The 49,410-nt window shown below is 46.7% G+C and carries 45 protein-coding genes and 1 pseudogene; 33 read left to right on the top strand and 13 right to left on the bottom strand.

Annotated elements, in window-relative coordinates; all coding sequences use genetic code 11:
- Window positions 1–71: 71 nt before the first annotated feature.
- The gene (locus C7R91_RS28545) at window positions 72–512 is read right to left on the bottom strand and encodes a MarR family winged helix-turn-helix transcriptional regulator (RefSeq protein ID WP_047071069.1); all 441 of its coding nucleotides are present in this window, start codon (window positions 510–512) and stop codon (window positions 72–74) included.
- A 189-nt stretch (window positions 513–701) separates the two neighbouring features.
- Between C7R91_RS28545 and C7R91_RS29930 the strand changes: the two genes are divergently transcribed.
- The 10 genes from C7R91_RS29930 to C7R91_RS28495 all read left to right on the top strand — a co-directional run bounded on the left by C7R91_RS29930 (window position 702) and on the right by C7R91_RS28495 (window position 12,592).
- Window positions 702–4,433, top strand: coding sequence for a S8 family serine peptidase (locus C7R91_RS29930; protein ID WP_047071071.1), 3,732 nt, complete (start codon window positions 702–704; stop codon window positions 4,431–4,433).
- A gap of 70 nt (window positions 4,434–4,503) precedes the next feature.
- On the top strand, window positions 4,504–4,902 hold the full coding sequence (locus tag C7R91_RS28535) for a hypothetical protein (RefSeq protein WP_047071072.1): 399 nt from the start codon (window positions 4,504–4,506) through the stop codon (window positions 4,900–4,902).
- Between the two features lie 178 nt (window positions 4,903–5,080).
- Window positions 5,081–5,539, top strand: coding sequence for a chemotaxis protein CheX (locus tag C7R91_RS28530; RefSeq protein ID WP_047071074.1), 459 nt, complete (start codon window positions 5,081–5,083; stop codon window positions 5,537–5,539).
- 74 nt (window positions 5,540–5,613) lie between these two features.
- A complete protein-coding gene (locus tag C7R91_RS28525) occupies window positions 5,614–6,138 on the top strand; it encodes a hypothetical protein (RefSeq protein ID WP_047071076.1) in 525 nt (174 codons plus the stop codon).
- 20 nt (window positions 6,139–6,158) lie between these two features.
- A complete protein-coding gene (locus C7R91_RS28520) occupies window positions 6,159–8,252 on the top strand; it encodes an ABC transporter transmembrane domain-containing protein (protein ID WP_047071078.1) in 2,094 nt (697 codons plus the stop codon).
- Between the two features lie 33 nt (window positions 8,253–8,285).
- Window positions 8,286–8,810: a GNAT family N-acetyltransferase gene (locus tag C7R91_RS28515; RefSeq protein WP_106786246.1), complete on the top strand. Its 525-nt coding sequence runs from the start codon at window positions 8,286–8,288 to the stop codon at window positions 8,808–8,810.
- A 349-nt stretch (window positions 8,811–9,159) separates the two neighbouring features.
- Entirely contained in the window at window positions 9,160–10,023 is an 864-nt protein-coding gene (locus tag C7R91_RS28510; RefSeq protein ID WP_047071080.1) for an ABC transporter permease subunit, read from the top strand.
- A 34-nt stretch (window positions 10,024–10,057) separates the two neighbouring features.
- A complete protein-coding gene (locus C7R91_RS28505; RefSeq protein WP_047071082.1) occupies window positions 10,058–10,981 on the top strand; it encodes an ABC transporter permease in 924 nt (307 codons plus the stop codon).
- Window positions 10,982–11,025: 44 nt separating this feature from the next.
- The gene (locus C7R91_RS28500; RefSeq protein WP_047071084.1) at window positions 11,026–11,949 is read left to right on the top strand and encodes an ABC transporter permease; all 924 of its coding nucleotides are present in this window, start codon (window positions 11,026–11,028) and stop codon (window positions 11,947–11,949) included.
- A gap of 421 nt (window positions 11,950–12,370) precedes the next feature.
- Window positions 12,371–12,592 carry a helix-turn-helix domain-containing protein gene (locus C7R91_RS28495; protein ID WP_003387736.1) on the top strand — a complete coding sequence of 74 codons (222 nt, stop codon included), beginning with the start codon at window positions 12,371–12,373 and terminating at the stop codon, window positions 12,590–12,592.
- 296 nt (window positions 12,593–12,888) lie between these two features.
- On the opposite strand, the gene C7R91_RS28490 is transcribed toward C7R91_RS28495, so the two are convergent.
- Together C7R91_RS28490 and C7R91_RS28485 are read right to left on the bottom strand one after the other, a co-directional pair.
- Complete coding sequence (locus C7R91_RS28490) at window positions 12,889–13,638, bottom strand: stalk domain-containing protein (RefSeq protein ID WP_047071087.1); 750 nt, start codon at window positions 13,636–13,638, stop codon at window positions 12,889–12,891.
- Between the two features lie 201 nt (window positions 13,639–13,839).
- Window positions 13,840–14,349: a hypothetical protein gene (locus tag C7R91_RS28485; protein ID WP_047071088.1), complete on the bottom strand. Its 510-nt coding sequence runs from the start codon at window positions 14,347–14,349 to the stop codon at window positions 13,840–13,842.
- 145 nt (window positions 14,350–14,494) lie between these two features.
- Between C7R91_RS28485 and C7R91_RS28480 the strand changes: the two are divergent.
- Window positions 14,495–14,608 (top strand): annotated as a pseudogene (locus tag C7R91_RS28480) (LuxR C-terminal-related transcriptional regulator); the annotation flags it as partial.
- 381 nt (window positions 14,609–14,989) lie between these two features.
- On the opposite strand, the gene C7R91_RS28475 reads toward C7R91_RS28480, so the two are convergent.
- Together C7R91_RS28475 and C7R91_RS28470 are read right to left on the bottom strand one after the other, a co-directional pair.
- On the bottom strand, window positions 14,990–15,334 hold the full coding sequence (locus C7R91_RS28475; protein ID WP_047071090.1) for a hypothetical protein: 345 nt from the start codon (window positions 15,332–15,334) through the stop codon (window positions 14,990–14,992).
- A gap of 287 nt (window positions 15,335–15,621) precedes the next feature.
- Window positions 15,622–15,981: a hypothetical protein gene (locus tag C7R91_RS28470; protein WP_047071092.1), complete on the bottom strand. Its 360-nt coding sequence runs from the start codon at window positions 15,979–15,981 to the stop codon at window positions 15,622–15,624.
- A 271-nt stretch (window positions 15,982–16,252) separates the two neighbouring features.
- Between C7R91_RS28470 and C7R91_RS28465 the strand changes: the two genes are divergently transcribed.
- Window positions 16,253–16,423 carry a helix-turn-helix domain-containing protein gene (locus C7R91_RS28465; protein WP_083995114.1) on the top strand — a complete coding sequence of 57 codons (171 nt, stop codon included), beginning with the start codon at window positions 16,253–16,255 and terminating at the stop codon, window positions 16,421–16,423.
- Window positions 16,424–17,354: 931 nt separating this feature from the next.
- On the opposite strand, the gene C7R91_RS28460 is transcribed toward C7R91_RS28465, so the two are convergent.
- Entirely contained in the window at window positions 17,355–17,876 is a 522-nt protein-coding gene (locus C7R91_RS28460) for a M23 family metallopeptidase (protein WP_047071094.1), read from the bottom strand.
- 431 nt (window positions 17,877–18,307) lie between these two features.
- Here C7R91_RS28460 and C7R91_RS28455 point away from each other — a divergent pair, with 431 nt between their 5' ends.
- Entirely contained in the window at window positions 18,308–20,497 is a 2,190-nt protein-coding gene (locus C7R91_RS28455; RefSeq protein ID WP_047071096.1) for a glycosyl hydrolase family 18 protein, read from the top strand.
- Window positions 20,498–20,819: 322 nt separating this feature from the next.
- Here the strand turns inward: C7R91_RS28455 and C7R91_RS28450 are convergent, their stop codons facing one another.
- Entirely contained in the window at window positions 20,820–21,257 is a 438-nt protein-coding gene (locus tag C7R91_RS28450; protein WP_047071097.1) for a hypothetical protein, read from the bottom strand.
- A gap of 177 nt (window positions 21,258–21,434) precedes the next feature.
- Here C7R91_RS28450 and C7R91_RS28445 point away from each other — a divergent pair, with 177 nt between their 5' ends.
- From C7R91_RS28445 to C7R91_RS28385, 13 genes are all read left to right on the top strand, one after another.
- Complete coding sequence (locus C7R91_RS28445; RefSeq protein ID WP_047071099.1) at window positions 21,435–22,640, top strand: ROK family transcriptional regulator; 1,206 nt, start codon at window positions 21,435–21,437, stop codon at window positions 22,638–22,640.
- Between the two features lie 151 nt (window positions 22,641–22,791).
- A complete protein-coding gene (locus C7R91_RS28440; protein ID WP_047071102.1) occupies window positions 22,792–24,072 on the top strand; it encodes an ABC transporter substrate-binding protein in 1,281 nt (426 codons plus the stop codon).
- A gap of 71 nt (window positions 24,073–24,143) precedes the next feature.
- Complete coding sequence (locus C7R91_RS28435; RefSeq protein WP_083995115.1) at window positions 24,144–25,103, top strand: carbohydrate ABC transporter permease; 960 nt, start codon at window positions 24,144–24,146, stop codon at window positions 25,101–25,103.
- Between the two features lie 30 nt (window positions 25,104–25,133).
- Window positions 25,134–25,976 (top strand): carbohydrate ABC transporter permease, encoded by an 843-nt coding sequence (locus tag C7R91_RS28430; RefSeq protein WP_047071103.1) that lies wholly within the window; start codon window positions 25,134–25,136, stop codon window positions 25,974–25,976.
- A gap of 29 nt (window positions 25,977–26,005) precedes the next feature.
- The gene (locus C7R91_RS28425) at window positions 26,006–26,995 is read left to right on the top strand and encodes a Gfo/Idh/MocA family protein (RefSeq protein ID WP_047071105.1); all 990 of its coding nucleotides are present in this window, start codon (window positions 26,006–26,008) and stop codon (window positions 26,993–26,995) included.
- Window positions 26,996–27,008: 13 nt separating this feature from the next.
- The gene (locus tag C7R91_RS28420; protein WP_047071108.1) at window positions 27,009–27,983 is read left to right on the top strand and encodes a Gfo/Idh/MocA family protein; all 975 of its coding nucleotides are present in this window, start codon (window positions 27,009–27,011) and stop codon (window positions 27,981–27,983) included.
- A 15-nt stretch (window positions 27,984–27,998) separates the two neighbouring features.
- Window positions 27,999–28,973, top strand: coding sequence for a Gfo/Idh/MocA family protein (locus tag C7R91_RS28415; RefSeq protein WP_047071110.1), 975 nt, complete (start codon window positions 27,999–28,001; stop codon window positions 28,971–28,973).
- Between the two features lie 5 nt (window positions 28,974–28,978).
- A complete protein-coding gene (locus C7R91_RS28410) occupies window positions 28,979–29,803 on the top strand; it encodes a sugar phosphate isomerase/epimerase family protein (RefSeq protein WP_047071112.1) in 825 nt (274 codons plus the stop codon).
- 25 nt (window positions 29,804–29,828) lie between these two features.
- Complete coding sequence (locus C7R91_RS28405) at window positions 29,829–30,815, top strand: ROK family protein (protein ID WP_047071114.1); 987 nt, start codon at window positions 29,829–29,831, stop codon at window positions 30,813–30,815.
- A gap of 154 nt (window positions 30,816–30,969) precedes the next feature.
- A complete protein-coding gene (locus tag C7R91_RS28400; RefSeq protein ID WP_047071115.1) occupies window positions 30,970–31,773 on the top strand; it encodes a hypothetical protein in 804 nt (267 codons plus the stop codon).
- Between the two features lie 125 nt (window positions 31,774–31,898).
- The gene (locus C7R91_RS28395) at window positions 31,899–32,951 is read left to right on the top strand and encodes a hypothetical protein (RefSeq protein ID WP_047071117.1); all 1,053 of its coding nucleotides are present in this window, start codon (window positions 31,899–31,901) and stop codon (window positions 32,949–32,951) included.
- 136 nt (window positions 32,952–33,087) lie between these two features.
- Window positions 33,088–34,002 carry a cysteine synthase A gene (gene cysK, locus C7R91_RS28390; RefSeq protein WP_047071119.1) on the top strand — a complete coding sequence of 305 codons (915 nt, stop codon included), beginning with the start codon at window positions 33,088–33,090 and terminating at the stop codon, window positions 34,000–34,002.
- Between the two features lie 15 nt (window positions 34,003–34,017).
- On the top strand, window positions 34,018–35,181 hold the full coding sequence (locus C7R91_RS28385; protein WP_047071120.1) for an FAD-dependent monooxygenase: 1,164 nt from the start codon (window positions 34,018–34,020) through the stop codon (window positions 35,179–35,181).
- A 50-nt stretch (window positions 35,182–35,231) separates the two neighbouring features.
- Here the strand turns inward: C7R91_RS28385 and C7R91_RS28380 are convergent, their stop codons facing one another.
- A complete protein-coding gene (locus C7R91_RS28380) occupies window positions 35,232–36,416 on the bottom strand; it encodes an amidohydrolase (protein ID WP_047071122.1) in 1,185 nt (394 codons plus the stop codon).
- A gap of 241 nt (window positions 36,417–36,657) precedes the next feature.
- Here C7R91_RS28380 and C7R91_RS28375 point away from each other — a divergent pair, with 241 nt between their 5' ends.
- Complete coding sequence (locus C7R91_RS28375; RefSeq protein WP_047071124.1) at window positions 36,658–37,986, top strand: ATP-binding protein; 1,329 nt, start codon at window positions 36,658–36,660, stop codon at window positions 37,984–37,986.
- Between the two features lie 76 nt (window positions 37,987–38,062).
- Here C7R91_RS28375 and C7R91_RS28370 read toward each other — a convergent pair whose 3' ends face one another.
- Window positions 38,063–39,250, bottom strand: a complete 1,188-nt coding sequence (locus C7R91_RS28370) for an MFS transporter (RefSeq protein ID WP_047071125.1) — start codon at window positions 39,248–39,250, stop codon at window positions 38,063–38,065.
- Window positions 39,251–39,375: 125 nt separating this feature from the next.
- A complete protein-coding gene (locus C7R91_RS28365; protein WP_047071126.1) occupies window positions 39,376–40,134 on the bottom strand; it encodes a TrmB family transcriptional regulator in 759 nt (252 codons plus the stop codon).
- A 397-nt stretch (window positions 40,135–40,531) separates the two neighbouring features.
- Here C7R91_RS28365 and C7R91_RS28360 point away from each other — a divergent pair, with 397 nt between their 5' ends.
- The 6 genes from C7R91_RS28360 (at window position 40,532) to C7R91_RS28335 (ending at window position 46,631) form a co-directional block, all read left to right on the top strand.
- Window positions 40,532–42,793, top strand: a complete 2,262-nt coding sequence (locus tag C7R91_RS28360; RefSeq protein WP_047071128.1) for an immune inhibitor A domain-containing protein — start codon at window positions 40,532–40,534, stop codon at window positions 42,791–42,793.
- Between the two features lie 199 nt (window positions 42,794–42,992).
- Window positions 42,993–43,823 (top strand): electron transfer flavoprotein subunit beta/FixA family protein, encoded by an 831-nt coding sequence (locus C7R91_RS28355; RefSeq protein ID WP_047071129.1) that lies wholly within the window; start codon window positions 42,993–42,995, stop codon window positions 43,821–43,823.
- Window positions 43,820–44,842 carry an electron transfer flavoprotein subunit alpha/FixB family protein gene (locus tag C7R91_RS28350; RefSeq protein WP_047071130.1) on the top strand — a complete coding sequence of 341 codons (1,023 nt, stop codon included), beginning with the start codon at window positions 43,820–43,822 and terminating at the stop codon, window positions 44,840–44,842. The genes C7R91_RS28355 and C7R91_RS28350 overlap by 4 nt, the downstream gene beginning before the upstream one ends.
- The gene (locus C7R91_RS28345; protein ID WP_047071132.1) at window positions 44,835–46,130 is read left to right on the top strand and encodes an FAD-dependent oxidoreductase; all 1,296 of its coding nucleotides are present in this window, start codon (window positions 44,835–44,837) and stop codon (window positions 46,128–46,130) included. The genes C7R91_RS28350 and C7R91_RS28345 overlap by 8 nt, the downstream gene beginning before the upstream one ends.
- Complete coding sequence (locus tag C7R91_RS28340; RefSeq protein ID WP_007726971.1) at window positions 46,130–46,426, top strand: ferredoxin family protein; 297 nt, start codon at window positions 46,130–46,132, stop codon at window positions 46,424–46,426. The genes C7R91_RS28345 and C7R91_RS28340 overlap by 1 nt, the downstream gene beginning before the upstream one ends.
- Window positions 46,427–46,442: 16 nt before the next feature.
- Window positions 46,443–46,631, top strand: a complete 189-nt coding sequence (locus C7R91_RS28335) for a hypothetical protein (protein WP_047071135.1) — start codon at window positions 46,443–46,445, stop codon at window positions 46,629–46,631.
- Between the two features lie 37 nt (window positions 46,632–46,668).
- Here the strand turns inward: C7R91_RS28335 and C7R91_RS28330 are convergent, their stop codons facing one another.
- The 3 genes from C7R91_RS28330 to C7R91_RS28325 form a co-directional block, all read right to left on the bottom strand.
- Window positions 46,669–47,058, bottom strand: a complete 390-nt coding sequence (locus C7R91_RS28330) for a M67 family metallopeptidase (RefSeq protein ID WP_047071137.1) — start codon at window positions 47,056–47,058, stop codon at window positions 46,669–46,671.
- Between the two features lie 22 nt (window positions 47,059–47,080).
- On the bottom strand, window positions 47,081–47,257 hold the full coding sequence (locus tag C7R91_RS29860; RefSeq protein ID WP_206767967.1) for a hypothetical protein: 177 nt from the start codon (window positions 47,255–47,257) through the stop codon (window positions 47,081–47,083).
- An 83-nt stretch (window positions 47,258–47,340) separates the two neighbouring features.
- The coding region (locus tag C7R91_RS28325) for a coiled-coil domain-containing protein (protein WP_502527967.1) at window positions 47,341–49,410 on the bottom strand (2,070 nt) is incomplete at its 5' end.

The following is a 49,410-nucleotide window of genomic DNA, read 5'->3' as shown; positions in this document are numbered from 1 at the left end:
GGGTGGCCCTAGAATCTGAGCGTTTTCTCCTGTTTCCTCCCCACCACAACAGCAACGTACAAGAAGTTTATTCAATTCGCCTCGATGACCGCCGCCACCGCCAGCTTTTCAAAGATGCTGACGAACTGCTGGAGTTCATCCTCGCTGAGGTGAGAAAACATTTTATTTAGTTGTTCTCTCCGATTCTGCTTGGCTACTTGCAGAATTTTTTTGCCGGAATCACGCAAGCTGATGTAAACCACTCGGCGATCTTCCTCATCACGATCACGGGCGACGAAGCCGTGTTTATCCAAACGGTCGACCATTGCTGTGATTGCGCTTGGTTTGACCCCCATTGATTCAGCCAATTCTCCAACAGTGCATTTTTCCTTCAGTTCCAACTGATGAAGAATGTAGAATTGCGGTCCAGTTAAGCCAGAGACAGGTTCGGCTAATTGCGTTCCCATCGTGCGCATAATGGTACGAAACGCCTCCTGCAAGCGTTCAAGTGTATCTGTAGAGGGGGAGGGCATGCTCGTATCATCTCCTTATTTGATCTATTTCTTCGTGAGCGAGAATATTTGATATGTAATATTTAATGCACTTAAATATAGGCAGAAAATGCTTCGTTTGTCAACCTTCGCGAAAAGAAGGGAATACCCGAGCGATTCCTAGTGAAAACTGAAAACATAATGGAATGACTTCCAGCAAGGGGGCAAACGATGAAGAAAAAGGTATGCAGCATTGGATTGATATTGGCTTTGCTTCCCGCAACGACTGTAAGCACAACAGCGTTTGAAGGAACGGCGACCATTCGTACGCAGATTTTGCAGGATCTCGCGGAAATGCACCAGCCATTACATACAGGCAAGGCGGACAAGGAGTATAAAACGAAGGCAGATGAATGGCATAAACAAGAACTGCTACTGCGAGGTGAGCAATTAAAATCCGCGCCTGTCGATTCGCTGGAAATGATTGAGGCGACTAAGGCTTGGGAGGATGCGGGGGTAAAAGGGGAAGGGATGCTTGTTTCCGTGGTCGATACGGGAGTCAATCCGCGCCACCCCGATTTGCCTACCCCGCATGATAAGCGGTCAGCCATGCAAAAGTCAGGCTCTTCCCAGAAGGTGATCCCTGGTTTTAACTGGGCTGACCGTACGCAAACAACGGAAGACGTATCCGAATCTCAGCATGGTATCCATGTGGCGGGAATTATTGCTGCGAACGGAAAAGTAAAAGGGGTGGCACCTGAAGCACAGCTCATCAGCCAAAAAGTATTTTCCAATTATCAAAGCGAGGTTCCAGGGCTAGGTGAATCGATCCTATTTGCGATCAATGATTCTATTACGAAAAAAGCAGATGTCATCAACTTGAGTCTCGGTTCCTCAGCGGGTTATGTGGATGAAACAAATGTGGAGCAAATGGCTGTGAAGCGAGCGGTCGATAATGGAATCATAGTAGTGGCAGCTGCCGGCAATGATGCGTATTTCGGCAGTGATAAGGTACGTGCACAGAATCCGGATATCGCCATGATCGGTTCTCCAGGCTTGAGTCCTGATGCATTTTCAGTTGCTTCTGTCAACGCTACAGCACTGGCCGGCTATAGCTTCACGGTGCAAGGGGTACCCGGTATGGAGAAAGTCGTGTATTTATCGGGCTATGTGGAAGGCGGGGGTGCCATAAACCCCGTCATGACACTGATGAAGCCGTATCCGCTCGTCTATATGGGGAAAGGGAAGAAGGAAGACTACAATGTTTCCGTAAAAGATAAAGTGGTATTGCTCGAGCGAGGCGACATTTCATTCGACGAAAAGCTGCGTCTCGCGAAAGAAGCAGGAGCAGTTGGTGCCGTCATCTACAACAATGAAATGGGACCACTGATTATCAGTGCGGAGCATGCCAAACAAATCCCGGCTGTTTCTATATTGAAGCACATGGGCGAGCAAATGGCACAAGCGATTAAAAAAGGCAAGAAAGTAACAGTCTCCTTTAACGGTGATTATGGACAAAATCCGATGCCTTATCCAGACGGAGGAACGATCTCGGCTTTTTCATCATGGGGACCAACGCCCGATTTGCAGTTCAAGCCGGAGATTGCCGCTCCAGGTGGGGGCATCTTGTCACTCACGCGAGAGTCTGAATATGCCGTGAAAAGTGGTACGTCAATGGCAACGCCACATGTGGCAGGCGGGATGGCTTTGCTGAAGCAAGGCTATCTCAAGCAAGGGCGGAACCTGCAAGGCAGATCGCTTGTCGATACGTTAAAGGCTGCGGCAATGAACACAGCAGAACCGATTATCGATCCGCAAATCAGCATACCAGCAGCGGATAAAGAGAAAATAAAAAAAGTGCCTTACAGCCCACGGGTCCAAGGGGCAGGATTGATGCAAATCGCAAAAGCGATCAAGACCCCAGCCATCGTTGTGACTGCAAAAGGAAAAGCAGGCGTCTCGTTGGGAGAGATCGGGAATTCAACGACCTTTTCTCTGTTTATTAATAACAAGTTTGGCAAAAAGCCCATTACGTATCAGTTGCAGAATGAGTTTGGCGTCTTGACTGACTTGCGCAAGGATGGGCTCAACATGCTGACCGATACCCTTTTCGAGGGGGCAGAACTGCAATTTTCCGCCCCTAAAATTACCGTTGCGCCAGGGAAGTTAGAGGAAGTGAAGGTAACGCTCACAATTCCAGCAGGCTCTCCACGCAATCAATTTGCAGAAGGATTTATTTCCTTTCAACCAGATGATAAAGAGCTGCCTACGTTGCGCACGCCGTTTTATGGCTTCTACGGCGATTGGGATGAACCAAGGATCATGGATCAACCTGTATGGGAGGCAGAAAGTCAGGAAAAACGAACAGGTGTCAAGACGACCTGGTATCATGATAAACGCAATGACAAATGGCGCTATCGGGATTATCTAGGCGTTACAGGTGTCAAAGCCGATGGCGGTGCGAAAATCGAGCCGAATCATATTGCCTTTTCGCCAAACGGGGATGGGCATTACGATGTCGCTGCGCCTTCGATTACATTTTTGCGCAATGCCCGTTATATTATCGTCGAAGTAACAGACCAGTCAGGCAAGCCGATTCGCACTCTTGTGCGTGATGAAAAGGTAAGCAAGTACGATCAATCCAAGCTGGGGACGCCATACTATTATACGGAAAAGGAAGCGTGGAGCTGGGACGGAAAGATCTTTTCACCGCAAAAAGGCGCCTATATACAGGCACCTGATGGGCAATATCAATTCTCCATTAAGGCCAAAATAGACGATCGCAATGCAAATTGGCAATCGATGACACTTCCCATCCGCGTGGATACAAAAGCTCCTGTGATTACAGCTTCTGTGTCAGGAAACCGGGTTCAGTGGAGTAGCCGTGATAAAGATATCCAGGCCTATTTCCTTTATGTAAACGGCAAAAGAGTTGGAGGCCCCTATTCTCCAAAAGTGTCTAGCACACTCATTAATCAGCCGGATAAAAAAATGAGTGTGGTAGCGTATGATTACGCGGGGAATATCAGTGTGGCGCATATTAACGGGAAAAGCGACAGCACTCCGCCATTTGTGGAGTTCCCGGATGATTTGTTTCCTTATTTGAAAATATCCAAGCAGCCCGATGTAGCCTTCAGGGGGAAAGTAACGGGCGAGGATATGATGGACAGAGTACGCTTGGCGATTAACAAAACGCCTGTAAAGCTGGCGGCGGATGGATCATTTGAAACCATCCTGCGATTAACGGAGGGTCTCAACTATGTGATGTACAGTGCAATGGATATGTATGGAAACAAGCGCCAATTCACGCAGCGTGTCATCGTCGATACGAGCCCTCCGATACTGCAATTGCTAAACGATGGCAGCGAAGACGTACAGTTCGATCCAGCAACCAAGAACATGCTGGTTCCGGTCCGCTTCATGTACAGAGATCAAACATACAAAGGTCAGGTAAGTGTCAATGGGCAAATCGTGTCCTATTTTGAAGAAGAGCAATTGGAAATCCCTGCGCAAAAATACGTAACGCAAATGTTGAGTATGAAGCAGGGAGAAAATCGCATTTTGCTCGAAGGGAAAGACGGTGCAGGCAATGAAAGCATGCTGCTGGTGTATGCGTATGTGGACGCTAATGCAGGGGCGGTCGTCATAAGCAATGGGGAGCAGCGTATCTCCTACAAGGCGCGAACAGTGCCAGCTCCGACGATTCAGCTACCGAACAAACAGCTAGAAGGGCAGGAAGGTGAAGCGCTGCCCATCGAAGGGAAGGTGACAGGTGCTGGTGCTGTTAACCTCCAAATCAACTACGGATCAAAGAGCTTTCAGACCAACGCGAACGATCATGGGCTATTTCGCTTGGTGCTTCATGAGATAGAGGAAGGCAAGCAAAAACTGACGGTTGTTGCCACCGATGCACTGGGGAGGGAAGCCCGAGCGGAGATGAGCGTCGTCGGAAAGAAAAAATAGGATAGCGGGCCCGTCAGTAGCAGATAAACGGCTATTGCCGGGCCAAATTTTTGTAGGAGGAGTCTATTCGATGTTTTACCACGGGATCATGTGGGAATATGTTATGAGAGAGTACCCTGTGCTATCCCCGAGAAGGACAGCCAGAAGGAAGCGTGGGGCAGAGCAATTGCGGGATCGCCTTCATCTGATCGAGCAATTCGGTTTGGAGCCCGTTCATTTGCTTGAGGCCGATGAACATTACGATGCTGTCCGTTGTATACAGGAATGCTTGGGATTTGGAGATACGGTTTTTGCCTTTGATCGAGTGCACCTTCCGATGTGGCAATTGAGTAAGCATGAGATTGGTGTAGAAATATTAGACTTGCGAACGTGCACGGCTATCTATACCATTCGTCATGAGACAAAAGTAGAGGAATACTTCCCCGCTATACCTTGTTTTCGTGACCTTATGCCTATGAAGTTTTCGTAATCCTATTGCATCTGCCAAAAATCGACATTATGATAGTCCTATATGAGTGCGTGTTCAAAAAGTCGTCTTTTCAGCACCTCTTTCGATGTCGAATAGGCTTCCAGTATTACTATGTGATCAAAAGACGACTTTTTGAACAACCTCTAAGAGAATTGCCCGGGAAAGGAAGAGAATGCAGATGATAGTCCAGTACCTTGATCCATTTCTTGAATCAGCTTCGTCCGTGATTCAACAAGTATGCAATGTCGACATTTCGCGTGGAGAGTTAGCTGAAAGAGAATGGAGCCATGTAGAAGGCCATACATGGATTCGAATCGGAATGACAGGTCAATTACAAGGTGAGGTCTTTTTTGGTCTGCAAGAGGAATTGGCTTTGCGCATTGTCTCGGCTATGATGGGCGGCTATCCCGTGCAAGAGATGGATGAGCTCGGAAAAAGTGCCATTTCCGAGTTGGGGAACATGATTTCTGGGAATGCGAGTACGCTTTTGTCCAATCAAGGAGTTATTGTAGACATAACCCCGCCCTTATTTTTACATCAGCATGACTTGAAAGACATGGCAGGGACAGCATTGACTGCACCGCTCGATCTTCATGACATGGGCAGACTGGATATTCAAATAATTGTGATAAGATAGAGGCGGCTAATGGCCGTCTTTTTTGTGAAGGATACGTACCGACGCTTTATCATTCAAAGGAGGGATGGAAAGAGATGGATCATTACTTCTCGATCTGCTCAGCTGAGATGTATTATGAGAAATACATGGCCTTTTTATTGGAAAATTACGACCAGCTTCGCATGCCATATTCCTTTACTGTGGCGCTTAGTTTTCTGGCGAGTCCCGTTTTAATGGAGGGGAAAGCATTTCTTTGCTTCAACGATGACGATGAAGTGATCGGTGCTTTTTCATACATTTACGGGACAGGTGAAAATCAGTACGAAGACAAGCATATCGTTCAAATTCAGGTAGTCTATTTTTTAGAACAGTATCGCAGCAGTCGCCTTTTTTTGCATGCCCTTCAGTATGTAACCGAGTATATTGCCTATATGGAGGAGGACGTGAAGGAGTTTCGATTCTGGACTTCCTCGGACGACTCTTTACGCAAATTATTTACCAAGATTGCAGAACGAGTAGCTTCTGTGGAAACGGCAAACGGTCCATTGGATGAATACCGCGCATCATTTTTGGCTTGGCAATCCTATGCAGCCAGGTTTCAACATGAACCATTTTTCTAATCCAAGAAGGAGACGTCACGATGCTGTTCGTCATCAAAAGCCTGTTTGGCTACATACGCCCCTATAAGCTCCTGAGTTTTCTTTTTTTCCTCACACTTGCACTCGATCTGCTTTTTTTATCCTTGGCACCTCTCAGTTTCCAGATGATCATTGACAAAGCGATTGTTCCCAAAGATATGCACGTTTTCACGGTTATTATGATGGTATTGACGATTAGCGGGATTATCTGTGTCAGTGCTGGAATGATCAGTGATTATGTGCTGGCAAAACTAAGCGCACGTGTGCAAAATGATTTACGGCAAAAACTGTTTGCGCATATGCAGCATTTGCCGGTCAGCTATTTCCACAAAACGCGTTCGGGCGAACTGGTTTCTCACTTTTCGGTGGATTTGCCTGTCATTGACAGATCGTTAGCGATTCTCTTCACGACGGGTATTCAGTCATTGGCGGTCGTGACGATTACTACGATGGTGTTGTTTTACTTGGAATGGGGGATGGCGCTGTGTATTTTGGCGGGAGCAATCTTGATCTTCTCAGGCCCTTATTTGCTTGGCCGACGTGCCTACGCAGTCAATGCCGCATACAAAGAACAGCTCGCAGCTATGATGAATGATGTCCAGGAAAATGCGAAAGCGCAAATGGTTATCAAGGGCTTCAATCTGCAAGCTGTCATGATCGATAAATTCAATGAAAGACTCAAATTGCTGCTGGTCAGTAACTATCGAAAAAATTTGATGGCAGCGAATCTGGAACGAATTCCTGCGCTGTGCTTACTACTCATCAACTTTACGATCATTGGCTTCGGTTCCTATCTGGCACTCACCGGGCGAATCTCTGTCGGTTCGCTTGTTGCTTTTTTCACCATGTATACGTCGATGGGGAATGCAGTATTTAATCTGACCTTTACTCTCCCGCTTATTACAGATACACAAGTCAGTATGGAGCGAATCCAAAAGGTGCTGAATGAACCCAGTGATAAAGTCGACCATTTTGGAGCGGAACAGTTCGATTTGCGTACGACCGAAGTGTCCGTAAAAAATGTTACGTTTGGCTATCAAAAAAATCAGTTATCCATCAAGCAGGTTAACATGCAGATTCCGGCTCGGACGAAAGTTGCGATTGTTGGCTCCAGCGGGTCTGGAAAAAGCACCATCGTTCAGCTGTTATTAGGCTTATATGAACCTAGTTCTGGTCAAATCGAGATAAATGGAACAAAACTCGATGAATGTAATCGAGGAGCCTTTCGCAACCATGTAGGGGTCGTCTTTCAGGATAACTTTCTTTTTCACGGAACAATAGCGGATAACATCCGGCTAGGAAAACTCGATGCAACCAAGGAGGAGCTGAGGATGGCTGCCCAGCAAGCGGAGATCCATGACTTTATCATGAGTCTGCCAGACGAGTACGAAACACTTGTTTTGGATGGGGGCAGCAACCTCTCTGGGGGGCAAAGGCAGCGACTTGCCATTGCTCGTGCGATTCTGCGCAATCCTTCTCTACTCATTCTGGATGAAGCCACTTCTGCGCTCGATCCCATTTCAGAGGCTTCTATTAACAGGACTTTTGCGAAGCTTTCCAGCGATCGGACTGTCATTACGGTCACACATCGTTTGGCGACGATAACGGATATGGATCAAATATTTGTGTTGGAGCAGGGGGAACTAGTCGAGCAAGGGACCCATGTTCAACTGTTGCAAAAGCGGGGTTATTACAGAAGGCTATGGGACAAGCAAAGTGTTTTGACTGCGACAGAAGGGGTTACGGATGTTTTGGGTGTCAGTATGCCTGATATTTTGCATCTCTTCCATACCGAGACATTTACGGCTGGGCAGACGATCATTCGGGAAGGAGAAGCAGCAGAGAAGGTTCACTTCCTCGCACGCGGAAAGGTAGAAGTATCCCAAAAATCTGCTGAATCTGAGGAGCAGATTCGACTTGCGATCTTGGAGGACGGCGATCACTTTGGAGAAACAGTCTTGGCGGGTGCTTTACAGACAACAACCGTGACGGCTCTCACCTCTTGTGTTGTTTTGACCTTACCGTTGAAGGTATACCAGTACATCACGTCCCAACATTCGACGATTGGCAAGAACGTCCAACAGCCGATACGTTAACCAATAGAAAAAGAGAGAGGCAGTGTGCAAAGGATGCATGTCCAATTTAGAAAATGTACCAGTGACAATGATTTTGCCCAATTCACGCTATTCTTTATGCGCAATCGATTGGAATTTAGTCGTATGTTTTCCCTTAGTGACACGCTTGCTCATATTTTGACGTTTCTCCCGGATTCTCATTTGATCCTGATAGAAGACGAGCGAGGTAAATTGGTCGGATGGGGGCATTATCAATATTTGACGGCAGAAAGGCAACCAGACCCAGAAGGCGAAATTTGCTATATTCATTCTGTTATCGTCGAAGAAAAATATCGAAGGAGCAGGGTATTTTTGAAAGGCTTTCGCCATTTAATCAGACAGGTTCAAGCAGAAAACGCACAAGTGAAACAGGTGACCTTTTGCGCTGATGCTGACCAAGCCTATTTAAACCGGCTCTATTCGAAATTTGCCCAGGTTGCAGGGGAGCAGGAGGGCTATTACGGACAAGAAAACATCTACATGGCCGAAATCAATCAGCTCGCTTCCTATCTGGGAATAGCCATAATTGACGTTAAATAATGAAAAATGCTATTCTTAAGAAGATATTGCCAGAAAGGAGGTCTATCAGATGATTCCAATGGTACCACGTTTGAAAGATGGAGTAAGAAAACCTTTTACTGCTTCGATTCAAAATCTTCTCATGAAAAATGAGCAGCTGCGTGTAGCTACTTCTTCCACGAAGTAATCGATCAGCAATCATCTTTTTCGAATCAACTGTTCCCATGAATAGAGAAGTGGTTGACAGGCTATCCTGCTCAGCCACTTTTTATTTCTGTTTGAATAGAATAAAAAAATAAAATATTTTCTATTGTCTAGATGATTTTTAATAGATAGTGTATTGTTGGAAATAGTAAGGGGGTATGAGACCTTGACCTATGTAAAACAATTAATTGGGATGTTTTTCCTAGTGATCGTCGTTTGCGGTGGGCCGTTCATGCTATATACGCAAAAGGAAGAAATCGTGTTCGAACCGGGAAATATCGTAGTCCATACGGTATATCTGATTCAACAGATTGCAGAAGGCTCCCTCGGAACCTATTATTCGGGGCAAACGGAAAGGAGTATCGCTGAGGATATCCTTCCGTTTGCAATTAGCTCTTTTGAACTGCTGTTCGCAAGTGTTAGTGTGGCAGTCCTAGCTAGTATTATTTTTGGATTGCTATTGCAGCGCTTTCGGATTGTACGTCAATTTCAAAAGGTTTTGAATCTGCTTGCAACGATTCCTGATTTTATCCTAATTGTTGTTTCGATTGTGGGTGCGGTCGGATTTTACAAGATGACGAACATTCGTATTATCACCCTGTCACCCGTAAGTGACTCTGAGAGTACCTGGTTTCCAATCACACTGCTGTCAATTGGACCAACGATTTTCCTCATGAAGGTAGTTAGTTTGAAGTATGCACAAATCGGTGGCGAAGACTACATTAAAACCGCACTTGCCAAGGGGATGGGGATTTGGCATGTTCTCATCCACCACGTCTATAAAAATATCAAGCCGTTTCTCATTGCTGATTTGAAGAAGACAATAGCGATTTCGGTAGCCAACTTGTTTATTGTTGAGTACTTATTAAACGTTGTAGGCTTGACCCGGTTTATTTTTAGCAAAGATGGCGGATACGAATTCAATGCTGCTGTCATGGGACTGTTAGGTATTATTTTGCTATCCATTTTGGTCTATTTACTGATTCGTCTCATTCTGTATGTGATTGAACGCGCGGTTGTGTATAAATAACCCAGACTTTTTTTGGAATGAGTGAGGGTATGGTATGAGGAAACGGTTCAATTGGGCCTTATGGCTAGGCTGTATCTTGGTAGTATTTCTAGTGATTATCGGTGTAGCCGGGCCCTATTTAGCACCCTATGACGTCGATTACCAGGTGAAAGTGCGCAGTGAGATGGTAAACGGGAAGCAAGTGATCATTTCGCCTCCTTTGGCACCGTCAAGCGAGCATCTGTTGGGGACGGATAAATGGGGCTATGATTTACTAACAAAACTGCTCCATGGGGCACCGTACACTATTTTTATTACGCTCATGATTGCGCTATTGCGATTATTGATGGGAGCATGGATCGGACTGTATATTGGAATATTGGACAAGCAGCAGCGTTGGTGGATTGCGATTGAGAACGCCTGGGGATATATGCCCATATTTATTCCTGTCTACTTTTTATTGAAAGGAATCAATATTAATCCCGAATTGCCAACGTTTACGCTCGTATTGTTTTTCATAGTGGTTGTGGCAGTGCTAGGGACGCCTTCGGTAGCTGCGTCCATCCGTCAAAAAACGGAGCAAATCAAGGAATCCCAGTACGTTTTAGCTGCGACTTCGCTGGGGGCCGGCCGGGATCAGATCATCTTTCGCCACATCCTGCCGCATTTGAAGGAGCATCTGGTCATTGTTCTGGTGACAGAGATGATCGCCACCATGACGTTGATGGGGCTTCTTGGGATATTTGGTCTTTTTGTAGGCGGCACGACTATGTACTATGACCCTGTTGAGTATCACTCGACCACACATGAATGGGCAGGACTGCTCGGGACTTACAGAAGCTTTGTCTACACGAATTACACGTGGATTTTCCTGATCCCACTTGCTGCTTATATGCTTGCAATCGGTTCCTTTAGTCTGCTGGCCAAAGGATTGCGTGATAAATTCGAACAGACATATAGTCGTACCCCATTTATTTGAGCAGCTGGACACTTTTCAGCATGAGGGATAAGTGAGGTTTTTAGATGAAAAGACGATTCCATTTCTCTTTATGGCTAGGCAGTATCTTCGTGTTCGCTCTGATGGCGATTGCTGTGGTGGGGCCTTACTTGGCTCCCTATGATCTGGAATATCAAGCGAAGATACGTCAGGAGGTAGTGAACGGTAAACAAGTCATGGTCTCTCCACCCCTACCGCCGTCAAAGGAACATTTTCTCGGCACGGACAAATGGGGGTATGATTTACTGACCCTCTTGCTCCATGGAGCGCCATACACTGTTTTTATTACTCTTTCGATCGCATTCATTCGCGTGTTACTTGGGACATGGATTGGACTCTATATCGGTATTCAAGATAAAGAGCAACGTTGGTGGATGGCGATTGAAAATGCATGGAGCTATATGCCTGTATTTATCCCCGTGTATTTTCTTTTGCGAGGAATCAATGTGAATTCCGAGCTGCCAACGTTCACGCTCGTTCTGCTTTTTATTGGGCTTGTCTCTGTCCTTGGAACACCTTCTGTAGCCTCTTCTGTGCGTCAAAAGGCCGAACAAATTAAAGAATCCCAATACGTCTTGGCTGCCATTTCACTGGGAGCTGGCCGGAATCAAATCGTCTTTCGCCACATCTTGCCCCATTTGAAGGAACAGCTCATTATTATCTTGGTGACAGAAATGATCGCTGTCATGACGTTGATGGGGCTTCTCGGCATATTTGACATGTTTGTAGGTGGTACGAAAATGACCTTTGATCCCGTTCTGTATCATTCCATTACACATGAATGGGCAGGGCTGCTCGGGTCTTATCGAGGCTTTATTTACAGTAACTATACGTGGATTTTTCTCGTACCACTGGGAGCATTCATGATCGCCATTGGATCGTTTAGCTTGTTGGCAAAAGGATTGCGTGATAAGTTCGAACAAACGTATAAACGTACGCCTTTTATTTAAGTTGTGGTGCCCTTGATTTTTACGAATCAAGGGCACTTTTGGTTGATCCGGTTAAAAATAGTGGTATGGAAGTCGAATTGGAGGGAGCAGTATATGTGTTGGGTGAATAGACTGGAGTGTCGGGGGCGGTGTTGGCCTTGGGTTCCGATGGCAATCTCATCAGGCGAGGCGAACTCGTCGCGATCTGAACGGGGGACAACTGGCGGCCATCGTCGTCTCGAACGGAAAAATTCACGGCGGATGTCGAAGAGGTTTCTCAGCGGTGTTCGGAACCCATTGCCCATTTTCTGAATAGGATGTAAGGCAAAAGCCTAAAATCCTTGAAATTCCGGCACCATCACCCACCCCCCATCATAGGATAAGGTGACTCTGTAATCCCTCAACCTTGTTCCTGTAGAGCCCACAAGGAGGGGTGGCACGATTGAAGGGTAGCGACCAAACCAAGCCGTTGTTAACGAATCGCGAAAGAGAAGTGTTTGAACTCTTGGTCCAAGATAAGACAACCAAAGAGATTGCCGGACAACTCTTCATCAGCGAAAAGACTGTGCGCAATCACATTAGCAATGTCATGCAAAAATTAGGTGTCAAAGGTCGATCTCAGGCAGTAGTCGAACTCGTTCGACTTGGTGAACTAGAGATTTGAACCCAGTCCACCCAGCCTCCCTTTTCTTCCCTTGGTCGGAAGGGAGGGTTTTTTTATGTCATTTGCGTCTTTGCACTAAGACAAAACGGAACCTGGGCGGGCAAACGATCGAACAATTCCTTGAAAAAACAAGATAGGCAAGTCGATATTGGGTTGCTACCTATTTTGCGGTAATGACTGGCATGAGACCGTGCGGCGTGGTGTGTTAGAAAGATGAAACCCTCTACCGGCATTTGATCCGAAAGAGGGCAGCATCAGTGTCCTTGTAGAAGGTTCTCTTGTTAACAATTTCTCGGTTACATTTCTTCCTGTTTGACAAATTGATTCCCGGAAATTTGGTAAAACTTCACCCCAACAAGTTTTTGATTCGTGTAAATCTTTTCAGTCAAGCTCTTTTCGGCCTCGTTGTAGGAGAAGCGGTAGGTGGTACCTTTAGCCCCTTCGTCCAGTTGTTGGGAGAAGATCATTTTCACTGTGTTTTTCCCTTTGTCTAGCTGGTACAGGTTAACATAAACCTGAGTTTTGCCTTCTTTTTCTCCATACTCGACTGCGAGGAACTGATTGGTATGAACCATTCTTGTCACTGGATATGGAGTACCTCCTACACTTTGAGGAAGCGGGATTTCTTTTTTGTTGACTGAATTGACGACCTTATTGGAACCGACCACGGCATAGTACACATAGTCCAGCGCGTAGTTGGCGTGACCCGCCATTCCCTCAAACTGAACATTTTGTTCAACTCTGTCCAAACTTTCAAATCGAACAGCTGGGGTTTTTGTAAGGGGATCGCTGTTCATCCAGGATTGACCGACGCCAAGCATATTCGCGATTGTGGCGACCGGGGCATACACGTTCCCTTTATAAACGAAAGGCTCCGCCTTGGTATCGATGGGACTGCCATTTACGATCAGTTTGATATTAGAAAAGTTCACGGTGATCGCTTCAGTTGCTTTTTTAGCGAAAGCGGAGCCGCTTGACATCATTCCCGCAGTGAACAGGAGTACCCCTGATACCACTCCGATAAACAGTTTCTGTGGTTTGTTCATGTTGATTGTCTCCTTATGAAAATAGACTTTTGATTGCACATTTATTTAACGCAAGGAGGATTGGAAAAGTTTCACTTCAGATCGTATGCTTGCCCTTCTTTTTCGGGCACGAAGACCACCAAACTAATCAAAATAGAAGGGAGATTTCCTAATCAAACAGAAAAAAATCGCCTGTGATGGCGATTTTCTCTAACTGCTTGTTTACAATCGTTTGATTAGGTAGTAATTGCCCGAAGTATCGTAATTATCGTAGGAGTCTACATGAAAATAATAAGTTGTCCCAGCCTCAGCAATAAAAGTAACAGTTCTACTTGCGCCAGTGGTTGATGAGATATCTAAAAAGCCACTACGACTCGGATCCTTAGTCACAGCAACTCTATAGGGGATACTATTTGGAACGCCAGATAATTCGACAGTTACCGATCCTGATGAGTTTGGTGTGAACTTATACCAATCGACTACATCACTAGTAGATAATTTACCTAATCTACCACTATTTAATTCGTCCGCCGAGGAGCTCTTATTGTTTGACTCAACTTCCAGTTGATACCCATTGATCGTAATAGATTGACCAATTTCTTTTTTAGGCGTGGCTTCTTGAGCGAAACTAGCAGTTGGAATACCCGCAAGGAGAGGAAGAGAGAGTGCAGCGGCTAAAAGAAAATTACGTTTGCTCATACGAAGAGTTGATGATGGGTTTTTTGTAAACATTTTAAACCTCCTATTATTTTGAAATATTGGTTGTTTCGACCTTATTTTACTGAATTGAAAATCTGTTTACTATACCAAAATAACTATGATTACCATTGTAAAAACCTATCAATTGCGAAAAGGAGCAACGCGCGTTATGAATGAGATAGGGAAAAAGACTGTGCGTAATCATATTAGCAATGTCATTCAAAAATTAGGTGTCAAAGGTCGATCTCAGGCAGTGGTCGAACTCGTTCGAATTGGTGAACTAGAGATTTGAACCCAGTCCACCCAGCCTCCCTTTTCTGCCCTTGGTCGGAAGGGAGGGTTTTTTATGTTCATTTTCGTCCGAATACTCGATGTAAATATCAAACAATATGGGATTTCGGGCAAAGACAGAAGCAGAGAAGGGGATGGTAGAAGGTTATAGGATCGAACGAAGCGTTAGCTGTTGAGTGTATTTGGTAATGAGGGCTGGCGGTTACGGCTACCACATTACTTGAACCGTTAGATTGATGGGAACACAGGCTCAATTGTGTTCAACTCTTAGTTTTTAGTCCTAACTTGTTTTGAACAAGAAAGGGGTACAAAACAATCGATGTGATAAGTGCCATAGATTGTTGTTCGCGAAAGGAAAAAGATGAGATTGGTTTACTTGATATTATTCGGCATTAATCGTAGATCTAATTTCATCTGCTAGAGCTAACAATGTAGTCCATCTTGTAGAGGTTCTTAAAGCCTTTAAACTCCATTCATCTTCTTTCTGTAATTCCAAAGCCAACCGTCGTAATTCAGAACTTCTTTGCATCGTTTCAGTATTGATTAACCCAGCATTCAATAGTCGTAGTAGGCTGCTTTCATGGAAAAAAGAAACTACACCAATGTCGAACTGCTCAAAAACCTCATACCCAACAACATCATCAGATGCATTGCGTAAATAGGAACCACAACTGTTAAGGGTATCAAGATAGAGATGAAAAAGTGCTTCAGTAGTTATTTCTCTCATCGTAATGTTACCTCCAAGATCTCTAACAGATAGTTTAGGTTTCTGTAAAAAATAGAGGATACCTCTGTTAAACGATCATGATTCTTTTGAAAGAAAAATGCACAAAAGGATGATTAAACAAAACATTACTTGTGAGAGGGGGAGGATGGAATGCAGCCTACATAATTTTATTAGAGAAAAGATTTAACTCCTGCGAGGAGGCAGGAGTCGAGAATGTTTTCTCGCTATATCGAGACTTCTGACGAAACCGAAGCAATTGAACATCTGCGTGTCCATCAAATTTCCTTTTAAGGCGATTTAGTTATTACCCAAGTTAATACTCTTCTAAAAGCGCCAGTGGGGTTATAGATCTGCATAAACCATCTATCTAGTCCAAGTGGGTAATTTTGAAGCACATATACAGGTTCAAGTTGTTCAATGATCCATCCAGCGCTGATAACCCTCCTAGTACCTTCTGGTGCTGGTATCAAGTTAATATATTCATATGAATATGGTCTAATTTCGATGGGCTGAAACCTGTGGCGCCAAAAGCCATTTCCGAGACTCTCTGTTATACGTACATTTTTCCGACTTAGGGTGATGATTTTTGTCCGTTTTACAACTCTTTTTTTCACAATCTTGGATGATGATCTTTTTTTCTTTTTCATGTTTTCACCTTCTACACTTATTTAAGTTTCGTAGGATCAACATATGAAGGAAAAGAAATAATGCTTGGACTAATTTACATGAGTTGAAAAAATGGGGGATTTCAGTAATTAGAGCTCAGACTGAACAATTAGAACCCAGAGTTAATGCAGGCTATTTAACACAAGAGAAATTCTATTAATTAGGAGTGGATTTTGATGAAATGGAAAAATGTAAGTGATTCGAGAGTAACTCAGATATATCAGGTAGTTGGAGAGTATAACGTTTTGGCACATGTGTTCCTTCCGCTTACCAGGTTTAGAAAGAGAAGTGTTTAAACTCTTGGTCCAAGATAAGACAACCAAAGAGATTGCCGGACAACTCTTCATCAGCGAAAAGACTGTGCGTAATCACATAGGATCAAACGAAGCGTGCATCTCTTTGGCTGTTGAGAGTATTTGGTAATGAGGACTGGCGGTTACGGCCACCACATTACTTGAACCGTTAAATCGATGGGAACACAAGCTCATTATGATAAATCGGGATCATTCTTTTCCAATACCCCTTTGGTTATCAAAAGAACGAAGTATATGTATGTTAAGATGGCGGGGATCAAATAGGACAAAAAGATTGCCAAAATAATAGGCGATGGATTCCAAAATAGTTTGGGCAACAGAAAAAATAAAATCCAGATAACGATGTACGACAGGACCGATGCAAATGAACCAATCGTAAGAACAATTTTAGGTCAATGTAAATACAACCAAATTTGACACAACGGTAATTGAATAAAGCCCCCAATTGGAGGCTTACCTAAATTATCTGGGTTCACATTGATGAAGGGGTTTTTTGACACCACCACCCCATCCGCCGCCACTGCTACTGCAATTGGGTTCACTGTATGCAAAAGCAGCCGTAGAGACTGATATTACCATAGCGATTGCTAGGGCAAAAGGAAAAAGCTTTTTCATAAGTACCACCTCCTTTCCGGAAAGTTCTGATAATAGCGTAACTCAGTTTCAAATTTTTGTAAAATATTGATCTATCAACCATTAGAATTCTTGCCTATGAGAACTTTGCACACGTTTTGTTAAAAGGGAGGGGACTACCTCAATGATGTAATAACCAATACCCTATCCAGTAAATTGCTCCGCTGATTACGACGAATGCGATGAAAAACAATATTCTTGCTCTAACCTTTTTAGGACTTGGAGAAAAGACAAATTCCGCACCGACCCACAAGAAAAGGAGCAACGCTAAGAAAACTTTAAATATTAGCAATAATGTAAAATACCTCCTATATATGGATAATTATACTGGATATTCAGCTTGGAGGAATGCTGGTCACAACCAATTTGAAAAAGCCACCAACCCTTGCGGTAGGTGGCTTAAATCATTATCGGGTACTTTGTGGTAAATAATCGGTAGGATCTACTAGAGTTCCTTGTTTGATAACAGAAAAATGCAACATATCTCCTGTTTCAGACGAGCCTACTTCTGCTATTTTTTGACCTTTCTTTACGGTATCTCCGGGCTTCACAAGAAATGAACCAGGGAGAATGTGACCATAGAGAGTACTGAATTCGGAATTGTGCTTGATTATTATCGTTTCTCCATAGCCTTGATTGCTATCAGCGAAAAGAACGATACCATCACTTGCTGCAAAGATAGCTGTACCTTTAGCGGTTGCATAGTCCAATCCGTTATGGCCTTTTGATTCCTTGGTTTCGGGATTAATTTGCAAGCCGAAATCAGAAGAAATGACATAGGTATCATGAATCGGGGCTTCTAACGAAAAGCGTGTTTCGATCATGTTACTAGGCTGACTCGAATTACTTGCCTCCGCCGCGAAAGCTGTTGGTGTTAAAGTAACTGCTAAAGTTAATAGACTCAAAATAGCAATAGTTTTGATTTTCATATTTCCTCCTACTTCATAAAATTGGTTTCATTATGAAATACGAGGATTCATGGGAAAATGTAACTGTTAAAGGGACTTTTTACTAAAATAGCAGATTGATACATCTAAATCACGGGAGCGATTTATTATTTTCTCAATTCGTTCAACAATCGCATTGCCTTTTAGAATATCATCTTTTCAACGCTAAAATGATCTTTCAAGCAAAATATTTCAGGAGTACAGAAAAGCAATGAAAGGGAACATAATCTCTCGTTCGACTTGCTGAACGAGAGATTTGAACCCAGTCGACTCAGCCTCCCTTTTCTCCCTTGGTCGGAAGAAAGGGTTTTTATATGTTCATTTGCACCGAATTACCCTTTTATTACCATTTATGTAAGCGCATTAGCATATTGTGATTTAAGTCGCAATAAGATGGATTTGTAACAAAATCCATGAAGATCGAGAGGGATACTATGAAATTCAAGAAATGTGTTAGGAATGTGCTAATGGTAGGGGCCCTGCTTGTCACCTCCGTATTGCCTATGGCAGCACAGGCGGCGCAAGCAGAGGAAAATCAAGCGGAGGCGACAGCGGTATCCAATTACAAAATTATTGGCTACTATCCCTCGTGGGGAGCTTATGGACGAAACTACAATGTAACGGATATCGATCCCAATAAAGTAACGCATATTAACTACGCATTTGCGGATATTTGCTGGAATGGCAGACACGGCAACCCAGATCCAACGGGGCCCAATCCACAGACTTGGGCTTGCCAGGATGAAGTAGGCAATATTAATGCTCCGAATGGTACGGTTGTCCTCGGAGATCCATGGATTGATGCGCAAAAATCCTTTCCGGGAGATACGTGGGATCAGCCGATTCGTGGAAATCTGAATCAATTGGCAAAATTAAAGCAAAAAAACCCTCAATTAAAGACATTAATTTCGATCGGGGGCTGGACGTGGTCCAATCGCTTCTCTGATGTAGCGGCAGATCCGGCTGCACGGGAAGTATTTGCACAGTCCTCGGTAGATTTTATCCGGAAATATCAGATGGATGGGGTCGATCTCGATTGGGAGTACCCAGTTGAAGGAGGCTTGTCTGGAAACAGCAAACGTCCAGAAGATAAGCAAAATTATACGTTGTTGCTACAGGCTGTCAGAGATAAGCTCGATGCAGCTGAGGTAACGGATGGCAAACAGTACTATTTGACGATTGCTTCTGGTGCCAGCCCAACCTATGCTGCAAATACAGAGCTTGGAAATATTGCCCGGGTTGTGGATTGGATCAATATTATGACCTACGACTTCTATGGAGCCTTCCAAAAGCAGACTGGACATAACGCGCCGTTGGCCTATGATCCGGCAGCAGGAGCAGCAGGTTTGCCTAATGCTCAAACCTTTAATGTCCAAACAGCTGTAGAGGGCCATCTTCGTGACGGTGTACCTGCCAGCAAGCTCGTTCTCGGACTTCCGTTTTACGGAAGGGGCTGGTCGGGTTGCGGAACGGCTAACAATGGGGAATATCAAAATTGCACAGGGCCTTCAACAGGAACGTGGGAAGCTGGTATGCTTGACTTCACGGATATCCAAAATAATTATGTGAACAAAAATGGCTTCACACGCCACTGGAATGACGCGGTAAAAGTGCCTTACCTATTCAACCCGGCTTCGAAAACATATATTAGCTATGACGACGTAACTTCAATCGGGCACAAAACTTCTTATATTACATCCAAAGGATTGGCAGGCGCAATGTTCTGGGAATTTAGCGGAGACCGTAACAAGGTTCTGCTAGACAAAGTGAATGGCGATCTTCTGGGCGGGACAGCTCCAGTCGACAACGTACCGCCGACAGCACCAGCTAATCTCCAATCGACTGCAAAAACAGCGACAAGTGTTAGCCTGAGTTGGGGAGCTGCTACCGACAATGTAGGGGTCACTGGCTATGAGGTATACAATGGTACTCAGCTTGCGAAAACGGTAACTGGTACAAATACGACAATTAGCGGGCTTACAGCTGGCACTACGTACCAATTCACTGTGAAGGCGAAAGATGCAGCAGGTAATTCCTCAGCAGCAAGCAATGAGGTAACGGTTACAACGGATAACATTCAGCCAGACAATCAACCTCCAAGCACACCCACCGATCTAGTCATAACAGGGAAAACAAGCACGAGTATCAGTCTGAGCTGGGCTGCTTCTACAGACAATATCGCGGTAACGAATTATGAGGTTTACAACGGGACCGCATTAGCTATGGATGTAACGACTACGACTGCAACTGTCACAGGACTCACGCCTAACACATCATATACCTTCTCTGTGGTAGCGAAGGATGCAGCTGGAAATTCCTCGCAGAAGAGCATCGAGGTCGTAGGCGTAACAGATGCTGCAAATCCGGGAAAGCCTGCATGGGCGCCAAATGTAAACTACGCAGCTGGTGATTTGGTCAGCTATCAAGGCAAGGTATACAAATGTCTGCAACCACACACTTCTCTCGTAGGGTGGGAGCCGGCAAATGTAGCAGCTCTCTGGCAAGTTCAACAGCAAGCGGCAGGAGAAGCAGTCGATGGTTATGTAGGTGAGGAGATTTTAGAGGAAACAGAAGGAAATGCAGATACCCAAGATACCCAATAAATAGAGAAGGGGCTGTCTCTCCAGACATGAAAATGACGGAGGAACAGCCCCTATTTGTTCATTTGGAAATTAAGCAAAGGCTTTTAACAGTTGGACGATTAACGGAATGAGATCTCCAATAAAAGTAAGGATCGCAATTGCAGTATTCATAGAAGCCCCTCCTTAAAATTCCAAATTCACTATTATTATATTAATGTTCATTATAGCAATCAAGAAATATTTTCCACTTATGTCGAATTGATAAAGTGGCTTATGTGAAAAACAGATTGAGTTTCGAATCATGAATGCGAGAAAATACATCTACTCGTGAATAACTACATGATTATAGCGTATTGGCAATCTCCACCAGCTTGGCTTCCACATCTTCCTCATAATAAAAATGGTACGTTAGTTCATAGCAGGTAGAGCCATTTTTCCAGATGAGAGTGGCTAATGGGCCGTTGTAACCGAACTTGGCTGTGCCATTCTTTAGCGGAGTGGTTTTGGTTTCATCGTAGCCTCCTATAAAGTCTCCAGAACTATTGGAGTCCAAGGTGAGGTAGGCGCCTAAAGCGATATGCTCTTCTGGAACATAGATTAGCGTCAATACCTCGTCCTGTCGCGTCAATCCTAAATTTTCGAAGCGAGGCAACGTTTTTTGCAAAAAGGAATAGGTATGAACCGGTGAAGCGGATATTACTGGAGTAGCCGAAGCTTCAGAAGAGTCGTAGCTATTGGAGAACAGCAAGTACAGGGAGAAAAAGCTGATCAGGGATATCATACGGTCACCTCATACAAGTTTTGACAAATGAAGTATATCAGTTTGGCGGAGGTATATGAAATATTCAATCAGAAAAAAATGATCGAAATCTAAGAAAAAACGAAATTGACACAAAATACAAATTTCAGTATGATCACTTTATAAAGTCATTGGAAAAATAAAGGATGAACGAATACGATGCGCAGAACTGGAGATCTGAAACTAATCCAAGAGCTCAATCGCTTTATTATACTCGATACCATTCGCCAGTTTGGGCCCATCTCGCGAAGTGATATCGCCAAAAAGCAGGGCATCAGTCCAACTACAGTCACCTCGGCAGTCAATGAGCTGATCCGTGACGGCATGGTTGCAGAAGACGGAACAGGTGAGTCAAAGGGTGGACGTAAGCCGATTATGGTTCGCTTCTGTCCAGACGGGAAGTTTTTGATTGGCGTCTCTATTACGAATACTGCGATTACAATTGCCGAAATGAATTTGGAAGCGGCTACAAAGCAAAAGAAAATCTATCCGGTAAAAGCTGGGCTAGTGAGTGATCTGATCATCCAGTATGTACTGGATTCGATCGAGGACTTTCTCCAGTCGGTGGATGATGTCAGCCGTTGTCTGGGCATTTCCATCATCGCCCCAGGGATTGTTGATGCAGCGAGTGGGGTTATCCGCTTCAATTCCAAGCTGCGTTTGCATGATGTTCCATTAAAGGACATGGCAGAAGAGCGTTTTGGACTAAAAACATGGCTCGACAACGATGCCAATGCAATCGCCCTGGCAGAAAAAAACTTCGGTGGTGGACTGAATGCTGACAATCTCCTGTTTGTCACCGTAGGAGAAGGGGTTGGTTCAGGGCTTGTTGTAAACGGTTCCATCTTCCGCGGAAGCCGTGGTGGAGCAGGCGAATTCGGGCATACGACAGTCGATCGAAGTGGGATGCGCTGTGACTGCGGCAACGTCGGCTGTTTGGAGAACTACGTGGCGTGGCCGGCCATTTACTCAGGCTTGCTGTCCGCCGTTACACGGGGAAAAGAAACGCTCGTCATGGATTTGGCTGACGGAGATATGACAAGAATCACATTCGATGTCTTTCGCCAAGCACTGCATCAAGGGGATCAAGTATGCCAAGACATTGTTGACGAAATCGCTTCGTACTTGTCGATCGGCATTGTGAACCTGGTGAATTTGTTCAACCCGAGCCTAATCATTCTGGGTGGAGAAATGATCCGGGACAACCAGGTGTTGTTTGAGCGCATTCAAAAACAAGTGATGGCTCAAGCGATGGGGACGATGGTCGAAGGACTGGAATTCCGCCCAACTGTATTGGGGGCTGATTTCGAGGTCAAGGCTGCTGCTGCTGTTTTGTTACAAGATGTTTTTCACTTCAGCTTGTAACATCTTTTTATATACTTTATTTGGTCATTGGAAAAAGAAAGTTTCACCATCAAAAATCGTTGAAAGGGGGCGAGTCGAAAAGGGAAGCGAGTCGTGCTTGGCGATATTTTGGGGGTAAAAGAGGAGAACGTAAATCGAGGAGGGATTTCTGATGAAGAAGTTAGTTTCGATTGCAATGGCTGCTCTCTTGGTAGCAGTGGCAGGATGTTCGGGCGGCGGGCAGAGCTCTGCACCAGCTGGAACGACTGGCAGTGCTGCTTCAGGCGAAAAGGTAACGCTCACATATGCACTGTGGGACAAAAACCAGATGCCTGCGATGGAGGAAATGGCGAAAAAGTTTAACGAAAAGAATCCGAACGTGGACATCAAGATCGAGCTAACGCCTAACAAGCAATACTGGACAAAGATGGAGGCAGCCGCAACGGGTGGCACCTTGCCGGACATTTTTTGGATTAATGGTCCACGCATCATTAAATACGCAGATAATGACATGCTCTTGCCGATTACAGATCAAATCAAGGCAGATGGCATCGATCTGAACAATTATCCGAAAGCTCTCGTTGATCTCTACACCTACGATGGACAAAACTACGCGCTACCGAAAGATTTCGACACCATTGGCCTTTGGTACAACAAGAAGCTGTTTGACGATGCAAAAGTGCCTTATCCAGACGAAACCTGGGATTGGAACAAGCTAAAGGAAGTAGCAAAGCAACTGACGGATGAGAAAAAAGGCGTTTGGGGAATTGCAGCACCTCCTTATGGACAGGACGGCTTCTATAATACGATCTTTCAAAACGGTGGCTATATCATTTCGGAAGACAAGAAAACGTCCGGCTATGACAAACCGGAAACGATCGAAGGCCTCAAGTTTTGGACAGACCTGATCAACGAAAAAGCATCACCAACAGCAGCGCAATTGTCCGAAACAGAGGCAACACAGCTGTTTGAATCAGGCAAGATCGCGATGATGTACAACGGTTCATGGATGGCATCCGCTTTTCATAAGAATGAGTATACAAAGGACAAAGTGGACGTGACGTATCTTCCAAAAGGAAAAGAGAACACAAGCGTCATCCACGGCCTGGGCAACGTGATTTCGGCTAATACCAAACATCCAAAGGAAGCATGGGAATTCGTAAAATTCTTGGGCTCGAAAGAAGGGGCAGAAATCCTGGCAAAATCGGGTGCTGCGATTCCGGCATTTAATGGAACACAGGATACATGGGTACAATCCATGCCGAACTTTAATCTGAAAATTTTTATTGATCAGGCAGCTGTAGCGAAACCATATCCGATCTCGAAGGACACGGCAAAATGGGCCAAGCTGGAAACAGAGCTTATGACCAAGGCATGGGCTGGACAAATGAGCGTAGAGGATGCTTCTAAAGAGCTCGCGCAAAAAATGAACGAAATGCTTAGCCAAGAATAAAGGTCCATGATGGATGGCTTCGCATCATGGACGAGGCCATCCTTTTTTGAAAAAGCTGATGTAAGGAGGGAATGAATGCGATGAGCAGCCAGTTGCAGCCTGAAATGCACGCCGCCGTCCAGCCAAAAACGAAAAAATCGTTGAATCGCATGAAGAGAAGTGATTGGTTCTGGGCGTATCTCATGATTGCTCCCACACTTATCGGGTTGGGTGTCTTCTACTTATGGCCGATTGTGCAAACCATTTATTTAAGCTTTACCAAATGGGGAGGATTCGGCAAGTACAAGTGGGCTGGCCTACATAATTACGAGTTGTTGTTCAAGGACCCTTACTTGTGGATCGCGCTGAAAAACACGCTGATTTATACAGTAATCGCAGTTCCAGTAGGTATCGCTATCTCCATTTTTATCGCTGTGCTGCTTAATCAGAAAATTAAGGGGATTACGATTTATCGCACCCTGTATTTCCTGCCCGTTGTGACGATGGCAGCAGCGGTGGCGATGGTGTGGAGATGGTTGTACAACGCTGATTACGGTCTGATCAATTATTTGCTGGGCTTGATAGGCATTGAGGGTCCGCGTTGGATTTCTGATCCCGCTATTGCTTTGTATGCGGTGATTATCGTTGCCGTTTGGAGCTCAATCGGATATAACATGGTGATTTTTCTGGCCGGACTGCAAGGCATCCCGAGAAGCTATTACGAAGCAGCAGAAATTGACGGCGCGGGACCAGTTCGCATGTTTTTCAAGATTACGTTGCCACTGTTGACTCCTTCGATCTTTTTCGTCAGTATCACTTCCTTGATTGGGGCTTTTCAAGTATTTGACCTGATTTATCTGATGCTCGGAAGCAAAATGGGCAATCCGGCGACTGAGCAAACGCAGACGATGGCGTACTTGTTCTTTACCAATGGGTTTGAATCAGGGAATGGTGGCTATGCGGCCGCAGTTGCCGTCGTGCTTCTGGTGATGATCCTGATCGTCACTGCTATTCAAATGAAATTGCAGAAAAAATGGGTTCACTATGATTAAGAAAAGCTGAACAGACGGGAGGGATATGGAATGAGTGTTTATACGAGTCGGAACAAAATAGGCAAGAAGTTATTGATTCATCTGCTGTTGATTGCAGGCGCTCTCGTGATGATTGCGCCATTCGTCTGGATGGTTGTCACTTCGCTCAAGTCACTAGGCGAATCGACACAGGTGCCACCGGTCATTTTGCCGACCAAGTATCAATGGGAGAATTACACCCATATTTTTGAGATGCTGCCGTTCTTGGACTTTTATTGGAATACCGTGATCACAACCGTGGCGAAGGTAGTCGGACAAGTGTTCCTTTGCTCGCTTGCGGCGTACGCATTCGCACGAATTGAATTTCCAGGACGAAACGCTTTGTTCATCCTGTTTTTGACCGTTTTGATGGTTCCAGGTCAGGTTTTTCTGCTCCCGCAATTTATGATCATGAAAGAGCTTGGCTGGCTGAATACGCTGACAGCATTGATTGTGCCGGGCTTGTTCAGTGCATTCGGTACGTTTCTTCTGCGCCAGTTTTTCATGTCGCTGCCAAAAGAACTGGAAGAAGCAGCGAAGCTCGATGGCTGCAACCATTTTCAAATTTATTGGAGAATTATGTTGCCGCTGGCGAAGCCCGGCTTGATCGCACTCGCCATTTTCGTAGCGTTGTGGTCTTGGAATGACCTGATGTGGCCGCTGATCGTTAACAGCACGCCTGATAAAATGCCGCTCTCCGCTGGCTTGGCGTACTTGACGGGCGAGCACACCAATTTGACGAACTACCCGATTTTGATGGCGGGCTCCGTTCTTGCCATTTGGCCGATGATCATCGTCTTTATTTTCTTGCAGAAGCATTTTGTCGAGGGAATTACCCTAACTGGGTCCAAATAGTCATTTTCGAAAAAAGGAGTGAAACCATTATGCATCATGTTCTGGTAATCGGAGCAGGAACCATGGGGACTGTTCACGCGAAATCGTATGCTGCCATGGAAGGTGTCAAACTGGTTGGGATCGTCGATATCCGCAGCGAGAGAGGAAAAGAGCTGGCAGCCGAGACAAAAACGGAATGGTTTGAGAGCTATGAAGAGGCACTAGAAAAACTGGCGCAGGTTGACATCGTAGACGTGTGTTTGCCTACGTATCTTCATAAAACCTATGTGAAAAAGGCTGCGGATGCAGGCAAGCATGTCATTTGCGAAAAGCCGTTGGCTCGTGATAAGGAAGAAGCTCGTTTTATCGTTGATTATTGCCGGGAGAAAAACGTCAAGCTGTTCGTCGGTCACGTCCTGCGCTTTTTCCCAGAGTACGAAAAGTCCCGTCAGCTAGTTAATGACGGCGCGATTGGCAACGTTGGTGTGGCACGTACATTCCGTGGCGGTATCTTCCCGACAGCGTGGAACGACTGGTACGCCGACTACAAGAACAGTGGCAGCCTTGTTTTAGATATGATCATTCACGATTTTGACTTTTTGCGTTGGTGCTTCGGCGATGTGGAGCGTGTGTACGCAAAAGGCTTGCTTGGTCGAGGTTTTGCCCGGATGGATTACGCACTGGTCACGCTTCGCTTCAAGAACGGAATGATTGCACATGTGGAAGGCTCGTGGGCACATGAAGGCTTCGCGATGAAAATGGAGCTGGCAGGCAAGGAAGGTATCATCTCCTACGACAGCTCAAAAGAAAAACCGCTTGTGGCAGTTAATCGCTCGAAGCAAGCAGGCATAAGCGGAGTCGCAGTTCCGGAGAGTCCGTTGCGTGAAAACCCGTATTTCAGAGAACTGAAGCATTTCATCGAGTGCATCGACCGTGATCTGGAGCCACTCGTGACGGCAGAAGATGCCGTGAAAGCGGTAGAAATCGCTCGTGCTGCGCTTGTGTCAATCGAAACGGGCAAACCCGTAACTTTGGTGTAGGAGGGGACTGGACATGAAACTCGGAATCATCAGTGTTGCGCATATGCATGCATACAGCTACGCAAATGCGGTTGCGAAATTAGATGGGGTTCAATTGGTCGGGGTAGCAGATGAGGATGAAGTGCGCGGAAAGGCGGCGGCTGAAAAGTTTGGCGTTCCGTTCTTCGCCGATTATCATGAGCTGCTCGCAACGGATATCGATGCGGTCATCGTCACCTCGGAAAACGCCAAGCACCAAGAGCATACGTTAGCGGCAGCGAAGGCTGGCAAGCACATCTTGTGCGAAAAACCGCTGGCGACAACAGCCGAGGCAGCTCAAGAGATGATCGACTTTTGCCGCGAACAGGGCGTCATTTTGCAGACGGCATTTCCAGTGCGATTCCATCCGGCTGTCGTTCGAGCGAAGCAATTGGTGGAGCAAGGCAAGGTCGGACGTATCATGGCAATCCGGGGTACGAACCGCGGACAAAATCCGGGTGGTTGGTTCGTCGATCCGGAAAAATCCGGCGGTGGTGCAGTGATCGATCATACGGTTCACGTTGTTGATTTGATGCGCTGGTTCATGGACTCTGAAGTGCGTGAGGTTTACGCGGAGATAGACAGCAAGTTTTCCGATACGCCGATTGATGATTGCGGAATTTTGACGATGGAATTTGAAAATGGGGTATTTGCTACACTCGATTGCAGCTGGTCTCGCAACAAGGCCTTCCCAACTTGGGGAGACGTGACGATGGAAATTATCGGGACAGAAGGAACGATCTCGCTCGACGCTTTTTCTCAAAAGCTGGATGTGTATTCCAATGAAAAAGGCTTGAAGTGGGTCAACTGGGGCGATGACATGGACAGTCAATTGGTCAAAGATTTCGTCACCAGCGTGCGTGAAAAGAAAGCACCGTCGATTACGGGTGAAGACGGCTTGCGAGCTGTGGAAGTAGCACTCGCCGCTTATCAATCCGCTGAACAGAAGCAACCAGTCGTATTACGCTAGGACGGTGAAGGACGCATGAGTGTACATGTAGGCATGATCGGCGTAGGTGGAATCGGGCAGCATCATCTAAAAGGCTTGTTGGCGGACGAAAGGGTAAAGGTCGTTGCAGTGTGCGACGTGAACCAAGAGGCGGCTGCAGAGACTGCTGAGCGCATTGGTGCGCATGGCTACACCTCTTGGCGTGAGCTAGTAGAGTCAGAAAAGCTGGATGCTCTGTTTGTGTGCGTCCCACCTTTTGCGCATGAAGAGATTGAGGAAACGGCGGCGGCGAAAGGGATTCATCTGTTTGTGGAAAAGCCAATTGGGCTGGACATACAGAAAGTGAGCGAAAAGCAAGCAGCGATTGAAAAAGCAGGGATTATCACCGCGACTGGCTATTGCCTGCGCTATCTCGATATCGTGCAGGAAGCGAAAGCGTACTTGGAGGGCAAGTCGATTGCACTCGTCCGCGGTCATTATTTGACCAAGTTCGTTACGACACCTTGGTGGAGGGAAATGGGCAAGTCAGGTGGACAGCTTGTCGAGCAGGCGACACATACGCTCGACATGATGCGGTATTTGGCCGGAGATATCGAGAAGGTATATGCGCAGATGGCCTTGCTCGTCTCGCGTGACATTCCAAACATCGATATTCCAGACGTGACTTCCATCAGTATGGTGTTTCAGTCAGGGGCACTAGGACATCTGGATACGTGCTTCATCCAGCCGGATCACCGTACGAATGTAGAAATCTTGGGAAAAGATTTCCGCGTCATGATAGACGGAAAGCAATTAGCGATCATGGATGAGCAGGGAACACGTACGAAAGTGAGCACGGTGGATATGTACGTGGAGCAAGATCGGGCGTTTATCACAGCGATTGTGACAGGGGATCGCAGCTTGATTCTGTCGCCGTATGAATCAGCGAGAAAGACGCTAGAAGTAACGTTGGCAGCGAATCAATCGGCACAAGAAGGAAAGCCGGTTAGAATTTCGGGAAAAGGGGAGTGAGGCGCATGGCTTTTCAAAAGGGAATCAATGCTTGGTGCTTCCCAAAGGAAACGAGCGTGCAAGAAATGTTTCGCCAGGCGAGTGCACATGGTTATCAAGGGGTAGAACTGAATTTGGACGAGGGAGATGCTCCCTTTCATCTAGAGATGACAGAGCAGGAATTAAAAGGGCTGGCAGACGAGGCTCGCGAGGTCGGTTTGGAGCTGCCAAGCGTCTCTACTGCCCTTTTATGGAAATATCCGTTGACGCACAATGAGGAAGCAATCCGCGAGCAAGGCATCCGTGTCGTCGAGAAAATGATAGAGGCGGCGAGCATTTTTGGTTCACGGACTGTCCTCGTCGTTCCGGGACTCGTGACGGCTGAGGTGTCGTATGATACGGCCTACGAGCGGGCCCGTGAAGCATTGCAGCGCTTGGCGAAAAAGGCAGAGCAGCATCAGGTATACATCGGGGTAGAAAACGTATGGAACAAATTTTTGCTCAGTCCGCTGGAGATGGCCCGCTTGATCGATGAAGTAGACAGTCCTTGGGTAGGCGCTTATTTTGATGTAGGCAACGTGTTGCAATTCGGTTTTCCTGAGCAATGGATTCGCATTTTGGGCAAGAGAATTCAAGCCATTCACGTCAAAGATTTCAAGACGACAACAGGTAACATCACGGGTTTCGTGCCGCTTCTCGCTGGCGATATTCCATGGAACCGTGTGGTGGAAGCATTGCGTGAGATCGGGTACGACGGCTACATCATTCCAGAAATCTCGCCTTACAGCCAATTGCCAGAGCAATTGATCGCTCATTCGTCCCAAGCGTTGGACGCCATTTTTCAAACGTGAATGGACAACAAGGATGTGACGGAAGATGAATCAAGACAAACCATATGCCATCGGGATTGATCTGGGTGGCACGAAGATCATAGCCGCGATCGTCGACCAGTATGGCAACATCCTCAGTCAGGCGAACGCAGCGACCCAAACAGAAGAGGCAGCTCAGGCAGTCATCTGCCGTATCGGTGATTTGGTGCAGACTGTCCTAGACGAGAGCGGCATCAATCTCTCACGTATTCGCGGGATTGGGATTGCAACTGCGGGAATCATTGATACGCAGCGCCAAATGGTCATTTTTGCGAGTAATCTAAACTGGAGCGATGTCCCGATCGGCGCGATGCTTCAGGAGCGGTTTGGTGTAGCCGTGCAATTGATCAATGATGCCAATGCAGCAGCAGTAGCAGAATGGGCGTTTGGAAGTGCGCGAGGCACGAAAGACTTGATCTATGTAACGGTCAGTACGGGAGTTGGTGCTGGCATTATTAGTGGAGGACGGCTGATTACAGGTGTTGGCGATAGTGCTGGTGAGTTCGGGCACATTTCACTTGATCCCGAAGGACCGCTGTGCGCGTGCGGGAATAGAGGCTGCCTGGAAAATTACTCGTCTGGGCTGGCTTTGGCAAGCAGGGCAAGGGAGCAGCTTCTACAGGGTGTTACAAGCTCGCTGCTTATTGAAAATGGGAATGACCTGAGCAGGATAACGGCTAGAGAGGTCGGAGAGGCAGCGGTACTAGGAGACTTGCTCAGCATGACCTTGATGAAGGAAGCTGGTTATTATCTCGGGGTCGGACTGACCAACCTGATCCATCTGTTCAATCCGCAGGTGATCGTCATTGGTGGCGGTGTGATGAAGAACGGACAGCTGCTGCTTGCGGAAGCGAAGAACGTCATTCGCGAGCGCTCTATCTCTCGGATGGCAAACCAAGCGAGCATCCAGCTGACGACAATTGGAGCCGAAGCAGGTGTGCTTGGTGCAGCAGGCATGTATTATCCGTCCGAGCGTGAAATGGTTGAAGTATAACGGAATGATAGTACGAGAAGCCGATGTTTGGTAGACATCGGCTTTTTTCTGTTCCCTGTGCAGTACGAGTCATAGGAGCCTAGACCTAGATTCTATCTATTGGTAAAATATTGATGGAAAAATTTTCACATAGAGAGACTAACGGAGGGGTACCATGGCAGATGCCAAAACAGCAAAAGCAGCGAAGAAGCCCGGATTTTTCAAAGAACTCCTTACTTTTTTATTGGTAATTGCCATCATCCTCGGAATTGCTAGCGGTGCTATTTTCTATTTATCTGGGAAAAACCTTGATGATCTGCTAGGATCGAGACCCGTAGCGAAAAAGGAAACGAATCAGCCTGCACTCGTAAATCCGGTGTCTACAGGTCAGGAAGCGGGCGCAAATCAGCAGTCAAATGCTGTACCTGTTTCCTCTGAGGGAAATGGTGCAACAGACGCGGCGATGCCAGCGGCTTATCCTGTAGGAACGGCGGGTCAACAAAGCAATGGCGAACCAGCACTTCCTATCCAAAAGGGATCGCTAAAAGGTACGATTACGTGGCAGTATAACGATTTTGTTGGGACAAAGCCAGACGTGAATGCGAAGATTTTTTTAATAAGGAAGGATTTTGATATAAATACAATTACCGAGATGGAAGAGAAATTGTTCATTTCGATTGAAGCTGCTCCTAAAGGGTCGGGATTGTATACTGCAAAAGCAAATGGATATGGGAATTACGAGATTGGGAATGTACCTGTTGGAGAATATTACATCATCGTTGTCTCGGGAAAAACTCACCGTGACATTCGCCAGCCAGTAGATGAATATTTTACAAGTATCTTCACGCCTTACGTGAGGAATTGGGAGGACTTTACACTGTTAACTCTGGGAACGAATAAATATGAGTTCTCACTCATTACAATCGAAGAAAATCAAACACTCGATTTCAGTCATGATTTTGGTTATACGTTCTATTAATCTTCTTTTGGCCTTTAGACTCATAGGGTTTTCCACCGCGATTCATGTATCATTAAAACTATGGCACGTTTTGGCAGGAAAAACAGGTCAAACGTAATAGAATTTGTGGGTAAAGGGGTCGCAGCATGAAGGGAAAAAACAAAAGCATCATGATCGTCATGGCTCTGGTCATCGTCGCATTGCTGGGTTACGCAGGCTATCGTTTCTTTGGTCCTGTGACACTGGCGGAAGGATATTTGTACGAAGACGATACACGTATGCTATACACGAGTATCACGGTAAATAACGAGAAAGTAAATGTAGAAATAACAGATTCCATTGTTGAAACGGAAGACAGCATCCCTTTTTTAAAAACCGAGTCGATCTTGCTAGAGGGAACACTGGATGGGAGGCAGCTGACTCTCAAAAATCCGGCAACTGGTCAGGATATCATCGGTACAATAAAGGGTGACGAGCTCCAATTTGACGGGCTGCTTATGGAGGAAAATAAAGGACAGACGAGTCTTGTTGCCACAAATAAAAGCACGTACGAAAGCAAATTGGCCATTCTAACCAAGCGCATCAACGAGGAAGCAGAAGTAAAAAAGAAAGCAGCAGCAGAACAGCAAGCCAAAGAAAAAGCACGTGTCGATTTCGCGAATAAAGTAAAACAGACAGGAAAGCTGGAGGCTGATTTGATTGAAACGGCAAAGTATTTGGACGAGCTGCAATTTACGGATGAAGCGCAGTTTTCAAACGATCAAATAGCGGAGCTGCAAAGACTGTTGGAAGAGATTCGCACCTATTCGACGCAGCCAGGCTTGAGCAAGATGGAATTCGAGGTTATGCAAGGAACGCTGGGCAGTATGAAGGTGTTGGTCGATGGGATGAACACCATGGATGGCTCGATCCAGGATAAAAACAAAAACATGCAGGAAATGATCGCCATCATGGAGACCGACATGAAGGATATCCAAACGATTTGGGCGGAAATCAAAGCGAGCGTGCCGGATGCCGAGAAACGGGAAAAAGCAATCAATGCGGCCATCAAGACGGCGACTGATTCCATCGCGCAGGCGAAGCAGCGCCAAGGCTCGGTAGACAAAAGCGGACAAGCAAAAGTGAAAGAAACCGCGAACGGCCTGTATCAACAAGCGGTAAATGTACTGAATCAGACAAAAGCAAAGTATGGTTTTTAGACAGGAATAGGGCTCTCATTCGAGAGCTTTTTTCCATTGGAGCACCCTTATCGTTTTCAGGTCGGAAAAATTGTATTATTCTTATAGTATTACTGAGGGATAACTTTATTAAGGCATATTTTCCAGGAGGAGTACGATGAGCGTCTACCAGAACATTACCGAATTGATTGGAAATACGCCGATTGTTCGATTGAGGCGCATGGTTCCTGAAGGAGCAGCAGAAGTTTTTGTGAAGCTGGAGAAATTCAATCCGTCCGGGAGTGTGAAGGACCGCGCTGCCTACAATCTGATTTTGACGGCTGAGCAAGCGGGACTGATTCAACCGGGGGATACGATCATAGAGCCGACGAGCGGCAATACCGGAATCGGCTTGGCGATGAATGCCGCCGCAAAAGGCTACCGCGCGATTTTGGTCATGCCTGACAATATGTCGAAGGAACGAATCAATATATTGAAAGCGTATGGGGCAGAGGTTGTCTTGACACCGAGTGAGCTGAGGATGCCGGGGGCGATTGCCAAAGCGCAGGAACTGCAAAAAGAGATTCCGCGCAGCTTTATTCCTCAGCAATTCGAGAATCAGGCGAACCCGGACATCCATCGAACGACGACAGCTGAGGAAATTTTTGCGCAAACGAATGGTCGACTGGATGCATTTGTTGCCACAGCTGGGACGGGCGGAACGATTACCGGTACAGGTGAAGCCTTGCGGGAAAAGCTCCCGGAGCTGTATATTGCTGTCGTCGAACCAAAAGGCTCCCCGGTTCTGTCTGGAGGAAAGCCTGGTCCACATAAACTGGTCGGCACGAGCCCTGGTTTTGTTCCACAAATCCTCAACACAAGCATTTATAATGAAATCATACAAATCGCAGACGAAGACGCCCTGCAAAGCATGCGGCAGCTTGCGGCGTTGGAAGGGATTCTCGTCGGCCCTTCATCGGGTGCCTCGGTCTTTGCTGCCATCATGATTGCCAAAAGGCTGGGAGTGGGGAAGCGGGTCGTTTGCATTGCACCTGACACCGGGGAGCGGTATTTGAGTATGAATCTTTTCTAATTAGGAGAAAAGGCGATGAGCAACGAAAAACACGCGCTGATCATCGGCGCAGGCTTGAGCGGGCTCGCATCAGCGCTTGCCTTGATGCAAAAGGGCTGGCAAGTAACGCTTTATGAGCAGGCACAGGAGCATAAAGGCATCGGTGCTGGAATCGTGTTGGCTGCCAATGCCATGAAGGCATTGGATAAGTTGGGAGTTGGACAGGAAGTACGCGAGCTGGGAGCAGCTGTCCGCTCAGCACGGATTCGCGACTGGAAGGGAAATTTGTTGGTTGAGCTGCCTGTCGCGGAACAAGCAGAACGGTACGGGGCTGACAGCTACTTGATTCATCGGGCTGATCTACAGCAGGCACTTTTGGCAAAAATCTCGACGCATGAATTGGTTTTAGGCAAGCAGCTCGTCTCTTTTTCTCAAGAAAAGGAAAGGGTTCATGCCGCTTTTGCAGATGGGTCAAGTGCACATGGGACGATTCTGCTCGGAGCGGACGGGATTCACTCCCGTGTACGAAAGAGCTTGTTCGGTGAAGATTCGATGAGATACTCCGGGTATACGGCGATTCGCGGAATTGCTACTTACCAAGACCCTCGTTATCCACTGGAATCAGGGGGAGGCTTTGAAGCATGGGGTAAGGGAATTCGTTTCGGGTTTTCCCATATCGGCAACAATCGAATACATTGGTTTGCCGCTATCAATGCACCTGAGGGAGAAAACGATGGGCCGATGGGGCGGAAGCGAGAGACGTTGCGCCGACTGGACGGCTGGTATGAACCAGTACGTGCAGTGATTGAGGCGACAGAGGATGCAGCCATCTTGCGGCATGATATTTACGACCGTGCACCACTCAGGAAATGGAGCGAGGGCCGGGTTACCTTAGTAGGCGATGCGGCACATCCGATGCTGCCGAATCTGGGGCAAGGGGCGGGTCAGGGAATGGAAGACGCACTCGTGCTGGCCAGATGCTTGGCAGATAACGGCACGGACTCGGCTCACGCTCTGCGCATGTATGAAGAGAAAAGGAAGAAGCGGGCGAATGCGATTGTGAAAGGCTCCCGCTTGATGGGGGCAGTCACCCAATGGGAAAATCCGCTCGCCATCGCGGCTCGTCATTTCCTGCTAAAAACGATCCCTGCCCGTATCCAGAGCAGAAGACTGGACTGGATTGTCGGACACGAGGTGTGAATACGGCGGCAGAAAAAGTCGAAAGGCANNTGCCTTTCGACTTTTTCTGCTTATTGATGACGTGCCTGATAGGCAAGCAACGCTGCAATGAATAACTGACCGGTTTGAATCATGGAGCGCTCATCGACATCGAATTTGGGATGATGATGCGGATACGTCGCCTGAATCTCCGGGTTGCGACCACCGACCATGAAGAAGGTAGCGGGGCGCTCTTGGGCAAAGTAAGCAAAATCCTCTCCGCCCATGCCAGGTGGGATGTTCAATACGCGCTCCTCACCAAAAATACGTTTGGCTTCCGCTACAAATAGCGGAGTTTCTGTCTCATCGTTCCAAGTAGCTGGGTAGCCGCGTTGGTACATGATTTCGCAAGTAGCGCCGACTGCCTGGCAGCTGGCTTCCACGATACGTTTCAGAGATTGCTCGACAGCCACCCTCACTTCCTCGTCATACGTGCGGACGGTTCCCTTGAGCCTCACTTGATCAGGAATGACGTTGAACGCTTCGCCCCCGCCAACGAAGGAGCAAACAGACAGAACGACTTGTTTCAGCGGATCTACCTGGCGGCTGGCAATCTGCTGCAAATTCATGACAACCTGACTGCCCAATACGATTGGATCAACGGAGGTATGCGGATAAGCACCGTGTCCGCCTTTTCCGTACAAGACGATCTCAAAGCTGTCTGCTGCTGCCGTAACGTAGCCATGACCGATCCCGACAGTGCCTACGGGAAGCTCGGAGGCAACATGCGCGCCATATACGACATCTACCCCTTCGAGACACCCCGCCTCCACCATGGATTTGGCGCCACCAGGTGGCAGTTCTTCTGCGAACTGATGAAGGAATACCACATTTCCTGGGAGCTCATCGCGGAATTCGCTCAACACTTGTGCGACTCCCAAAAGTCCGGAGGTATGTATATCGTGACCGCACGCGTGCATGACGCCTGGAATACGAGACTTATACGGTACTTCTTTTTCATCTTGAATGGGCAAGGCATCGAAGTCAGCGCGCAACGCAACTGTTTTTCCAGGCTTTCCACCCCTCAAGAGACCGACAACACCCATGCCGCCGACACCGGTTTTTACTTCTATGCCAAAAGAAGCCAGCTTGTCTGCTACTTTCTTCGCTGTGTTTTCCTCCTGAAAGGAAAGCTCGGGATACATATGCAAATCACGTCTGAATGTAACAAGCTCTGGATAAATCTCCTGTAGCCGGGCAAACAGTTTTTCTTCCATCGAACCCACTCCTTTTTCCTAGGGAAAGAGATTGGTATTTCGTATTCGCTTTATTATAAAAATATTCGGAATCATAATTCAATGTATGATTTCCAGAAGTATAATGAAGCTGAATTCATATTATGTAGACATTTCCAGTAGAAATCTCTAGAATATTAGAGAGACATGTTCAAAAAGTCGTGTTTTTAGTACAACTGCGTAATCAAAAGACGACTTTTTGAACAGATGGATTGAGGAGATTATGACGAGTCCACACCCAAAAAATCCCAGAGTTCTAATCATTATGCTCGTTTCTAGCATCCTTGTTTTGATCTTGACTTGTGTGAGCATCGCGATTTCCTATTTCAATACGATTCAATCCGTCCGACTCTCCATTGCGAATCAAAGCATGAAAGCTGCTTCTGTAGTAGCAGACAGTCTGGATGTTGACGCGTATCAGGAGTTTTTACGAAATCCGGTAAAAGAGACCGCCGCCTATAAACGAATCGAACAGCAATTGAATCAAGCGCGTGAGCAGTTCGGTTTGCTGTATTTATACACGATTCAAGTCAGTGAAGACAGGCAAAGTGGTCGCACGATGATCGTCGCAAGGCCTCCAAATGCGAAGCAAAATTTTGATATCGGTAATCCTATTGTTCTATCTCCTGAGCACATTGAAATGATTTACAAAGGATCATCAGCGTACTACTCAGATATTATCAGAGATCCAGATTACGGGGTCTACATGTCTGCGGGCGCGCCGCTTAGAGATAGAGAAGGAAAAATCATCGGAATCATCGGAGTAGATACGGATTTAGCCATCATCGAGGACATTGGAAATGATGTCGTTCGTAGCAGCGTTCCTGTTTTTGCGATTCAAGGTTTGTTTGTCGTTGTACTGATCTTTCTGGTTCTTTGCATGGAACGCTGGTACCAACGCGCCATAAAGGCAGCAGTTGGCGAGACGGAAGAAACCTATCAGGATGAATTGCGCTCAGTCATTTGCTCGATGCGCTCCATACGCCATGATTTCGTCAATCACATGCAAGTGCTCTACGGTTTGATCGAATGCGGATATTATCCAAAAGCACGAGATTACGTGCAGTCGTTGCTGAAAGAAACCAAGCTGTTGGACCTCACCGTGAGGTTTGCGAATCCTGCCTTAATGGTATTGCTTCACACCAAATGGGAGCAGGCTAAATCCAAACAAATCGTGATGCAGTTTGAAGAATGCTCTGATCCAATCGATAGCATTCCTTCCATTGATCTGATCAAAATTTTATCGAATCTTATTGATAATGCGATTGAAGCGGCTGAGTTAGCGGATGGGGAAAAGCGAGTCAGCATTTATTTTTGCTGTGATGAAGAGCACGTTATTTTCCGAGTGGAAAATACAGGACCCGAAATAACGCCAGAACAACGTGCACGTATTTTCGAGAATGGCTATACAACGAAAACAGAGAGAAAATGTGGTGGGCGCGGAACGGGTCTGACGATCGTAGATTCAGTTGTTCACAAGTACAAGGGGAAAATTGAGGTTTGGTCCGAGCGGGGAATCACGAGGTTTACCGTCCGGTTGCCAGTGAAGTAGGCTCGTAACGAAAACGATTCTAGGATGATAAGAAAAAGCCGTCAGATAGTTGACGGCTTTTTGCTTTTGCGAGTCGCTATGCATGGTGTCCTGGCGCAGGCTGCGCTACTTGGCTTTCCTGTGCTTGAAATGGACGTGAAATCGAGTAAAAGGCAAATCCGAATGAAATCAGGACAAACACGGCTCCAATCCACGGCGTGTAGATGACGGATGATCGCTCGACGACGAGACCGCCAGCCAGAGAGCCAAGGGCGATACCTAAATGCTGGGCAGAGGTATTCAAGCTTAATTGAATGTCTGCGGTAGCAGGTGAGCAGGAGATCAAATAGTTTTGTTGTGCTGGCGAGATGGCCCAGCTAAGCGCACTCCAGATGACCATGATCGGCAAGAACAAATAAAGCGAGCCTGTAAAAAACGGCAAGACACACATGATCAAGCCGAACACTGGAATGATGAAAAGAATGCTCTTGGTTGCTCCCCACTTGTCAGCAATCCAACCGCCAATACCACCGCCTGCAACGGCAGCAATTCCGAACAAGAGATAAATCCAGCTAAGTGCCGTTCCGTCTACATTCATCGTCGTTTGCAAATAAGGGGTAAAGTATGCATACAGCGTCAAGTGACCTGTCAGCATTAACAAAACGATAAACAAGGCGCTGAATAGCTTGCCGCTGCGGAGGGTAGTTATTTGATCACGCAGCGGAATCGGCGGTGGAGTTTGAACTTTTGGCAAAAACATAAGGATAAAAATCATCGCAACGATACTCAGAGCCGCAATCAGCCAAAACGGGGCACGCCATCCGAAGGCATTCCCCAGAGCCAGTCCAACAGGGACGCCGAGTACGAGCGAACCGCTAATCCCCATGAAAATAATGCCAATGGAGCGGCCACGGTAAGCAGGTTCCACAAGACTCGTTGCAATGGTAATGGACAGCACAATCAGGACGGAACTGCTTGCTGCGCTCAAGATGCGCGCCATCATTAATACAGCGTAGCTCGGACTAAGTGCCGCGAGCACATTACTCAGGAAAAAGGCTGCTAATGCATACAAGTATAGCTTTTTGCGCTCGACACGCCTCGTAACATGCAGGAGCAGAGGAGCGGCAACAGCAAAGGCAAGCGAGAAAATGGTGATTAATTGTCCGGCGGCGCTAATTGATACCTGAAGATCACGAGCAATCAGATCGAGCGTACCACCGATAATCAATTCCACCGTACCTACAACAAAGGTAGCAATCGCTAAGATGAAGACACGTGGATTCAAAACAATAACTCCTCTCAAGTAAAAAAGGTTACTACCATAATAGTAACCTTTTTGGTCTTGTGCAACTAGAAATTTCTCCATACAAATAGAAAAGACTCTGGCAAAAGCCAAAGTCTCAGGGATTCTCAGTATCGGAGGCGGATGATCATTTTGCGGATTTCTTCATCGTCAAACAGTTGATCCACATATTTTTGGGTGATTTTTGTCAGTGCGACATCATGGTAAAAAGAATCGGCAAAAAATTTGACGAACGGTTGACCGCGTGTCTTGATCGCATGCCAGCCTGTGTCCTCCTCGCCAGCAAAAATCATTTCATCTTGGTCCGCTACGATTAACTGATAGCGCTCCAAGCCTTGATGCTCTTGCACAGGGATAAAGGAATGAACACAGGAAAGCTTGGTGTTAATCTGCCCGATCACCAATGCTTCGATCTCTACGCCTTCCTTTTCTTTCGTCTCCAGTAGGGGTACGTATTCTAAAAAATCATCGGACCAGGCGGAGATACGAATAGACCGAGTCGCTCGTTGGATCAATTGTTTGCATTCCGCGCGGATCGATTCGTCAACCTTCAGGCTCCAGACTCGGTCATCGCGCACGGTTTTATGAGAAAGGGAGCTGGTCAATTTTTTGACGTCCGTTTGAAATTGGCGGGTCAGCTTTTCGACCAGGCTGTCCAGGGGAAGGGCTGTGTACCGCTTTTTCTTTTCCGATATGGTGTCAAGGACCATCCCCTTTTCTACCAGACGATTCAACACCTCATAAATTTTGGCTTTTGGCACCCCCGAATGCTTCACGACCATTGCCGCATCGAGAGGCTCGCCGCTAGACGCCAACGCTTCATAAACTTTACTCTCATACAGAGAAAAACCAAATGTTTGCAGCATCAAAATCCTCCATGGAAAACACGAGCATTTTTATTCGATCGTACCGATAATCGAGTTGGTTTGCAAGAAAGAGGAGGGGAGAAAGGAATATTTTATCGAAATGTATCGAGTTTTTTCGACAAAATTCGCTAATCTTTCTGTAGGTCTTTAGGCAGTAGACACACCAAGCATATATCAAATCGAGACCCTTTGTATAAATGATTAGCCGAAAATTCGGCACTTGTTCCAAGTAGGTCGATAGCCTTATTGAGCAATTTCTTTTGAACGTGAAGGTTTTTTTGTCGAAGGAAAAAATTTGGCAAAGATTACGTATCACGTAATAATTAAGAATAGTCGGAATTGGGGGTTTAATTTTTCCGATGCATCACAAATAGATAGAAAAAGAGGGTGAACCGCAGTGAAGAAAAGCAAAAAGCTCTTATCCGTTTTATTTTCCTCCTCACTCGTGCTCAGTACTTTCGTGGCTGCACCTGCAACGGGTTTGGCCAAACCAAAAGAGGACAAGCATGATCTGCATGTAGATTTGTCCACTGTTAACCTGGAGCGACTGATTAAAGGGTTAATGGAGCAAGGAATCATTGATGAAGACGCCGATCAGGAAGAGATTGACGAGGCGTTGCTCGAGTATTTGGAAGACAAAAAAGTCCCGCACGGCATTGATGAATCGTCTTCTTACGGTAAGGAAGCGAGCAGAGGACAGCAGGCAGTATTGGCTGAGGCTGTGCAGAAAGTAGCTGAGATGGAGGACGGCGATGAATTGCGCTCTTCCAAACGACTACATACGGATAACATCGTTGTTGCTCTTGTCGAGTTCCCCGACAGGGAGCATAACCAGCTACCAAAAGTGAATGACTCGCTTTGGACGGAAGACTTCAACGAGAAGCATTACAAAGAAATGCTGTTTGATCAGAAGGGGTACGAAACTCCTGAAGGAATCGGCATGACAACGATGGCGAAATACTTCTATCTGCAATCGGGAAGAACGTGGACCGTTGATGGTGTGGTAACACCATGGCAAATGGCAGAGAATGGCTACAAGTATTATGGAGAAAACTCTAAAACTGGTGATGATTCCAATCCGCGCGATCTGGTAATCGAGACCTTGGCGGCGGTTGGGGAATCTATTGCTGGGAAAGAGGAATTGTACGATCAGCGCGATCCGTATGATATCGATGGTGATGGAGACCTGATGGAGCCGGATGGCAATCTGGACAACCTCATGCTCGTTCATGCAGGGATCGGAGAAGAGACAGGGGAAGATCCAGATGCGATCTGGTCTCACCGTTGGACCTTGAAAAAACCAGTGGATATTCCAGGCACAAGCCTCAAAGCGTTTGATTACATGATCCAGCCTGAAGATGGCGCACCAGGCGTATTCACTCACGAATACGGACACAATCTCGGTTTGCCAGACTTGTATGACACGACAAGAGCCGGAAAAGATTCGCCAGTAGGCGCTTGGTCCCTCATGTCGTCCGGCAGTCATACAGGTAAAGTATTCCAAACCGAACCTACAGGCCTTGATCCTTGGTCCAAAATGGTTCTGCAACAAATGTTTGGCGGCAACTGGATTTCTCCGACTGTTCTGGACTACAAAGATTTAGAAAAACGCAAGAAAACGGTTCCGCTCATTGATGCGAGCAGCACCGAGAAAAACGGAAAAGTCATCAAGCTGAATATGCCGAAAGTTGAAAAGAAACCGCCGGTTGAGCCAAAAGATGGTGGTTACGCATACTTCTCGGATGAAGGCAACAAACTTAACACCAAAATGACTTCCGATGTGATCGATTTGACAGGGGTCAGCTCCGCAACGATGAGATTCGATTCGTGGAGAAGCATTGAGGAAGGCTATGACTACCTGTACGTTAATGTGATCGATGCAGATACAGGTGAGAAAAAAGAAGTACAAAAATTCGATGATGTAACAAATGGCTGGGACAAAGAAGAAATCAGCCTGAATGAGTTTGTTGGCAAAAAAGTGCAAGTTGAGTTTAACTATGTGACGGACGTCGCTTACGTATTGGACGGCTTCTATCTTGATAACTTTGAAGTAGAGGCAGATGGACAAGTCATCTTCGCGGATGATGCAGAGGGTGAGAAGAAGTTCAAATTGGATGGCTTCATCCACTTCGATGGAAAAGGCAAATTGTACGATGCGTACTACTTGGTTGAGCTGCGCTCTCATGAAGGAATTGACGCTGGACTGAAGTACTTCCGCCGCAATGACTCCTTCTTCACGTATGATCCAGGTATGGTGATCTGGTACTTCGATGGTCGCTTTGAAAGAACACGTGACAACAATACGAGTCAGCATCCAGGCTACGGCTTGCTAGGTGTAGTAGATGCCCATCAAGAGGTGCGTTACTGGAACAATGATGAGGGTAACAAAAGCGCAATCGCAGACTCTCGCTATCAGGTGAACGATGCTGCGTTTAGCCCGAACCAAACATCCGGTATGGATCTGGATTACATCTATGGAACGATGCAATACGATCCGTTGAAAGGCGTTAAGGAGTTTGACGACAGTGATGATTACTCGATGCCGGAAGTACCGGAAGTCGGAAAAATTCTGCCGCAAATCGGTTTGCAAATCAAGCTGAAAAAGGTAGACAAAAAGTTCACGGATGCCTCGGTTGAGTTCTCCATTGACAAACATTAATGAATAAGCCAAAAGACGCCACACAGCGCCAAGCTGATGTTTGGCGTCTTTTGCGTTTCTATGATTACTGGTCTAAGCTCGACTGCATCGAAATAGGCTATAACAATGAACGACAAGCTGCCTGATCTGATTGCGCGTAAGAAAGGCAACCTTTTGTACAGGCATAGGAATCGCGCCCGGCAGCAAGGGGGGATCAATCATGCTGCATATTGTCGCTTGCATTAAGCAGGTGCCGGACACCAAAATCATCAAGATGAATCCGAAGACGAATACCATGGATCGCGCCAGTGCGCCAGCCATTCTCAACCCGTATGATGCACATGCGGTGGAGGAAGCCGTTCGTTTGAAAAATCGATATGGGGGTGTGGTCTCCGTCGTCACAATGGGACCGCCGCCAGCGGTGAAGGCCATTCGGAAGTGCATCGAGATCGGAGCCGACGCAGGCTATCTGGTAACGGATCGTGCATTTGCCGGAGCAGACACATTGGCGACCAGCTATGCAATTACCAAAGCCATTGAGAAGATTGCAGAAAGCCAGCCAGTCGACCTCGTCATTTGCGGGAAGATGACCATCGACGGTGATACGGGACAAGTCGGACCGGGAGTGGCCAGACGGTTGGATATTCCGCCGCTTACATGTGTGAAAAAAGTAGTGGAGATAAACAAAGAACAAGGTTACGCCATCGTGCATCGAAAGCTGGAGGATGGTTATGAAGTCATTCAGTCGACCTTGCCTTGTTTGTTTTCCGTGGAGAAGGAGATTAACGAGGTCCCTTATTCTCCGTTGCCCAACATGCTTCGAGCTGCTCGATATAATCCTGTTGTCTGGTCCGTCGATGACTTGGGGGATATCGATCGGACACAGTTAGGTCTGAAGGGCTCTCCTACCATCGTTGCAAAAGTTTGGCCCCCAGAGAAACCAAAGGGTGGCGAAATGCTCGAAGGAAGCGCCAGCGAGCAAATCGCACGCTTGATGGAAATATTGCACGATAAACAGCGACTGTTTCGGGTGAAGGAGGAGCAGATATGAGTCTGGATGATTTTCGTGGCATCTGGGTGTTTTTAGAGGTGAGTGAAGGTCGTATCGCCCCTGTATCACTCGAGCTGCTGGGGGCGGGGAGACAAATGGCTGACAAGCGAGACGTGCCGCTTGCTGGCTTGTTAATCGGAGATGGAGTCAAGGACTTGGCCCGTACGGCGTTTCCATACGGTGCGGACCAAGTGTATGTATACGATCACAAGATTTTTCATGATTACCGAACCGAGTCCTACATGCGAGCTGTCATCGAATGTGTCCAAAAGCACAAGCCGGAAATTATCTTGTACGGGGCGACTTCAACGGGAAAAGATTTGGCTAGCGCTGTTGCAACGGACTTGGAGACAGGGCTGACCGCCGATACGACCATGCTCGATGTGAACGCGGAGACAGGGTTGTTGGAGGCGAGCCGTCCAGCGTTTGGTGGTAACATCATGGCGACGATTTTGTGCAAAAAACATCGACCGCAAATGGCGACCGTTCGGCCAAAAGTCATGAAAGCACTTGAGCCAGACGAGTCACGAACAGGAGAGATCATAGAAGAAAGCATGGAGCTGCGTGAAGAAGACATTCGCACAAAAGTACTGAAAATCGTCCGGGAGACGAAGGAAAAGGTGCGGCTGGATGAGGCGGATGTGATCGTCGCTGGCGGCAAGGGACTCGGAAGCAAGGAAGGCTTTGCGCTTATTCATCGCTTCGCAGAACGGATCGGGGCAACCGTCGGGGCCAGCAGAGATGCGGTGGAAGCAGGCTGGATCGGTCATGAACATCAGGTCGGACAGACGGGAGTGACGGTCACGCCCAAAATTTACTTTGCCATCGGCATATCGGGAGCTATCCAGCATTTGGTCGGCATGCGCAACTCAGGATTGATCATTGCCATCAATAAAGATCCGAATGCACTCATCTTCCAGTCTTGTCACTACGGTATTGTCGGTGATGCCTTTGAAATTGTGCCATTGCTCATTGAAGCATTCCAAAAGGAGCCGGACAAGGAGGTAACGTATGGCTGAGAAATTTGATGTAATCATTGTCGGAGCAGGTCCGGCTGGAACAGCTTGTGCTTATACGCTTGCCAAAGCGGGTGTAAATGTTCTGTTGATGGAACGCGGGGAATATCCGGGTTCCAAAAACGTTATGGGAGGTGTTTTGTATCGCAAAACGATGGAAGACATCATACCAGAATTTTACAAGGAAGCGCCTGTTGAACGGCCGATCGTCGAGCAGCGGTTCATGATGCTTGATAAGGAATCAGCCATTAATTTCAGCTATAAGGGAATGGAGTGGGCCCAGGAACCCTATAACAATTTCACGGTGCTGCGGGCGAAATTTGACCAATGGTTTGCAGATAAAGCCGTACAGCAGGGAGCACTTTTACTCAATGAAACCGTCGCTTTGGAGTGCATTGTTGAAAATGGCAAGGTAGTCGGCGTGAAAACAGATCGACCGGATGGAGATCTATATGCCGATGTTGTCGTTCTGGCAGACGGCGTCAACTCCTTGCTGGCCAAATCGTTAGGTTTCCACAAAGAGTTTCGCCCAGATGAAGTAGCGCTCGCTGTCATGGAAGTACTGAAGCTGGATCGCAAAATAATCGAGGATCGCTTTAACCTAGAGGGCGATCACGGTTGTACGATTGAAATTTTCGGGGATTCGACCAAAGGGATTTTAGGGACCGCGTGGTTGTATACGAATAAGGACAGCTTGAACATTGGGGTAGGGACGATGCTCTCGGGTCTGATCAAAAATAAGATCAAGCCGTATGAGTTGTTGGACTATGTCAAGAATCACCCGATGATTCGACCTTATATCCAAGGGTGTGAACAGCAGGAGTACTTGGCGCACCTGATTCCCGAGGGGGGATATCGTTCCATTCCCAAAATTGTCGGCAATGGTGTACTTGTCGTAGGAGATGCTGCTCAGCTCGTCAATGCGATTCATCGAGAGGGATCGAATATGGCAATGGCATCTGGTGTCATGGCGGCGGAAACGATCTTGGCTGCAAAAGAAGCAGGGGACTATTCCGAAAAAATGCTCGACGGATACCGAATCAATCTGTTGAACAGCTTTGTCGGTCAAGATTTGAAAAAGTACAAGGACGCCACGCATCACTTTGAAAAATTCCCGCAGTATTTCGAAAAGTATATTCCGATGATGAATAAAGCGGCGAGTCAGATGTTCACGGTTGATGGAAGCTCGAAATGGAGCAAGCAAAAGAAAATATGGAGCGATCTCGGCTCTGCGAAGGACAAATGGAAAATGGCGCGTGATTTGATGAATGCGTGGAGGGTGATGAAGTGATGCAGGATCTACCGAAGGGCCAGTCAATCGAGGAGAAACAGTATCTCGTGCGCTTCAAAGCGGATACGGAGTCACATCTGCATGTGCTCTCCGCAGATGTTTGTGCGACGCAATGCCCTGATAAGCTCTGTACAATCTTTTGTCCTGCGGAAGTATACAAATGGGAAGAAGTGCGGATGCATGTCGGTTACGAAGGGTGTCACGAGTGTGGGAGCTGCCGCATTGGTTGCCCGTATGAAAATATCAAATGGGTGTATCCGAAGGGTGGACACGGAATCATCTTCAGACTCGGGTAATGGGCGGCGATGAGCGGTGATACAAGTAGGCGATCTGGTCGTATACGTAAAGGATGGCGCAAAGGGAGTGGTCATTCATATTGAGGAGGACCGTTTCCAGATAAAGTGGGAAGATGATTTTGTCAGCTGGGAGAAAAGGGAATGGCTACTAACTAGTCAATTGGAACATGGCGATCTTCCAAAACAGAAAGAACAGCGGGAGTAAATTCCCACTGTTCTTTTGTTTTGAGTGAATTTGACAATTAGTTATGGACGGTATAAGGATAGACTCGAGCAAAAGACCCCTCGATTCGAAAACAGCCGAGAACTGGTTGGGGAGAAGCGAGTGAAACGATGAGATACGCGGCCTCCGGGTAATGACAGAAAGCAATATCTTCAGGTGACGGAATGGGAGGGGCTGTAGGGTGGGAGTGATAGATCCCGACCAAATGCTCCCCGCGCAACGCCATTTTGTGGAAAACGTGTTGAATTTGCTTGGGGTCCATAGCGAAAGCCACCGGGCTTTTCAATATATTTTCCATTCGCCAAACCGTTTGTGCACTCCCATTTCTACCGGAAAGCAATCCACACGTTTCATTTGGCTTCTTCTCAAGGGAATCTCGGATGATCTCATCCCAGACTGCACGGGTCATGGAAAAGGGGGTCTCTAAAAGATTAGCCCTGCCAACGCCTGCCGCAGCATCCTCCACTCGTTTTAGTCTGGACGGACGGTTGAACTCTGTGAACCGGACCGGATTTTGGCAAAGGTGATGGCGGCATTCGACGCTGGGCAGGTTGGACGGGGCGTTGTTGACGCTGTTGGTACAGTGCACGCATTTGTTCAGGTGTCATGGTTTTTTCCTCCCTTTCTGGACTGTACTATGTTGTATTCAGTATGGATGCACATGGTAACGGCTCTCGCACATTTTACTTTTTCAGCGAAATGGGTTGAAGGCGTTGGCATTTGGGGGATACATCGGCATTTTTACCGGTGTGGGAGTTACTTGTTGTGTGCTGGAATCGGAGCTTGGCATAAATTGGGTGCTTGCTTGGAATGGAGTGTTTTGTTGGAATGGAGTGCTTTGTTGGAATGGAGTGCTTTGCTGGAAATGGCTGAAGGCTTTATTGGATCGAGTTTCTTTTTGCGTGAATTCTTTGATGATTTGTTTGTATTTTTCTTCGTTGTTCTGGAACTCTTTCACCATGTTTTTGAGTCCGGCTATCGTCTTCTTCATTAATTGCTCCTGGGATGTAAACTCTTCAATGACTTTTTCTTTTTCCGTTAAAAGAGTGTCATATTTTTGAGTTGTTTTCTCCAGCACTTCGTTCCATTTATTTTTTTGAACAGAGGCGTTCGCGAGCTTTTCGTCGGCTTCCTTGGCTTGTTGTTGAAAAGCTTTGATCAGATCCTGTGCCTCCGCTAATTGCTGTTGTGTTTCTTTTAATTCCGACTGGAGACTCTTAACGATGTTTTGTGTTTGTTGTATTTCTTCGTCGCGTTTTTGGATGCTTTGCTGTAATTCTTGCTCATGCAGGGAATGTGATTCGGCCAGCTTTTTATAATCAGCGACGAGCTGATTGTTCGTTAACCGTGCCGCTTCCATCTCAAGCAGAGCTTCCGTTAATTGTTGAGAAGTCTCTTCGTGCTTTGCTGTCCAACTTTGTTCGAGATCTATTGCTTTTTGCAACATCTCTTGGCGGGTGGCTTCTAGCTCTTGTTCTTTCATGTGCAAATCTTGTTTTTGGGCTTCGAGTTCTTTCTCCTGAGAGAGTAGTGCCTGCTCCAGTGTGTTAAGTTCTTGCTCCCGAGTAAGCAACTCCTGTTCACGAGTGTGTAGGGTATGCGCTTGAGCGTGAAGCTCCTGCTCTTGGTTGTGTAGCTCTTGATCTCGCGTGTTCAGCTCTTGTTTCATCGTGAGTAACTCTTGCTCGTGGGAATGGATTTCCTGCTCTTGAGAGAGAAGCTCCTGCCCGCGAAGCTGCAACGCTTGCTCTCGGGACTGAAGTCCTTGTTCTTGAGCCTGTAGCTCTTGGCTCTGAGTCAAAAGCGCTTGCTCCCGGGAGAGGTTGGCTTGTTCCCAATCCCGAAGCCCCTGTTCATGGGTCTTGAGCTCTTGTTCTTGAACCTGCAACGCATGTAAATGAGCTTGTAGTTCTTTTTCTTGGGCATGTAGCTCTTGTTTAAAATTGTTTAGTTCTTCTCCCCGTGCTTGAAGGTCTCGCGTCTGCTCGAGAAGTTCTTGCTCTTGCGTCTGAAACCCTTGCTCGAAAGCGAGCAGCTCTTGTTCTTTTGTCTGGAGGTTATGATGCTGAGAGTGAATTTCTTGCCCGCGCGTTTGCAGCTCTTGCTCGAGAATGTAAAGGTCTTGCTCTCGAGCTTGAAGGTATTGCGCCTGGGTGAGAAGGTCTTGCTCTTTCGTCTGCAGGTTATGAGTTAGAGATTGTAGGTCTTGGCTTTGCGTCTGAAGCTCATGTTCGAGACCGAGAAGCTCTTGTTCCCGTGAGTTGAGGTCTTGCGTCAGGGAATGTAGCTCTAGCTCTTTGGAGGTGAGCTGTTGTTCTTTCGTCTCGAGGTTATGCGCTAGAGAGTGAAGTTCGTGCCCTTGTGTCTGAATTTCTTGGTCGAGGACGCGAAGGTCCTGTTCCCGTGAATTGAGGTCTTGCGTCAGAGAATGCAGTTCTAACTCTTTGGAGGTGAGCTGTTGTTCTTTGGTCTCGAGGCTATGCTTTAGGGATTGAAGTTCTTGGCTTTGCGTCTGAAGCTCTTGTTCGAGAACGTGAAGGTCCTGTTCTCGTGAGTTGAGGTCTTGCGTCAGGGAGTGCAGCTCTAGCTCTTTGGAGGTGAGCTGTTGTTCTTTGGTCTCGAGGTTATGCGCAAGGGATTGAAGTTCTTGGCTTTGCGTCTGAAGCTCTTGTTCGAGACCGAGAAGTTCTTGTTCACGCGAATTGAGGCCTTGCGTCAGGGAGTGCAGCTCTAGCTCTTTGGAGGTGAGCTGTTGTTCTTT

It is taken from the genome of Brevibacillus formosus (genome assembly GCF_003013405.1).
In the GTDB taxonomy this organism is placed as follows: Bacteria; Bacillota; Bacilli; order Brevibacillales; family Brevibacillaceae; genus Brevibacillus; species Brevibacillus formosus.
This window is presented reverse-complemented; position numbering and strand designations above follow the sequence as displayed.

Coding starts and splice junctions, on each gene's coding strand:
- C7R91_RS28365 (WP_047071126.1), bottom strand. CDS start 40,134: ATGCTGCAAACATTTGGTTTTTCTCTGTATGAGAGTAAAGTTTATGAA.
- C7R91_RS28515 (WP_106786246.1), top strand. CDS start 8,286: ATGCATGTCCAATTTAGAAAATGTACCAGTGACAATGATTTTGCCCAA.
- C7R91_RS28420 (WP_047071108.1), top strand. CDS start 27,009: ATGAAACTCGGAATCATCAGTGTTGCGCATATGCATGCATACAGCTAC.
- cysK (WP_047071119.1), top strand. CDS start 33,088: ATGAGCGTCTACCAGAACATTACCGAATTGATTGGAAATACGCCGATT.
- C7R91_RS28440 (WP_047071102.1), top strand. CDS start 22,792: ATGAAGAAGTTAGTTTCGATTGCAATGGCTGCTCTCTTGGTAGCAGTG.
- C7R91_RS28520 (WP_047071078.1), top strand. CDS start 6,159: ATGCTGTTCGTCATCAAAAGCCTGTTTGGCTACATACGCCCCTATAAG.
- C7R91_RS28525 (WP_047071076.1), top strand. CDS start 5,614: ATGGATCATTACTTCTCGATCTGCTCAGCTGAGATGTATTATGAGAAA.
- C7R91_RS28350 (WP_047071130.1), top strand. CDS start 43,820: ATGAGTCTGGATGATTTTCGTGGCATCTGGGTGTTTTTAGAGGTGAGT.
- C7R91_RS28535 (WP_047071072.1), top strand. CDS start 4,504: ATGTTTTACCACGGGATCATGTGGGAATATGTTATGAGAGAGTACCCT.
- C7R91_RS28475 (WP_047071090.1), bottom strand. CDS start 15,334: ATGAGAGAAATAACTACTGAAGCACTTTTTCATCTCTATCTTGATACC.
- C7R91_RS28355 (WP_047071129.1), top strand. CDS start 42,993: ATGCTGCATATTGTCGCTTGCATTAAGCAGGTGCCGGACACCAAAATC.
- C7R91_RS28380 (WP_047071122.1), bottom strand. CDS start 36,416: ATGGAAGAAAAACTGTTTGCCCGGCTACAGGAGATTTATCCAGAGCTT.
- C7R91_RS28405 (WP_047071114.1), top strand. CDS start 29,829: ATGAATCAAGACAAACCATATGCCATCGGGATTGATCTGGGTGGCACG.
- C7R91_RS29930 (WP_047071071.1), top strand. CDS start 702: ATGAAGAAAAAGGTATGCAGCATTGGATTGATATTGGCTTTGCTTCCC.
- C7R91_RS28385 (WP_047071120.1), top strand. CDS start 34,018: ATGAGCAACGAAAAACACGCGCTGATCATCGGCGCAGGCTTGAGCGGG.
- C7R91_RS28375 (WP_047071124.1), top strand. CDS start 36,658: ATGACGAGTCCACACCCAAAAAATCCCAGAGTTCTAATCATTATGCTC.
- C7R91_RS28395 (WP_047071117.1), top strand. CDS start 31,899: ATGAAGGGAAAAAACAAAAGCATCATGATCGTCATGGCTCTGGTCATC.
- C7R91_RS29860 (WP_206767967.1), bottom strand. CDS start 47,257: ATGACACCTGAACAAATGCGTGCACTGTACCAACAGCGTCAACAACGC.
- C7R91_RS28435 (WP_083995115.1), top strand. CDS start 24,144: ATGAATGCGATGAGCAGCCAGTTGCAGCCTGAAATGCACGCCGCCGTC.
- C7R91_RS28545 (WP_047071069.1), bottom strand. CDS start 512: ATGCCCTCCCCCTCTACAGATACACTTGAACGCTTGCAGGAGGCGTTT.
- C7R91_RS28330 (WP_047071137.1), bottom strand. CDS start 47,058: ATGACCCGTGCAGTCTGGGATGAGATCATCCGAGATTCCCTTGAGAAG.
- C7R91_RS28530 (WP_047071074.1), top strand. CDS start 5,081: ATGATAGTCCAGTACCTTGATCCATTTCTTGAATCAGCTTCGTCCGTG.
- C7R91_RS28340 (WP_007726971.1), top strand. CDS start 46,130: ATGCAGGATCTACCGAAGGGCCAGTCAATCGAGGAGAAACAGTATCTC.
- C7R91_RS28505 (WP_047071082.1), top strand. CDS start 10,058: ATGAGGAAACGGTTCAATTGGGCCTTATGGCTAGGCTGTATCTTGGTA.
- C7R91_RS28485 (WP_047071088.1), bottom strand. CDS start 14,349: ATGTTTACAAAAAACCCATCATCAACTCTTCGTATGAGCAAACGTAAT.
- C7R91_RS28410 (WP_047071112.1), top strand. CDS start 28,979: ATGGCTTTTCAAAAGGGAATCAATGCTTGGTGCTTCCCAAAGGAAACG.
- C7R91_RS28470 (WP_047071092.1), bottom strand. CDS start 15,981: ATGAAAAAGAAAAAAAGATCATCATCCAAGATTGTGAAAAAAAGAGTT.
- C7R91_RS28500 (WP_047071084.1), top strand. CDS start 11,026: ATGAAAAGACGATTCCATTTCTCTTTATGGCTAGGCAGTATCTTCGTG.
- C7R91_RS28345 (WP_047071132.1), top strand. CDS start 44,835: ATGGCTGAGAAATTTGATGTAATCATTGTCGGAGCAGGTCCGGCTGGA.
- C7R91_RS28455 (WP_047071096.1), top strand. CDS start 18,308: ATGAAGATCGAGAGGGATACTATGAAATTCAAGAAATGTGTTAGGAAT.
- C7R91_RS28415 (WP_047071110.1), top strand. CDS start 27,999: ATGAGTGTACATGTAGGCATGATCGGCGTAGGTGGAATCGGGCAGCAT.
- C7R91_RS28490 (WP_047071087.1), bottom strand. CDS start 13,638: ATGAACAAACCACAGAAACTGTTTATCGGAGTGGTATCAGGGGTACTC.
- C7R91_RS28425 (WP_047071105.1), top strand. CDS start 26,006: ATGCATCATGTTCTGGTAATCGGAGCAGGAACCATGGGGACTGTTCAC.
- C7R91_RS28465 (WP_083995114.1), top strand. CDS start 16,253: ATGTGTTCCTTCCGCTTACCAGGTTTAGAAAGAGAAGTGTTTAAACTC.
- C7R91_RS28400 (WP_047071115.1), top strand. CDS start 30,970: ATGGCAGATGCCAAAACAGCAAAAGCAGCGAAGAAGCCCGGATTTTTC.
- C7R91_RS28450 (WP_047071097.1), bottom strand. CDS start 21,257: ATGATATCCCTGATCAGCTTTTTCTCCCTGTACTTGCTGTTCTCCAAT.
- C7R91_RS28460 (WP_047071094.1), bottom strand. CDS start 17,876: ATGAAAATCAAAACTATTGCTATTTTGAGTCTATTAACTTTAGCAGTT.
- C7R91_RS28430 (WP_047071103.1), top strand. CDS start 25,134: ATGAGTGTTTATACGAGTCGGAACAAAATAGGCAAGAAGTTATTGATT.
- C7R91_RS28445 (WP_047071099.1), top strand. CDS start 21,435: ATGCGCAGAACTGGAGATCTGAAACTAATCCAAGAGCTCAATCGCTTT.